Source organism: Streptococcus mitis, assembly GCF_946190065.1.
Taxonomy (GTDB): domain Bacteria; phylum Bacillota; class Bacilli; order Lactobacillales; family Streptococcaceae; genus Streptococcus; species Streptococcus mitis_DE.
This window is the reverse complement of sequence record NZ_CAMHZD010000006.1, coordinates 1-57671: the sequence shown is the minus strand read 5'-3', so window position 1 is coordinate 57671 and position 57671 is coordinate 1. Positions and strand designations below refer to the sequence as shown.

53 protein-coding genes are annotated in these 57671 nt (G+C 39.6%); 5 read left to right on the top strand and 48 right to left on the bottom strand.

The window, feature by feature from the left end:
* The first annotated feature begins 17 nt into the window (after positions 1–17).
* A complete protein-coding gene (locus OCF96_RS04215) occupies positions 18–635 on the top strand; it encodes a TVP38/TMEM64 family protein (RefSeq protein ID WP_125852112.1) in 618 nt (205 codons plus the stop codon).
* Between the two features lie 42 nt (positions 636–677).
* Here OCF96_RS04215 and scrK read toward each other — a convergent pair whose 3' ends face one another.
* Complete coding sequence (gene scrK / locus OCF96_RS04210; RefSeq protein ID WP_049524643.1) at positions 678–1565, bottom strand: fructokinase ScrK; 888 nt, start codon at positions 1563–1565, stop codon at positions 678–680.
* A 254-nt stretch (positions 1566–1819) separates the two neighbouring features.
* A complete protein-coding gene (locus OCF96_RS04205; protein ID WP_261446518.1) occupies positions 1820–3724 on the bottom strand; it encodes a sucrose-specific PTS transporter subunit IIBC in 1905 nt (634 codons plus the stop codon).
* 362 nt (positions 3725–4086) lie between these two features.
* On the opposite strand from OCF96_RS04205, the gene OCF96_RS04200 reads away from it, so the two are divergent.
* Both OCF96_RS04200 and OCF96_RS04195 read left to right on the top strand, forming a co-directional pair.
* Positions 4087–5541 (top strand): sucrose-6-phosphate hydrolase, encoded by a 1455-nt coding sequence (locus OCF96_RS04200; protein ID WP_261446517.1) that lies wholly within the window; start codon positions 4087–4089, stop codon positions 5539–5541.
* Positions 5522–6487, top strand: coding sequence for a LacI family DNA-binding transcriptional regulator (locus tag OCF96_RS04195; RefSeq protein ID WP_000226009.1), 966 nt, complete (start codon positions 5522–5524; stop codon positions 6485–6487). The genes OCF96_RS04200 and OCF96_RS04195 overlap by 20 nt, the downstream gene beginning before the upstream one ends.
* Before the next feature lie 142 nt (positions 6488–6629).
* Here the strand turns inward: OCF96_RS04195 and OCF96_RS04190 are convergent, their stop codons facing one another.
* From OCF96_RS04190 to OCF96_RS04070, 25 genes are all read right to left on the bottom strand, one after another.
* Positions 6630–7904 carry a hydroxymethylglutaryl-CoA reductase, degradative gene (locus OCF96_RS04190; RefSeq protein ID WP_261446516.1) on the bottom strand — a complete coding sequence of 425 codons (1275 nt, stop codon included), beginning with the start codon at positions 7902–7904 and terminating at the stop codon, positions 6630–6632.
* Positions 7904–9076 carry a hydroxymethylglutaryl-CoA synthase gene (locus tag OCF96_RS04185; RefSeq protein ID WP_261446515.1) on the bottom strand — a complete coding sequence of 391 codons (1173 nt, stop codon included), beginning with the start codon at positions 9074–9076 and terminating at the stop codon, positions 7904–7906. The genes OCF96_RS04190 and OCF96_RS04185 overlap by 1 nt, the downstream gene beginning before the upstream one ends.
* Before the next feature lie 113 nt (positions 9077–9189).
* Entirely contained in the window at positions 9190–9639 is a 450-nt protein-coding gene (locus tag OCF96_RS04180; RefSeq protein WP_049550918.1) for a threonine/serine exporter family protein, read from the bottom strand.
* Between the two features lies 1 nt (position 9640).
* The gene (locus OCF96_RS04175; protein ID WP_000392874.1) at positions 9641–10399 is read right to left on the bottom strand and encodes a threonine/serine exporter family protein; all 759 of its coding nucleotides are present in this window, start codon (positions 10397–10399) and stop codon (positions 9641–9643) included.
* A 94-nt stretch (positions 10400–10493) separates the two neighbouring features.
* Positions 10494–12395 (bottom strand): Stk1 family PASTA domain-containing Ser/Thr kinase, encoded by a 1902-nt coding sequence (gene pknB, locus OCF96_RS04170; RefSeq protein ID WP_261446512.1) that lies wholly within the window; start codon positions 12393–12395, stop codon positions 10494–10496.
* A complete protein-coding gene (locus tag OCF96_RS04165) occupies positions 12392–13132 on the bottom strand; it encodes a Stp1/IreP family PP2C-type Ser/Thr phosphatase (protein ID WP_033682216.1) in 741 nt (246 codons plus the stop codon). The genes pknB and OCF96_RS04165 overlap by 4 nt, the downstream gene beginning before the upstream one ends.
* A 14-nt stretch (positions 13133–13146) precedes the next feature.
* Positions 13147–14460 carry a 16S rRNA (cytosine(967)-C(5))-methyltransferase RsmB gene (rsmB, locus tag OCF96_RS04160; protein ID WP_261446510.1) on the bottom strand — a complete coding sequence of 438 codons (1314 nt, stop codon included), beginning with the start codon at positions 14458–14460 and terminating at the stop codon, positions 13147–13149.
* The gene (fmt, locus tag OCF96_RS04155; protein WP_261446509.1) at positions 14453–15388 is read right to left on the bottom strand and encodes a methionyl-tRNA formyltransferase; all 936 of its coding nucleotides are present in this window, start codon (positions 15386–15388) and stop codon (positions 14453–14455) included. Before fmt ends, rsmB begins: the two co-directional genes overlap by 8 nt.
* Before the next feature lie 12 nt (positions 15389–15400).
* Entirely contained in the window at positions 15401–17797 is a 2397-nt protein-coding gene (locus OCF96_RS04150; protein ID WP_261446508.1) for a primosomal protein N', read from the bottom strand.
* 65 nt (positions 17798–17862) lie between these two features.
* Positions 17863–18177: a DNA-directed RNA polymerase subunit omega gene (rpoZ, locus tag OCF96_RS04145; RefSeq protein ID WP_000979235.1), complete on the bottom strand. Its 315-nt coding sequence runs from the start codon at positions 18175–18177 to the stop codon at positions 17863–17865.
* 24 nt (positions 18178–18201) lie between these two features.
* Positions 18202–18828: a guanylate kinase gene (gene gmk / locus OCF96_RS04140; RefSeq protein WP_000775040.1), complete on the bottom strand. Its 627-nt coding sequence runs from the start codon at positions 18826–18828 to the stop codon at positions 18202–18204.
* Positions 18829–18957: 129 nt separating this feature from the next.
* Entirely contained in the window at positions 18958–20571 is a 1614-nt protein-coding gene (locus OCF96_RS04135) for a ribonuclease Y (RefSeq protein ID WP_261446505.1), read from the bottom strand.
* 162 nt (positions 20572–20733) lie between these two features.
* Entirely contained in the window at positions 20734–20988 is a 255-nt protein-coding gene (locus OCF96_RS04130) for a Txe/YoeB family addiction module toxin (RefSeq protein WP_000924721.1), read from the bottom strand.
* A gap of 3 nt (positions 20989–20991) precedes the next feature.
* Complete coding sequence (locus OCF96_RS04125; protein WP_000388572.1) at positions 20992–21246, bottom strand: type II toxin-antitoxin system Phd/YefM family antitoxin; 255 nt, start codon at positions 21244–21246, stop codon at positions 20992–20994.
* 237 nt (positions 21247–21483) lie between these two features.
* Positions 21484–22581 carry a nucleotidyltransferase gene (locus OCF96_RS04120; RefSeq protein WP_261446502.1) on the bottom strand — a complete coding sequence of 366 codons (1098 nt, stop codon included), beginning with the start codon at positions 22579–22581 and terminating at the stop codon, positions 21484–21486.
* Between the two features lie 9 nt (positions 22582–22590).
* A complete protein-coding gene (locus OCF96_RS04115; protein WP_282185564.1) occupies positions 22591–23331 on the bottom strand; it encodes a class I SAM-dependent DNA methyltransferase in 741 nt (246 codons plus the stop codon).
* A 110-nt stretch (positions 23332–23441) separates the two neighbouring features.
* Positions 23442–23795, bottom strand: a complete 354-nt coding sequence (gene rsfS, locus OCF96_RS04110) for a ribosome silencing factor (protein WP_001003007.1) — start codon at positions 23793–23795, stop codon at positions 23442–23444.
* Between the two features lie 12 nt (positions 23796–23807).
* The gene (locus tag OCF96_RS04105; protein ID WP_261446500.1) at positions 23808–24308 is read right to left on the bottom strand and encodes a cysteine hydrolase family protein; all 501 of its coding nucleotides are present in this window, start codon (positions 24306–24308) and stop codon (positions 23808–23810) included.
* A complete protein-coding gene (gene yqeK, locus OCF96_RS04100; protein ID WP_261446499.1) occupies positions 24309–24902 on the bottom strand; it encodes a bis(5'-nucleosyl)-tetraphosphatase (symmetrical) YqeK in 594 nt (197 codons plus the stop codon).
* The gene (locus tag OCF96_RS04095) at positions 24902–25531 is read right to left on the bottom strand and encodes a nicotinate-nucleotide adenylyltransferase (protein WP_045612187.1); all 630 of its coding nucleotides are present in this window, start codon (positions 25529–25531) and stop codon (positions 24902–24904) included. The genes yqeK and OCF96_RS04095 overlap by 1 nt, the downstream gene beginning before the upstream one ends.
* Positions 25532–25582: 51 nt before the next feature.
* The gene (yhbY, locus tag OCF96_RS04090; protein ID WP_000060169.1) at positions 25583–25894 is read right to left on the bottom strand and encodes a ribosome assembly RNA-binding protein YhbY; all 312 of its coding nucleotides are present in this window, start codon (positions 25892–25894) and stop codon (positions 25583–25585) included.
* Between the two features lie 213 nt (positions 25895–26107).
* On the bottom strand, positions 26108–27214 hold the full coding sequence (gene yqeH / locus OCF96_RS04085; protein WP_261446495.1) for a ribosome biogenesis GTPase YqeH: 1107 nt from the start codon (positions 27212–27214) through the stop codon (positions 26108–26110).
* A gap of 2 nt (positions 27215–27216) precedes the next feature.
* The gene (locus OCF96_RS04080; RefSeq protein ID WP_261446493.1) at positions 27217–27744 is read right to left on the bottom strand and encodes a YqeG family HAD IIIA-type phosphatase; all 528 of its coding nucleotides are present in this window, start codon (positions 27742–27744) and stop codon (positions 27217–27219) included.
* Between the two features lie 14 nt (positions 27745–27758).
* Positions 27759–28667: a magnesium transporter CorA family protein gene (locus OCF96_RS04075; protein WP_120769845.1), complete on the bottom strand. Its 909-nt coding sequence runs from the start codon at positions 28665–28667 to the stop codon at positions 27759–27761.
* Between the two features lie 51 nt (positions 28668–28718).
* On the bottom strand, positions 28719–29285 hold the full coding sequence (locus OCF96_RS04070; protein WP_261446491.1) for a mechanosensitive ion channel family protein: 567 nt from the start codon (positions 29283–29285) through the stop codon (positions 28719–28721).
* Positions 29286–29436: 151 nt separating this feature from the next.
* Between OCF96_RS04070 and sstT the strand changes: the two genes are divergently transcribed.
* Entirely contained in the window at positions 29437–30642 is a 1206-nt protein-coding gene (sstT, locus tag OCF96_RS04065) for a serine/threonine transporter SstT (protein WP_261446490.1), read from the top strand.
* Between the two features lie 67 nt (positions 30643–30709).
* Entirely contained in the window at positions 30710–31663 is a 954-nt protein-coding gene (locus OCF96_RS04060; RefSeq protein WP_261446489.1) for an aromatic acid exporter family protein, read from the top strand.
* 50 nt (positions 31664–31713) lie between these two features.
* On the opposite strand, the gene asp5 is transcribed toward OCF96_RS04060, so the two are convergent.
* The 21 genes from asp5 to OCF96_RS03955 form a co-directional block, all read right to left on the bottom strand.
* Complete coding sequence (gene asp5, locus OCF96_RS04055) at positions 31714–31938, bottom strand: accessory Sec system protein Asp5 (RefSeq protein ID WP_000565445.1); 225 nt, start codon at positions 31936–31938, stop codon at positions 31714–31716.
* Positions 31939–31942: 4 nt separating this feature from the next.
* Positions 31943–32122 carry an accessory Sec system protein Asp4 gene (gene asp4, locus OCF96_RS04050; RefSeq protein ID WP_094753148.1) on the bottom strand — a complete coding sequence of 60 codons (180 nt, stop codon included), beginning with the start codon at positions 32120–32122 and terminating at the stop codon, positions 31943–31945.
* A gap of 1 nt (position 32123) precedes the next feature.
* The gene (gene gtfB, locus OCF96_RS04045) at positions 32124–33461 is read right to left on the bottom strand and encodes an accessory Sec system glycosylation chaperone GtfB (protein ID WP_261446486.1); all 1338 of its coding nucleotides are present in this window, start codon (positions 33459–33461) and stop codon (positions 32124–32126) included.
* Positions 33454–34965 carry an accessory Sec system glycosyltransferase GtfA gene (gtfA, locus tag OCF96_RS04040; RefSeq protein WP_261446485.1) on the bottom strand — a complete coding sequence of 504 codons (1512 nt, stop codon included), beginning with the start codon at positions 34963–34965 and terminating at the stop codon, positions 33454–33456. The genes gtfB and gtfA overlap by 8 nt, the downstream gene beginning before the upstream one ends.
* Before the next feature lie 12 nt (positions 34966–34977).
* On the bottom strand, positions 34978–37350 hold the full coding sequence (gene secA2, locus OCF96_RS04035; RefSeq protein ID WP_261016740.1) for an accessory Sec system translocase SecA2: 2373 nt from the start codon (positions 37348–37350) through the stop codon (positions 34978–34980).
* Positions 37343–37783 carry an accessory Sec system protein Asp3 gene (asp3, locus tag OCF96_RS04030; RefSeq protein WP_261446484.1) on the bottom strand — a complete coding sequence of 147 codons (441 nt, stop codon included), beginning with the start codon at positions 37781–37783 and terminating at the stop codon, positions 37343–37345. Before asp3 ends, secA2 begins: the two co-directional genes overlap by 8 nt.
* Positions 37780–39315, bottom strand: a complete 1536-nt coding sequence (gene asp2 / locus OCF96_RS04025; RefSeq protein ID WP_261446483.1) for an accessory Sec system protein Asp2 — start codon at positions 39313–39315, stop codon at positions 37780–37782. Before asp2 ends, asp3 begins: the two co-directional genes overlap by 4 nt.
* Positions 39299–40879, bottom strand: coding sequence for an accessory Sec system protein Asp1 (gene asp1, locus OCF96_RS04020; RefSeq protein ID WP_261446482.1), 1581 nt, complete (start codon positions 40877–40879; stop codon positions 39299–39301). The genes asp2 and asp1 overlap by 17 nt, the downstream gene beginning before the upstream one ends.
* 9 nt (positions 40880–40888) lie before the next feature.
* A complete protein-coding gene (gene secY2, locus OCF96_RS04015) occupies positions 40889–42106 on the bottom strand; it encodes an accessory Sec system protein translocase subunit SecY2 (RefSeq protein WP_261032793.1) in 1218 nt (405 codons plus the stop codon).
* A gap of 170 nt (positions 42107–42276) precedes the next feature.
* The gene (locus OCF96_RS04010) at positions 42277–43167 is read right to left on the bottom strand and encodes a glycosyltransferase family 2 protein (protein ID WP_261032792.1); all 891 of its coding nucleotides are present in this window, start codon (positions 43165–43167) and stop codon (positions 42277–42279) included.
* A gap of 5 nt (positions 43168–43172) precedes the next feature.
* Positions 43173–44366: a glycosyltransferase family 8 protein gene (locus tag OCF96_RS04005; RefSeq protein ID WP_261038546.1), complete on the bottom strand. Its 1194-nt coding sequence runs from the start codon at positions 44364–44366 to the stop codon at positions 43173–43175.
* Positions 44367–44374: 8 nt separating this feature from the next.
* Positions 44375–45595 (bottom strand): glycosyltransferase, encoded by a 1221-nt coding sequence (locus tag OCF96_RS04000; RefSeq protein ID WP_050102646.1) that lies wholly within the window; start codon positions 45593–45595, stop codon positions 44375–44377.
* A 98-nt stretch (positions 45596–45693) separates the two neighbouring features.
* A complete protein-coding gene (locus OCF96_RS03995) occupies positions 45694–48138 on the bottom strand; it encodes an SP_1767 family glycosyltransferase (RefSeq protein WP_050102647.1) in 2445 nt (814 codons plus the stop codon).
* Between the two features lie 9 nt (positions 48139–48147).
* Positions 48148–49158 carry a sugar transferase gene (locus tag OCF96_RS03990; RefSeq protein ID WP_261032789.1) on the bottom strand — a complete coding sequence of 337 codons (1011 nt, stop codon included), beginning with the start codon at positions 49156–49158 and terminating at the stop codon, positions 48148–48150.
* A gap of 27 nt (positions 49159–49185) precedes the next feature.
* Complete coding sequence (locus OCF96_RS03985) at positions 49186–50061, bottom strand: glycosyltransferase family 2 protein (RefSeq protein WP_261038548.1); 876 nt, start codon at positions 50059–50061, stop codon at positions 49186–49188.
* A 4-nt stretch (positions 50062–50065) separates the two neighbouring features.
* Entirely contained in the window at positions 50066–50950 is an 885-nt protein-coding gene (locus OCF96_RS03980; protein ID WP_261038549.1) for a glycosyltransferase family 2 protein, read from the bottom strand.
* A gap of 4 nt (positions 50951–50954) precedes the next feature.
* A complete protein-coding gene (locus tag OCF96_RS03975; protein ID WP_261016754.1) occupies positions 50955–52166 on the bottom strand; it encodes a glycosyltransferase family 8 protein in 1212 nt (403 codons plus the stop codon).
* A 423-nt stretch (positions 52167–52589) separates the two neighbouring features.
* A complete protein-coding gene (locus OCF96_RS03970) occupies positions 52590–53486 on the bottom strand; it encodes a glycosyltransferase family 2 protein (RefSeq protein ID WP_261038550.1) in 897 nt (298 codons plus the stop codon).
* Positions 53476–54705 carry a glycosyltransferase gene (locus OCF96_RS03965; protein ID WP_261038551.1) on the bottom strand — a complete coding sequence of 410 codons (1230 nt, stop codon included), beginning with the start codon at positions 54703–54705 and terminating at the stop codon, positions 53476–53478. The genes OCF96_RS03970 and OCF96_RS03965 overlap by 11 nt, the downstream gene beginning before the upstream one ends.
* 397 nt (positions 54706–55102) lie before the next feature.
* Complete coding sequence (locus OCF96_RS03960; protein ID WP_261446480.1) at positions 55103–57187, bottom strand: glycosyltransferase; 2085 nt, start codon at positions 57185–57187, stop codon at positions 55103–55105.
* 155 nt (positions 57188–57342) lie between these two features.
* Positions 57343–57671, bottom strand: a 329-nt coding sequence (locus OCF96_RS03955) for an LPXTG cell wall anchor domain-containing protein (RefSeq protein ID WP_261446478.1), incomplete at its 5' end; no start/stop codon positions are given.

Below are 57671 nucleotides of genomic sequence, written 5' to 3'. Positions count from 1 at the left end.
ATCTATGAGGAGTTTACATGTCACAGGATAAACAAATGAAAGCTGTTTCTCCCCTTCTGCAGCAAGTTATCAATATCTCATCGATTGTCGGTGGGGTTGGGAGTTTGATTTTCTGTATTTGGGCTTATCAGGTTGGAATTTTACAGTCTAAGGAAACCCTCTCTGCATTTATCCAGCAGGCAGGTATCTGGGGGCCACCTCTCTTTATCTTTTTACAGATTTTACAGACCGTCGTCCCTATCATTCCAGGAGCCTTGACCTCGGTGGCTGGGGTCTTTATCTACGGGCACATCATTGGTACGATCTACAACTATATCGGCATCGTGATTGGCTGTGCCATTATCTTTTATCTGGTGCGCCTCTACGGAGCTGCCTTTGTCCAGTCTGTCGTCAGCAAGCGCACCTATGACAAGTATATCGGTTGGTTGGATAAGGGCAATCGTTTTGACCGTTTCTTTATTTTTATGATGATTTGGCCCATTAGCCCAGCTGACTTTCTCTGTATGCTAGCTGCCCTGACCAAGATGAGCTTCAAGCGCTATATGACCATCATCATTCTAACTAAGCCCTTTACCCTCGTGGTTTATACCTACGGTCTGACCTATATTATCGACTTCTTCTGGCAAATGCTTTGACATGTAAAAAATCCGTTTGGTTTCCCAAGCGGATTTTGTGCTTTATTTTGAAACTTCTTTTGCAAGAACAAAGTTTCCAAGAGTAGCAGAACCATTTCCTGCTACTGCTGGCGTCACGATGTAGTCACGCACATCAGGTACTGGTAGGTAACCATTGAGAAGAGCTGTAAATTTCTCACGGACACGGTCCAGCATGTGTTGTTGAGCCATGACCCCTCCACCAAAGACAATCACGTCTGGGCGGAAAGTCACTGTCGCATTGACCGCAGCTTGAGCGATATAGTAGGCTTGAACATCCCAAACAGGATTATTGAGTTCAATGTTTTCCCCACGAACACCTGTACGAGCTTCCAAACTTGGACCAGCTGCATAGCCTTCCAAACAGCCTTTGTGGAATGGACAAACACCATTGAATTCTTTTTCAATATCCATTGGGTGTCTAGCCACATAGTAATGACCCATTTCAGGGTGACCCACACCACCGATAAACTCACCACGTTGGATAACACCAGCACCGATACCTGTACCGATTGTGTAGTAAACCAAGTTTTCGATACGGCCACCAGCATTATTACGGGCAACCACTTCACCATAAGCAGAGCTGTTTACGTCTGTAGTGAAGTACATTGGCACGTTTAGGGCGCGACGAAGGGCACCAAGCAAGTCCACATTTGCCCAGTTTGGTTTTGGAGTCGTCGTGATAAAGCCATAAGTTTTTGAGTTTTTATCAATATCAATTGGACCAAATGAACCAACTGCAAGACCAGCAAGGTTATCGAATTTCGAGAAGAACTCAATGGTTTTATCGATTGTTTCGATTGGAGTTGTTGTTGGAAATTGTGTTTTTTCTACAACGTTAAAGTTTTCATCACCGACAGCACAGACAAACTTTGTACCGCCCGCTTCCAAGCTTCCATATAATTTTGTCATGATAAACCTCTTGTTTTTATTTTCTTTATTATAGCATATTTCGAAAGTCTAAATTTCTCTATTTTTTAGATTTTCCTCTGTAAATCTTACCATTCAAGCAAAAACGAACAAACATGTCATTTGTTCGTTTTCATTGTGAGAGGGAATATTGTACTCAATGAAAATCAAAGAGCAAACTAGGAAGCTAGCCGAAGGCTGTACTTGAGTACGGCAAGGCGAAGCTGACATGGTTTGAATTTGATTTTCGAAGAGTATTAGATTTTCACTTCAATCACAGCATCCCCCTTCGCAACTGAACCTGTTGCGACTGGAGCTACTGAAGCGTAGTCAGCTGTGTTTGTAACGATAACCATTGTTGTATCATCAAGACCAGCTGCAGCGATTTTGTTTGAGTCAAATGTTCCAAGAACATCGCCTGCTTTCACCTTGTCACCTTGGGCAACTTTTTGTTCGAAACCTTCACCGTTCATTGTTACAGTGTCAATACCAACGTGGATCAAGACTTCAGCACCATTAGTTGTTTTCAAACCAAAGGCGTGTCCTGTTGCAAAGGCGATTGAAACTTCAGCATCAGCTGGTGCATAGACCACACCTTGGCTAGGTTTCACAGCGATACCTTGTCCCATAGCTCCACTTGAGAAGACTGGGTCATTGACATCAGCAAGAGCTACAACGTCACCAACGATTGGTGTTTGGATTGTTTCGTTTTGAAGGGCTGCTGGAATTTCCTCATTTACCTCTGTAGCTTCTTCAGAAGTTGTTTCTTCTGCCACTTCTGTTTCTTCTTTGTAGCCAAAAGCATAAGTCAATCCGAAACCAAGAGCAGTTGTTACTAGAACCATAAAGATATACTTGAGAAGTTGACCATTTATGTAGAGAAGTGTTCCAGGAATGATAGTAATGCCAAAACTAGTACCTGCCAAACCTAGGATGTTCGCTAACCAACCACCAGCAGCACCAGCGATAAGTCCCATGATAAACGGTTTACCATAGCGAAGATTAATACCAAAAATAGCTGGTTCAGTGATACCAAGCCCAGCAGAAAGTGCAGCTGGGAAGGCAAGAGCTTTAATTTTTGGATTCTTTGTTTTCACACCAACAGCAAGGGTTGCTCCAAGTTGAGCAGTCATAGCCGCTGTAATAATAGCATTAAGAGGATCTGAACCTGTAGAAGTTACTAAGTTAGATTCTAATAAGTTGAAGATATGGTGGACACCTGTAACGACGATGACCTGATGAACACCACCAAGGATTAATCCACCTAGACCCATTGGGAGACTGAGCAACCAAACAGTAGCGATTTTAACGTAGCTTTCAACTTCATGGAATACAGGTCCAATGACAAACAAGGCCAAAATAGACATCACCAAGAAAGTCAAGAATGGTACAAGGAGTAAGTCTAATACATCTGGGATACGCTTACGTAACCACTTTTCGAGCTTCGCACCGGTCAATCCGACGAAGAAAGCTGGTAAAACTGAGTTTTGATAACCTACAACCTTGATAAAACCAAAGAACATAATTGGCTGAGCATCACCAGAAGCAACAGCCCAAGCATTTGGTAAGGCTGAGTTAACCATCATCAACCCTAGAACCAGACCAATTAAAGGATTCCCACCGAATACACGGAAGGCTGACCAACAGATCAAAGCTGGGAAGAAGGCGAAGGCTGTATCCGTCAATACAACTGAATAAGTATAGAAGTTTGTTGCTTTAAAAGCTTCCGCAGTTGTTCCAAACAAAGCCAAAACTTGATCTTGAACAATAGCCCCACGAATTCCCATAAACAAACCAGTAGCAACGATTGCTGGCAAAAGTGGTACAAAGACATCACCGAAAGTACGGATAGCACGTTGGAACCAATTTCCTTGTTTAGCAGCTTCTGCTTTCATTTCAGCTTTAGTAGAAGTTGGTAAACCAAGAGCTACGACCTCATCGTACATCTTGTTTACTGTACCAGTACCAAAGATGATTTGGTATTGACCTGAGTTAAAGAAAGCACCTTGAACTTTTTCCAAGCTCTCGATAGCATCTTTGTTAATCTTTGCTTCATCTTTCACCATAACACGGAGGCGAGTTGCACAGTGGGCTACACTGTTAACATTCTCACGTCCGCCCAAGGCTTCGATGACTTTTTTTGCAATTTCTGTATTGGTCATTTGCAAAAATCTCCTTATAAAAAATTTGTTCTTGTTTGAAAGCGATTTATTCGCCCTACGAGTATTATTTTATCATCTTTCAAAAATATGTCAAGCGTTTTGCAGAAAAAGTTTTTGTTTATTATGGATTTTGATTGTTTTTGCTATTTTTCAAAAGAATATTCCTAATAAATGCTTATTATTAAAAGATTTTTGCTATACAATTTTCAAAAACTTTCACATTTTCATTGATTTTCATATAAAAGAGATTCTATTTTCTGTCAATCGTTTGACATTTTTTTCTTAAATCTGATATAAAAGACTTGCTTTTTTAAAAGGAAACGTTTACTATAAAGATAGTAGAATTTATGGAGGGAATACAAATGGAATGGACTACTGAGCGTCGTTATAGACGCTATGAAGATTGGACACAAGATGAAATCAAACAAATTCAAGAAAATATGGCTCAGTCTCCATGGCATACAAGCTATCACATTGAGCCCAAGCAAGGTCTTTTAAATGACCCAAATGGTTTTTCTTATTTCGATGGCAAGTGGGTTGTCTTTTACCAAAATTTCCCCTTTGGTGCAGCTCACGGTTTGAAATCTTGGGTTCAACTTGAAAGTGATGATTTAGTTCATTTTTCAGAAACTGGAGTTAAGGTCCTACCTGATACTCCATTAGATAGCCACGGTGCTTACTCAGGTTCTGCCATGCAGTTTGGCGATCAATTGTTCTTATTTTATACAGGAAATGTCCGTGATGAGTATTGGATTCGCCATCCTTACCAGATTGGTGCCTTAGTGGACAGGGATGGAAAGATTGAAAAGATTGACAAAATCTTGATTGATCAACCTACTGATGCTACTGACCACTTCCGAGATCCACAGATTTTTAACTTTAAAGGCCAATACTACGCTATCGTTGGCGGTCAAGATTTAGAGAAAAAAGGATTTGTCCGTCTCCACAAGGCTGTCGATAATGATTACACTAACTGGCAAGAAGTCGGAGACCTTGACTTCAACAATGACCGCACTGCTTATATGATGGAGTGCCCAAATCTAGTCTTTGTAGGGGATCAACCTGTCCTTCTCTACTGCCCACAAGGATTGGATAAAAAAGTTCTAGACTACGACAATATCTATCCAAATATGTATAAGATTGGGGCTTCCTTTGATCCTGAAAATGCCAAAATGGTAGATGTGTCTCAACTTCAAAACATGGACCATGGTTTCGAAGCCTATGCAACTCAAGCCTTCAACGCTCCTGATGGACGTGCTCTAGCTGTTAGCTGGCTTGGTTTACCTGATGTTTCATATCCATCTGACCGTTTTGACCACCAAGGAACCTTCTCTTTGGTCAAGGAACTCACTATCAAAGACGGCAAGCTCTACCAATACCCAGTCGCAGCTATCAAGGGCCTTCGTGCCTCTGAAGAAGCCTTCTCAAACCGTGTTCAAACCAAGAACACATACGAACTCGAACTCAACTTGGCAGCTAATAGCCAGAGCGAAATTGTCCTACTTGCTGATAAAGAAGGTAAGGGACTTTCAATCAACTTTGACCTTGTAAATGGTCAAGTGACAGTGGATCGTAGCCAGGCTGGAGAACAGTATGCTCAAGAATTTGGAACAACTCGTTCTTGCTCTATCGATAATCAAGCTACTACTGCTACGATTTTCATCGATAACTCTGTCTTTGAAATTTTCATCAATAAAGGAGAAAAAGTATTTTCCGGTCGTGTCTTCCCACATGCGGACCAAAATGGTATCCTGATCAAATCTGGAAACCCAACTGGAACTTACTATGAATTAGATTATGGTCGCAAAACTAACTGATGTCGCTAAACTTGCAGGCGTCAGCCCTACTACCGTTTCTCGGGTTATCAATAAAAAAGGTTATCTCTCTGAGAAAACCATCCAAAAAGTCAATGAAGCCATGCGGGAATTGGGCTATAAACCCAACAACCTGGCTCGTAGTTTGCAAGGAAAATCAGCTAAGTTAATCGGTTTGATTTTCCCCAATATTTCCAATGTTTTCTATGCAGAATTGATTGATAAGCTGGAACACCAACTCTTCAAAAATGGTTACAAGACCATCATCTGCAACAGTGAGCACGATTCTGAGAAGGAACGTGAATACATCGAAATGTTGGAAGCCAATCAGGTGGACGGCATCATTTCTGGTAGTCATAACTTGGGAATTGAAGACTACAATCGCGTGACAGCACCGATTATTTCCTTTGACCGAAATCTGTCACCAGATATTCCTGTCGTTTCCTCTGACAACTATGCTGGTGGAGTTCTGGCGGCCCAGACCCTGGTTAAGACAGGCGCCCAGTCTATCATCATGATTACAGGGAATGACAATTCCAATTCGCCAACTGGACTGCGCCACGCTGGTTTTGCATCCGTACTCCCAAAAGCTCCTATTATCAATGTTTCCAGTGACTTTTCTCCTGTCAGAAAAGAAATGGAAATCAAGAATATCTTAACTCGACAAAAACCAGATGCCATCTTTGCTTCGGATGATTTGACAGCTATTCTGGTCATTAAAATTGCTCAAGAACTTGGCATTTCTGTCCCAGAAGAACTCAAGGTCATCGGCTATGATGGGACCTACTTTATCGAGAATTACTACCCTCAACTCGCGACCATCAAGCAACCTTTGGAAGAGATTGCCTGCCTTACCGTTGACCTCCTCTTGCAGAAGATCGAAGGCAAGGAAGTCGCCACAACAGGTTACTTCTTACCAGTTACTCTATTACCTGGAAAAAGTATTTAATACTCAATGAAAATCAAAGAGCAAACTAGGAAGCTAGCCGCAGGCTGTACTTGAGTACGGCAAGGCGAAGCTGACGTGGTTTGAATTTGATTTTCGAAGAGTATAAGCACAAGAAAACTCAGACCGATCGGTCTGAGTTTTTTTATGATCTTAAGTTTTGGAGATAGTGCTGGGCTGTTTCTAGGTTAAAGGTTTTCTCTGCGATGAGGAGCTCGACTAGGGGAGCTACCTCGGATTCACTGGCACCTGCTATGAGTGCTAAGGATTTGGCCTGCAATTTCATGTGTCCTTGCTGGATTCCTGTACTTACCAAGGCTTTGAGGGCTGCAAAGTTTTGGGCTAGCCCGATAGAAACAATAATCTGAGCTAATTCTTTGGCAGAAGGATTTCCCAGTAGTTCATGACTGAGGGCCACACGAGGGTTGAGGCCGATAGAACCACCCTTGGTCGCTACAGGCATGGGTAAGGTCATCTGACCGACCAATTCTTCTCTTTCAAGGTCCAGCGTCCATTGACTAAGACCTTGGTAGCTTCCATCTTGACTGGCAAAAGCATGGGCCCCAGCTTCGATGGCACGCCAGTCATTACCAGTGGCAATCAAAATGGCATCAATGCCGTTAAAAATCCCTTTATTATGGGTGGCTGCTCGGTAAGGATCAGCTTGCGCAAACTGACTAGCCAAGGCAATTTTCTCCGCAATCTCTCGTCCTTGATCCTTTTGGCGGCTCAAGTAGCGAAAGGCGATGCGACAGCTTGCCGTCACCAGAGAATCGGTCGCGTAGTTGGACAAAATTCCCATAAGGCTCTGTCCTTGACTAAGTTCTTCTAAGACAGGCTTCAAGGCTTCCAGCATGGTGTTGAGCATATTGGCTCCCATGGCTTCTTGGGTATCAACATGGAGATAAACAACAAGGAAGGCTGTTTCGCCATTTATCTGCTCTACATGTAAATCACGCGCCCCACCCCCCCGTTTGACGATAGAAGGATAGGCTTGATTGGCAAGTTCCAAGAGCTCCGCTTTCTTACTGGTAATCTTCTCTTGCACTTGTTCAGGATCAGCAACTTGATAAAGAGCTACCTGTCCAATCATCTGACGCTTATGAACTTGTGCAGTAAAACCTCCTGTACGCTTGATGATTTTACTGGCATAGCTGGCCGCTGCAACCACGGACGGTTCTTCTGTTACATAGGGAACGGTGTATTCCTGACCGTTGACAAGAACCTCTGGAACCAGCGAATAAGGCAGAGAAAAAGTTCCCACTACATTCTCACTCAGCTGGTCTGCCACAGTCACACTCATCTGTTCATCCTGCTCCAAACTCTCTTGTCTCTCAGGACTAAGGAGCGCCTGAGCTTTTAACAGCTCGAGGCGCTCTTGGTATGATTTTTTAGAAAATCCATTCCAACTCATTTTCATTATTTTTCAACCTTGCTATAACGGCGTTGGTGGTCGACAATTTCAACCAAGGCAAAATCTTGATTTTCATAGCCAGCAAACTGGGCAGAGTTTGTTTCATCTAAGTCTACTTCCTCAAAGAAGACCTTTTCATAGTCTGCAACGGATAGGGCAGTTCGTTGGTCAAGTTTGTTCAAGCGGTCTTTATCCAGATAAGCTTCATATCCTTCAACCAATTCACCACTGAAGAACTCAGCTACAGCCCCACTTCCGTAACTATAAAGGGCAATTTTATCCCCAGCCTTCAAGCTATCTGTATTTTCTAAGAGAGACAAGAGTCCGAGGAAGAGGGAACCTGTATAGATATTCCCCACCTTTTGACTGTAGAGAATAGACTGGTCAAAATGCTTTTGCAAGAGGTCTTTTTTCTCTTGAGGCAAGCTCTTATCCATGATTTTTTTCAAGCCTTTTAGCGCTAATTTAGGATAAGGCAAGTGGAAGCAAACAGCCGCAAAATCATCCAAAGTAAGCTGGTAGCGTTTTTGGTATTCAAGCCAAGTCGTTTTCAAGCTATCTAAGTATTGTTGGGTAGAGTAAACACCATTTACATACGGAGTTGTCGAGTAATTTGGACGCCAGAAATCCATGATATCACGAGTCTGGGCTACATTGTCATTATTAAAGGCCATAATGCGTGGATTTTGTGTAATCAACATAGCCACACTTCCAGCACCCTGAGTGGGTTCTCCTGGAGTTTCAATACCGTACTTGGCAATGTCACTGGCGATGACTAAGACTTTGGACTCTGGAGAATTTTCCACATGCAATTTGGCATAATGGAGGGCAGCTGTCGCTCCATAGCAGGCTTCTTTAATCTCGAAACTACGAGCAAAGGGCTGGATGCCCAGCAAGCCATGCACAAAGACGGCTGCAGCCTTACTCTGGTCAATTCCTGACTCGGTAGCCACAATGACCATATCAATTTCTTGTCTTTCTTGCTCAGTTAAAATAGAGTCACTTGCACTCGCCGCCAAGGTCACAATATCCTCAGTTAGGGGGGCAATACTCAATTCCTTGAGCAAGAGTCCTTTGCTTAATTTTTCAGGGTCAATTCCCCTCGCTTCTGCTAAGTCTTGTAATTTCAAGACATATTGACTGGTTGCAAAACCAATCTTATCAATACCGATTGTCATATTTACCTCTGTTTTATCATTCATTGTAAAAAATCGTTCTATACTATTTTATCACAAATGGCAGTAAAAGAGAGAAAAAAGACTTGATTCACCAAATCAAGTCACTTTTCAATCTAACTATTATGCTGCTTTCTTAAGTAGGAATAGAGTCTGAGAATTACTGTTCCACTAGCCATTCCAATGGAAATCACCAAAGCCAACATAACAACCAAGGTTGCACTAGCAATGGCATGACTGTAATCTCCCGTCACAAAAAAGGCAGTTGTCCGATAGGAGAGATAACCCGGAACCAGAGGTGCCAAGATGGCCAAGATAAAGACCACAGCAGGGGTCTTATAAAGAATACTCAAAATCTGGCTGACACAAGAACCAATAATGGCCGCAATGAAGGTGGCTACAATGACATTGGTTGGTTCCTTGAGCAAGAGATAAATCAGCCAGACAGCCATGCCCAAAATCCCGCCAGGTAAGAGCATAGAGCGTTGCACATTGAGTACGATTAAAAAAGTGATAATGGCAAGAAGACTTGCTACTGCTTGTAATAAAAAGGTTGTTAGTGTCATATTAGTTCATCAATACCAAGGCGACAGAAGTTCCTGCCCCTAAAGCTAGGGTAATGAGTAGGGATTCAAACATCTTGCTCATACCAGAGTTTATGTGGTTAGTCATAATATCACGGACCGCATTGGTCAAGGCAATACCTGGTACAAAAGGCATAACCGCACCAGCTATAATCAAATCTGCCGTTGAAGGAAAACCTGTGTAGCGAGCCCAAAATTGGGCAATCATCCCAAAGACAAAGGCTCCAGCAAAGGCTGTCACAAAGGGAATTCGGATAAACTTCTCCACATAGAGAGAAAAGGCAAAACCAAATAAAGTCGCCACTCCTGCCCCAAGTGCGTCGTAGATATTTCCACTAAACATAATTGAAAAGAAAGGAGCGCTAAAGGTCGCAGCCAGAGTTACCTGCAACTTGGTATAGGGAAGGGGTTGGGCTTGCAAGGCTGTCAATTGCTTGAAGGCTGTCTCTAAATCAAGCTTTCCACCTACCAACTGACGAGAAATCTGGTTGACATCACAGACTTTTTCGATGTTATAAGAAGAGGAGGTCACGCGCTTCATACGCGAAATATTGGTATTTTCAATGGAGAAAAAGATAGCGGCAGGCATGGCAAGAACATTGCAATCCACAATCCCCTGCGAATGAGCAATACGAATCATGGTATCTTCTACACGATGAATCTCTGAACCACTTTTTAAGAGAATGGTCCCTGCTAGCATAATCACATCGATGACGGCATTTAGTTCTTTTGATTCTTCCATACTTGCCTCCTTTTATCAACTCCCTCTATTCTATCACAAATCTGGAGTCAAAAAAAATCTTTGCCACGAAATCATGACAAAGATTCTAGTATCACTATGGATTGTCTCGGGAAGTATCTCCTCGTTGTGAATTACCTTGCGGATTTCCCTGTGTTGGAGTGGATTCTGCATCCCCTTGTTCGTTAGGTTTCCGAGAAGAACTTGAGGACGAAGAAGAGGATGAGGATGAAGAAGTTGAAGAAGAATGAGTTTGTTTCGCTTTATAAATAGAAATTTTAACACGAGTGGTGTTTAAATCTACCTTTTCACCCGGTTTTGGACTTTGCTCTACAACAGTCCCCTCAGCTGTTCCTTCAGGAGCTGTAGACACTTCTACAACTTCGATATTGGCTTTTTTAACTTCATATATCTGTGTAAGATTATTGACTGCAAATTCTCGGCTAGAACCAATATAACTTGGCATTGAAATAGAATTTACTTTTTTAGCAACAGTCAGAACTATTTGAGTTGCCTTGCTAAGATCGTAGGTTGTTCCCTCCGGCAAACTTTGTTTCATGATTGTACCAGCTTCGATTTCGTTGGATTCTTCTTCCTCAATCTTAATTAGATTTTCTGGAACCTTCTTTCCTTTCAACTCTGCCACTACATCACTAGATTTTCTTCCAAGATAATTTCCGAGTTGGAAGGATTGCTGACCAGAAGACACAATTAAATTAATTTTTGTTCCTTCTTTACGTGTTGTACCAGCATCAGGATCGGTACGAATAACCCTACCTTCTTCAACCTTATCACTGGCCTCTGCTTTTTCTTCACCAACCTCAAAATTGGCTTTTTTAAGAGCTTCTTTAGCTTCTGCAACCGTCTGCCCTGCCACTTTTGGAATGGCAATGGTAGCGGGCGTTCTATATAAAATCCATACCAAAGATGCCACAACCAACAAGAAGGTCGCAAATAAAATTGGATAACGTGCTTTCATGCGACGGCGTTTGGTTGGCTTTGGACTAGGTACCGTTTTTTCTGTCTGATGAGGCTGGGGCTTAGGTTGAGGTCTTCCCTCTTGTACCGGAGCTTTAGGAATAGAAGTCAAGGTACTTTGTGGAACTTTAGGAAGAGTCTTGGTATCCGCCTTAGTCGCATCGTCAAAGACTAGCTTTGGTTCATTACGACGATTATAAGACAAACTACTAGACAAATCAACATACATTTCAGCGACTGATTTGTAGCGATCTGTCAATTTCTTGGCAGTTGCCTTGATAACAACATTTTCTAAAGCCTGAGGCACAGATGGATTTTCAGCTATAACCGATGGCAAGGGCTTCTGGAAATGCTGGAGGGCAATGGTCACCGCACTATCCCCATCGTAAGGAATATGACCTGTCAGCATCTCATAGAAGATAATCCCCATAGCATAGATATCACTCTGCACAGTTGCTTTAGAACCACGCGCCTGTTCTGGTGACAAATAATGAACTGAACCTAGCATAGAGTTGGTCTGAGTCAAACTCGTCTCTGCAAAGGCTACTGCGATCCCAAAGTCTGTAACCTTGGCAGTCCCATCTGGTGTCAAAAGGATATTTTGCGGTTTTAAATCTCTGTGAACAATTCCTCGAGTATGGGCTAAGCGCATAGCCAAAAGGATTTGTCCCATGATTCGAATCGCTTCTTCATTTGAAAGAGGGTGATGTTCCTTGATATAGCGTTTGAGGTCTAATCCAGCAACATATTCCATTGCGAGATACTGTTGCCCCTCTTCTTCACCAATATCTGTAATCCGAACGATATGAGGATGGTCCAGATCCGCCATGGCTCTCGCTTCCCGCTGGAAACGCGCCACAGCAATCGGGTCTGTTTGGTAGTTAGTCCTCAGGACCTTCACTGCCACTTCTTCACCGTCCAAAATCAAATCCTTAGCCAAATAGACATCTGCCATGCCTCCTCGACCAATTTGTTTGATAATTCGATACCGCCCGGCAAAAATCTTGCCGATTTGGATCATTCTGTTGCCTCCTCATTAACAGCAATAAGGGCAACTGTAATATTGTCCAATCCACCAGCATTGTTGGCAAAACGGATCAAGGTTGCTGCCTTATCTGCCAAAGGAATATCGCTGGTTACAATATCATAGATCTCACTTCCTGAAATCATATTTGTTAATCCATCACTATTAAGTAGGAGATAGTCTCCCGGCTCAAGGGTAATCATTCCAAAATCAGGCTGAATTTCATCTTTTTGACCGATTGACTGGGTAATAATATTTTTCTGTGGGTGGCTAGCTGCTTCTTCAGGTGTCAATTGACCTGCCTTGAGCAATTCATTGACCAAGGAATGATCGCTCGTTAACTGGTGGTATTCTTCTCCACGAATTAAACCAATACGAGAATCTCCAACGTGGGCATAAATAGCCTGATTGTCAATAATGGCTACAGCCTCAAGAGTTGTTCCCATTCCTTTATAGGCTTCATCTTGCCCCAATTGGTTAATCTTTTTATTTTCCATCTCAAGGTTGTTAGCAAACCATTCACGCACCTCGTTGATGGTATCAATTTGGGTATCTACCCAAGCGATACCTAAATCTGTAACCGCCATTTCACTCGCGATATTTCCTGCACGGTGTCCTCCCATCCCGTCAGCTAAGATAATCATAGTACGACCTGCTCTGTTGACGTAGTGGTTGACATAGTCTTGGTTATTTGTTCGTTTTTGACCAACATCCGTTAATATTGAAATTTCCATATGTCAGTTCCTTCCTAATCCGATATCTTGCGAAATTGGCTGATGAAAAATCCATCACTTCCATACAATTCAGGTGTAATGAGAATACAACCATCTTTCATGATATCCTTACATTCATGTTCTAGTTTTACCTGCTCAAATTCAGGATGACTTTCTAAAAATGCCTGAACGACTTGAAAGTTCTCCTCTGAGACAATAGTACAGGTACTATAAGTTATTATACCACCTTTGCGTAGTGTTTGACAAACACTACCTAATATTTCTAGCTGAATTTCCTGTAAGGACGCGAAATCTGCCGTTTCTTTATTGTATTTGATATCTGGTTTCCGGCGCAGCAGACCGATTCCTGAACAGGGAGCATCCACTAAAATCTTATCAAAAGAATTCTTACCAAAAAACTCATGCACCTTTCTGGCATCTAATTTTTGCGTTTGAACTCGGTCTGCAACTCCTAGACGTTGGGCATTTTCTTGGATCAAGCTCAGCTTATGGTCATAAAGATCTAGTGCAGTAACTCGACCTGTCGTCAGGTAAGAAGCTATATGGGCTGTTTTTCCTCCTGGAGCAGCACAGGCATCTAGAACCTGTTCATCACCTTGTAAATCAAGCGTCGGAGCAACCAGCTGACTAGACTCGTCTTGGATGGTAATGGCACCCTCTGAAAATAGGTCATGTCCCGCAAAGTGGCCTTGCTCCTTCACAAGACCAGAGGGAGACAAGGATGAATCACTGGCCTCCAACAAGACTTGGATTTCTTCTTTTCGGCTTAAATCAGTCACACGAATACTGGCCTTGTTGCGAACCAAAAGACTTTCAAAAATAGCTTGCGCTCGCTCTTCGCCGTATTCTTCCTTAAGTTTAGACACGAGCCAAACTGGGAGAGAATAGGTAATAGAATCACGCTTGTTTTTTCGTTTGATGCTAGTAATATCTGGCCAGCCTTCACGCAAGATACGACGAAGGACAGCGTTAACCAATTTTTCACTGCCTTTTTTACGAGTTTTGGCCAAATCCACTGCTTCATTAACCACAGCATGATCTGGAATCTTGTCCAAATAGCGTAGTTGGTAGGCACTCATGAGAAGAAGGACATAGAGCCAGCTGTCTAACTGGTCTCTGTCTTCGATAAAGTGGGATAGGTACCATTCCAGAGTCAGTTTACGGGCTACCGTTCCATAGACTAGCTCTGTCACCAAGCCCTTGTCTGCTACAGAGAGTTGACTTCCTTTGAGATGCTTATTTAAGGCGATGTTTGAGTAGGCTTGATTGATAAAGACATCCTCTAATACCGCTAGGGCTAAACTTCTTGCCGTTTCTACTTTAGTCACCAAATCGTTCTCCTACAGTCAATGTACGTCCAACTCCATTGAGGAAGGAAGCAATATCCATCTTAGGCTTACCAGCTGGTTGCACTTGTTTGAGGGATAGAGCTCCTTCTGCCGTCGCGACGATCAATTCTTTCTTGCCGATAGAGAGAATCTCACCTGGATTTCCCTGACCTTCTACTGCTAGGGCTTCATAAATCTTAAAACGGTCCCCCTTGAGGAAAGTATGGGCAACAGGCCAAGGGTTCATCCCACGGATCTGGTTAAAGAGTTGACGATTGCTTTTAGTCCAATCTAATTTTTCTTCCTCTGGCTGGATATTGGGAGAGAAGGTAACCTGACTTGGATCCTGCGGTTCAGGTTTGATTTCCCCAGCAATATAAGCCGGCAAAGTGTCCAAAAGCAAATCACGACCAACTAGCGCCAATTTTTCAAACAAGGTACCGACATTGTCCTCATCCGTGATAGGAATACTGCGACGAGAAATCATATCTCCTGCATCCATTTCCTTAACCATCTCCATAATGGTCACACCAGCTTCATCATCCCCTTGAATCAAGGCATAATGGATCGGCGCTCCACCACGGTGTTTAGGAAGGAGGGAAGCGTGAACGTTGACCGCAAAATCCATGCTATCAAGGAGTTTGCTTGGGAGAAACTGCCCAAAAGCAGCAGTCACAATTCCATCTGCTCCTAGTTTCATAATAGCTTCCATCTCTGGACTTCCAGATAGTTTTTCAGGTTGGTAGATAGGAAGTCCTGCCTCTTTGGCAGCCTGCTTGACTGGGGTTTCTTGGATAACTTTTTTACGACCAACAGCACGGTCTGGCTGGGTTACGACAGCTAGAATTTCATAACGGTCATCTGTCAAAAGTCCTTTTAAGACTGTTGCTGAAAAGTCGGGGGTCCCCATAAAGATTAATTTTGTCATATCTTCTCCTTCTTATAAAAATTGCTGCGGCTCATGGTCAATGCTGAGACGGAGCTCACTATTTTCCCGTTCTTGAGTCAAGGCCAAGACCTGGTTGAGGGTCGGCCCCAGCTCATCTTCTAAACGGTATTTAATTAAAATCTGGTAATGATAGAGGTTGTGGGTACGTGCGATGGGTTTGGGCGTCGGCCCAAGGATGTTACTGGTTTCAGACAAGCCTGACCTCAAAATGTTCATGACTTCATAGGCGCGTTTGACCACCTCTTCTTCTTTCTTGTGAGAAAGGGTAATACCAATCGTGAAATAGTAAGGTGGATAACCAAGTTGTCGTCTAATACCCATTTCATAGGCATAAAAGCCTTCGTAGTCCTGTTCCTTGGCAAATCGAATAGCATAGTGCTGCGGATTATAGGACTGAATCAAGACCTGACCAGCTTTTTCGGCACGACCTGCACGGCCTGCCACCTGGGTCAATAGCTGGAAAGTTCTCTCAGAAGAACGGAAATCGGGCAGATTCAAGGCCGTATCCGCATTTAGAACTCCGACTAGAGTTACATTGGGAAAATCCAAACCCTTGGCAATCATCTGAGTACCAAGCAATATGTCCGCTTCCCCTCGTCCAAACTGATCAAGCAAGGCTTGGTGACTGCCTTTCTTGCGCGTTGTATCCACATCCATGCGCAAAATGCGGGCCTGGGGAAAGAGTTCTGCTAGCTCGTCATAAGCCTTCTGTGTCCCTGTCCCATAGTAACGAATGCTGTGGCTCTTACAGTTAGGACAGACCTGAGGAATGTCTTTCGAAAAACCACAATAATGGCAGTTCATGTTCTTGGTATCCATGTGCAAGGTCAGGGAAATGTCACAGTTAGGACAAGTATCCACCGTCCCACACTCCCGACACATGACAAAGCTAGAATAACCACGGCGATTGAGCATGAGAACCACCTGCTCTTTTTTAGCCAGACGGTCTTGAATGGCTTCTAGCAAAGGAGGTGTAAAGTTTGATGTCTCGTTTTGTCCAATATAGTCCCGGAAATCAATCACTTGAACCTCAGGAATCGTAGCTAAAGGATTGGCACGTTGGGTCAGACGTAAGTGTTGATAGACGCCTTTTCCAGCCCGAGCACGGCTCTCTAAGCTCGGTGTCGCAGATCCAAGTACCAGAGCTGCTTGATTATACTGAGCCCGTAAAATAGCAACCTCTCTAGCATGGTAACGAGGATTACTATCCTGCTTATAAGTCGCTTCATGCTCCTCATCGATAATCATGACACCCAGATTTTTCAGTGGAGCAAAGATGGCAGATCTGGCACCCACAACAACTTGAGCGTCTCCACGCTCGACTTTGCGCCATTCGTCATACTTTTCACCACTGGATAGGCCTGAATGAAGAATGGCCACCTTGTCCCCAAAACGTGCTATAAAACGCTCCGTCATCTGAGGAGTCAGGGAAATCTCAGGCACCAGCAAAATAGCTGTCTTTCCCTTATCCAGGGCACCTTGGATAATCTGTAAATAAACTTCTGTTTTACCACTTCCTGTAATCCCTTGAAGGAGAAAGGGAGGCTGATGACTGCCAATCGCACTGACAACCGCATCACGCGCCCGTCTTTGTTCTGGATTCAACTTCAAAGGTCGACTTGCCTCAATGCCTTCAAAATAAGCAGCTGAGCGTTGAACTTCCTTTTGGACTATGGTCACAGCACCTTGTTCCACAAAGAAGTTGACTTGCTCCCGCGAATAGGTCTCTAACAAACTAGCCAAGGAAGCACTCTCAGGATGAGACAGCAAATAGTCTCTCAGTTCCAACTTTTTCTTGGCACGCGCAGAAATCTCAATATCTTCTAACCGCTCGACATCGACCTCGTACCAGGACTGGGTCTTGACCTTCTTTTGGTCAATCGCCTGATATTCCAGACCAAGTAAACCTTTCCTAGTCAAACGCATCATTTCTGCTTGCTTACCTAAATCTAGAGAAGAAAAGGCAAGTGAATCCTCTGAACCAAATAAGCGTTCTCGGTCTTGCTGACTCAGACCTTCCAGAGGATAGAGAATCTTGTCATAGCTAGAGTTCAGAAATCCCGGAAGCATAGCCTTAAGGATAGAGATTTTGTAAGAAAAGACAGACTTACGTAACTCCTCAGCCAGCCAGAGTTGTTCTTGCGTGAGTACAGGAGCAAAATCCAGTACCTCGGCAATATCTTTTAAATCTTGACTAGCGTCTTCTTCATCCGATTGGGACTCCAAACCAAGAACAATTCCTTGAATCAGGCGGTTGCCCTTACCAAAGGGCACATGAACCCGCATCCCAACTTCCAGCATTTCCTCAAATTCCTCAGGAATCCTGTAACTATAGGGCTGGTCCGTCTGCATCAAGGGCACATCTACGATAATCTTAGCTATAGTCATCTTCTCACCTCCTCCTTGTCAGTACATTCTTGCAATAGAAAAAATAAGATTGAGTCCCCCCAACCTTAAATTTTTTCACCATCTTCTTTTTCTTTAGCGATTTGCTCTTTGATTTTCTTTTCTTCTTCTTCTTTGCGACGTTTTTCTTCTTCGATACGGCGACGCACTGCTTCACGTTTACCTTCTGGATCTGGGTGAATTGTAACGTTCCCTGATTCGATTTCTTCTAAAGCGCGAAGAGTTGATTTTTCAGACTTGAAACCTTGAGTTGCTGGCGCACCTGCTTCCAATTCGTGGGCACGTTTTGCTTCCAAGATTACGAGTGAATATTTTGATGGAACCTTGTCGAGCAAGGTATCAATAGAGGGTTTTAACATCATTTGCTTGTACCTATTTTCTAAATTTTATCGGCTAGTTGGAGATTTTGGTAACATCTCCTGATAGTGACCAATGACACGATCCACACGGAAGTGCTCTGCTTCGATAACACGTTTGACACGCTCAGCAGCTAGGGGCACCTGATCGTTGACAATCGCATAATCATACTCACGCATGAGAGCAATTTCTTCCTTGGCTTTTTCGATTCGTTGGGCAATCACTTCTGCACTGTCTGTTCCACGACCTACCAAACGATCTTGCAATTCATCCAAATCTGGTGGTGTCAGGAAGATAAAGACAGCATCTGGAACCTTTTTCTTAACCTGAAGAGCACCCTGAACTTCAATTTCAAGGAAAACATCGATTCCCTTGTCCAAGGTTTCATTGACGTAGGTCAGAGGAGTTCCATAGTAGTTGCCGACATATTCTGCGTATTCCAACATCTGACCTTGACGAATCAGCTCTTCAAACTCTTCTCGAGTACGGAAGAAATAGTCAACACCGTCCACTTCTCCAGGACGTTGTGCGCGTGTCGTCATCGATACAGAGTATTGAAATTGGTTTTCAGAACTCTCAAAAATCTCTCTTCTAACCGTTCCTTTTCCAACCCCTGAAGGACCAGAAAAAACGATTAGTAAGCCTCGGTCTGCCATTGTGTCTCCTTTTAGTCAGTCTGTGAAATAACATTTCTCTAGAATAATGGCAAAAAGCCAGATTATCCTTTACAGTCTTTCTATCTAGTGTAACAAAAAAGCAGTAATTTTTCAACTGCTCTTTCTTATTTATTTGGCATAATCTACTGCACGAAGCTCGCGAATCACGGTTACCTTGATATTTCCTGGGTAATCGAGATTGTTTTCAATTTTCTCACGAACTTTGTGAGCCAAGATTGTGACTTTGTCGTCCTTGATTTGTCCTGGATTGACCATGATACGGATTTCACGTCCTGCTTGAAGGGCAAAGCTATTTTGTACCCCTTCAAAGCCGTTAGCAATTTCTTCCAAATCATGAAGACGCTTGATGTAGCTTTCAAGAGACTCACTACGAGCACCTGGACGAGCCGCACTCAAGGCATCTGCTGCAGCAACAATCACTGCAATCACGCTTTCTGGTTCGACATCACCGTGGTGACTAGCAATCGTATTGACAACAACTGGGTGTTCCTTGTACTTACGTGCCAATTCCGTACCGATTTCAACGTGGCTACCTTCAACCTCACGGTCAATGGCTTTCCCGATATCGTGAAGGAATCCAGCACGACGGGCAAGAGCCGCATTTTCACCAAGTTCGCTCGCCATGATACCAGCCAACTTAGCAACTTCAATCGAATGGCGTAAGACATTTTGTCCATATGAAGTACGGAACTGCAAACGTCCCATAATCTTCATCAAGTCTGGATGGAGGTTCGGCGCACCAATCTCATAGGCAGCGGCCTCACCGTATTCACGTATCTTATTGTCAATCTCTTGACGGTTTTTCTCAACCAACTCTTCAATACGAGCTGGATGAATACGACCATCTTTGAGCAACATTTCCATAGTCATACGGGCAATCTCACGGCGAATCGGGTCAAAACCTGACAAGGTCACCACTTCTGGCGTATCGTCGATAATCACATCAACCCCTGTCAAACTTTCAAAGGTACGAATGTTACGACCTTCACGACCAATAATACGTCCCTTCATAGTATCGTCTGGCAGGTGAACCGTTGAGTTTGTTGACTCCGCTACATATTCACCAGCGATACGTTGCATAGCTTGAACCAGGATATCCTTGGCCATTTTATCAGAACGTTCCTTGACCTCTTGCTCAGCTTCGCGAATACGGCTAGCAATCTCCTTGGTCAAGTTTTCCTCTGTCTGTGCCAAGATAATATCTCGTGCTTCTGCCTGAGACAGAGCACCAATACGCTCTAGTTCTGCTTCTTTTTGTCTTTCGACTTCCTCTAATTGCTCTTCACGCGCATCAAGGTTTTTCGCTCTATCAGAAATACTTTGTTCTTTTTGTTCAAGTGTTTGTTCTTTACTCGTCAAATTGTCGTCCTTACGATCAAGGCTAGCAGCTCTCTCTGTCAAACGACTTTCGATTTGTTTGAGTTCTTGACGTTCTGATTTGAATTCAGCGTCCACTTCTTCACGGTATTTTCTGGCTTCTTCTTTGGCCTCCAATAGTGCTTCTTTTTTAAGAGACTTACTTTCACGTTTGGCTTCATTAACAAGTAAATCCGCTTCACGCTCAGCTTGTCCACGTAAATTAGTTGCTTCTTGTTCAGCATTTAAAAGCATCAACTCTGCAGCTTCCTGAGATGATTTCATCTTGGCTGAGATGCTGACATATCCAATGACTAAACCAATGATGACGGCAAAAACAGCAATCGCAAGCGACATGATTTCCATGTTTTTACCTCATTTTATTGTTATTCCGAATGACATACATTCTTTTACATTCTACCATAAAAAAGTGATTTTCACAAACCTAAAATAGAATATGTTTTGGGGAATTTAGGGCACAATCACTAAAATAAACTTGTTATTTAAAAAGCCTACTTCGCAGTAGACTTAGTAATGATCTTTAAAGGACAAGAAAGCCACGCTATCTCCATCCATCATATAAATCAAGCGATTTTCTGCATCAATACGACGTGACCATGCTCCTTGGTAGTCATACTTGAGTGGTTCTGGTTTACCAATTCCTGTAAATGGATCGCGTTGAATATCCTTGATTAGTTTGTTGATTCGTTTTAGGGTTTTCTTATCCTGATTTTGCCAGTAGCAATAATCAGCCCAGGCATCTTCTGTAAACTTGAGCAGCATTTCTCACTCCTCAATAACATGGACCTGAGTACTTCCAGCACGGACTTGAGCCATTCCTCGCAAAACCTTATCAGAAAGTTCCTTATTTTGAGCAATTCTCAGGGTTTCCTGAATACTATCCCACTCACTCTTTGAAAGTACTACAATGTCCTCGTCTGGATTTTTATTGACCACCGTCAAAGGCTCAAATTCATCATTTACCTTCTTCATGTAGTCTTTTAAATGATTTCGGAATGTTGAGTAAAGAACTGCTTCCATAACCATACCTCGTTTTACCTCTTTTCCACTATTATACACGAAAAGAAAGAAATTGTCAGGAACTTGTACAAGATTTTCTTTTCTATCTATTTATACTCAATGAAAATCAAAGAGCAAACTAGGAAACTAGCCGCAGGCTGTACTTGAGTACGGCAAGGCGACGTTGACGTGGTTTGAATTTGATTTTCGAAGAGTATTATTCGTAAAAAATCTCAAAAAGCCCACCTTTCGGTAGACTTAGTTTGATTCTATTCTAATCGGCACTCTTCCAAAATTCTGCTCTGCTATACTTGGATTTCCTAGTTGGTAAATCTGGTCTGCCTTTTGGGTCATGCTATCCCAGGCTTCTTTACCAATTCGGCTGACTAGATTGACCTGCCCTTTCAGAGATTTAAGATGCTGTCTGCCTTTTTCAGTAAAGCCAAGGACATGAATCCCTTCTGGCAAGTCACTTTCTCTAGCCTGCATCAAAATATAGGTCAATAGGCGTCTGACACGCGCCTTGGTATATCGTTTGGTCGCAACCGCCTCGACTAATTCTTCTACAGACTGTGCTGGTTTAATAGCCTCTTTAATGCGCACAGCCATTTCTTGATTGACCTGATAGATGGTAGTTAGGTCGGGATTTGACAAGATTTGATAGCGTAGCAAGGGAAAATAGTCATCCCAGCTCACCTTACTGGCCTGCTCAAAGAGAGCAACAGAAGGCATAAAGCGTTCTAAGAAATCTTGGTCTGATTGGTGCTGACGGATGGCTGTTGCTGAGGCAAAGTCCACATCCTTGTCCACAGAATGGTAACCAGCGCCCTTACGCTGAATCGGATGCAGTTTGATGTTGTGTCCCGCAACTGCTTTGGCATAGGCGAGAGCAAGGACATGATTGGGCGTATTGCCAGAAAAATCAAGACCAGCAAATTCCTTCCACATAGCTTGGGTTTTCTGGGGATAAGAGAGAGAATCTGGTAGATTATCCACAAATTTCTCCATCTCAGCACCTTTCTCTGTGTATAAGTCAGCGATTTTTTGATAATCCAGAACTTCCTCCGTCCCAAAGGCTAAGGTATCAATCCCCAACTGGGCTAAGATATCCACAGCTCCTTGGCCAAAGAAATCTGCCGCCTGAACACTGACTAAAAAGGGCAATTCTACTACCAAATCTGCGCCATTTTCCAACGCCATATGAGTTCGTGTCCACTTGTCCACAATAGCAGGTTCTCCACGCTGCATGAAATTTCCTGACATAGCCACGATTTTCAGTCCCTCGGCCTGATCCAGCAGGTATTTGTGTCCATTATGAAAAGGATTAAACTCCGCGATAATACCTGTGATGGTCATGATAATCTCCTACTTCTGCGCGACAAAAAACCAACGGGTACTTGTCTCTGTCGGCTCCTTGTCCTCAAAGTCTGCATAGAGTTTGAAAGACTTAAATCCAGCCTGCTCCAGCAAAATATCATAGGTCAAGACCTCATAGGTTCGCTCCTCATGCACTTCATCGTGGCGACTAAAGGAACCATCCGCTTCCTTGACAAAGAAAGTCAACTCATGAACGATAGAGTGAGGCGCCGCATCCTCATAGGTATCCCATAGCATGGCGAAATCTTCTGCATTTTCATGATAAGAATAGCCTGGAAAAACTTCGTCTGTCTGGTAGGTCGAATGCACATCAAAGATGAAAACTCCATCTTCATTAAGGGCATTATACACTTCCTTAAAAACATCCCCTACTTCCACCTCATCCTGCATGTAGCAGATAGAGTCCGAATAACAAGTGACAAAGTCGTATTGACCTACCTTGGACAAATCCAACATATTGCCTTCAATAAAATCAATCTTTTGTTTGGCTGAAGCCGCTCTCTTCTCCGCAATCTTCAGCATATCTGCGCTCAAGTCAAGTCCAGTCACATCAAAACCAGCTTGAGAAAAGCGTACAGACTGGATGCCTGTCCCACAAGCCAATTCCAAGAGTTTTTTTCTCTCCTTTGTCTTAGGCAAATGACCCAGAGAAAAATCCGTCCATTTATCATATAAACTATCGTCCATGACCGCATCATAGACCGCCGCAAAGGTTTCATAAGTTGCCATAATCATGATACCAAGAGCCTCCATGGCAAACACCACTCGCCCTATACCTTTCTATCCATTTTTTCTAAAATAAGCAAAGAAACCCAGTTGGCTACAACTGAGTTCGTCTTCTAAGCAAGAGCTTCTGAAATATCTACTGACTCCGCCTCATGCCATAGCTTTTCTAAGTTATAGTGGGCACGCATTTCTTCTGAGAAGATATGCACAACAACCCCACCGAGGTCTAACAAGACCCAGCCTCCAGCTGCATCGCCTTCGACATGGCTTCCTTTAAAACCTGCTTCCGCTACTTTTTCACGGATATTGTCAGCGATAGCGTCCAACTGACGGCTATTCATTGAGCTAGTGATCACAAAGTAGTCTGTCACGCTGGTCAAATCTTGTACATCAAGTGCCAGGATATCCTCCGCACGTTTCTCATCAGCCGCTTTCACGACTAGTTCTAGTAATTCTTTTTCGTTCATTTAGTCCTCTTTCTAGAAAAGATGTTTGTAATCTAGGACATCTGCAAAGCGACCCTCCCAAATGCCCTCATAAAATTCATTTATCGTTACTGCTGGAATGTCTTTCCCATCAAAGGTTGTGACAGCACCTTCTGGAATAATAAGCTGATAGCCATATTCAAAGGCAACCTTGACAGAGGTATCCACACAATATTCTGTCTGCATACCACATAAAACTAATTTTTCAATCCCCTGTTTATCCAAGTATTCTTTTAAACCAGTTTCTTTGAAAATACTGTTATACTTCTTCTGAAAGACCTTTTCATCAGATTTTCGATTTAAAAGCGCAGATAACTGCCAATCTTCTGATGTTTGAGCTTCAGGATTCTCAATATGTTGAACATAGATAATTTCAATATTCTTACTTCTAGCCTGGTTTTGTAAATAAGAAATTTTTTCCAATAGACTATTTGTCTGAAAACCGGTTTCCACTAAAATATTCTGAACATCAATGATTATAAAAGCCGTCTTCATTTAGTCCTCTTTCAAATAGTGCACAAAGGCGTTATAGGTTTCAAGGGTTTGGGGATAGATGGGGAATCCCTGATGAGCTAGATGCTCCACGGTTCGAGCTGTTTCGTAGGCCACCGCCTTATTAAGCGATAGACTTGCAATCTCACGCGCTACATCCACTCCAGGAAAGGCTCGATTATGCTCTATATAGTCTGCGACGTAGATAACCTTATCAAAATCAGTCATCTGGTCAGCCCCGACTGTATGGATTTCAATAGCTCGCAGGATTTCTGGATCATGCAAATCCAAGTCTTCCTGAATCTTGTAAATGCCAACCATACCATGCCAGACATTATTGCCCCAATTTTTGAGGTCAGAATCTAGTTGATAACGGTCAATCAAGTCCAAAAATTCCTGATCTGACAGCTTTTTTGCATAGTCATGAAGAAGGCCGGCTAGTCCTGCTTTCTCGGCATCGATTCCAAATCGCTGAGCCAGTTCTATGGCTGCACGCTCCACACCCAAGCAATGGGTTAACCGTTTCTCGGGTAGAAGCTCTGCCATTTTTTCCAACAAAGCCTCACGAGAGCAGTTGATATAGTCTTGATAAGACATCAGTAGAGCCCCTCCTTCTCGATGTAGTCTAACACTGGCTGAGGTAGGAGAAAATTAGGTTTCCGACCTTGGGCAAGGAAGTCACGCACCATGCTGGACGAGATATCCATGAGAGGCACATCCACCCAGATAACTGGATAGGAAGTCCCTGCCTTGTAGCGTGGGCGCTGAACTCCCACAAACTGAACCATATCAACTAACTCATCAATTCTATACCACTTAGGTAGGTAATCAACCATGTCGGCCCCGATGATAAAGTAATAATCTGTATCTGGATTCTTCTCAGTTAGAAGCTTCATGGTGTCGTAGGTGTAAGAAATACCCTTGCGCTCCAACTCAATGGTTTCAATAGCTAGGCCTTCAATCCCCTCAATCGCCAACTCAAGCATCTTGAGACGATGGTGTTCAGGGATGGTTTCCTTTTTATCTACATGAGGAGGTTGGTATTCAGGCATGAGCAGAACCTGGTCCAGCCCCAACTGTTGTCTTACTTGATCCGCAACAATCAGATGGGCATTGTGAACAGGGTTAAAATTCCCCCCTAAAATCCCGACTTGTTTACGTTTTTTCTCCTTGATTTCTGGCTCCAACTCTACCTTGGTAAAGGGAGTCAATAGTTCGATTGCCATAGGCTAGTCTCCTTTATTTCTCTGTAAAAACAGTTATTTGGAGTAGATTTCCTAGATTTCTTTGACTTTTTTAGAAATCTTGCGATTTTCTTTCTTGCTGGATTGTTTAAACAAAATCAAGATGCGTCCGATTTTTTGGACTGTATCCACACCGATTTCTTCTTCCAAAATTTCAGCTACTTCGTGGATATTTTCATCTGTGTTTTGCAAAAGAGTAACCTTGATCAATTCGCGTGCATCAAGAGCTTGGCGAACGCTGGTTTTAATTTGGTCGTTGAGTCCATTTTTCCCGATTTGGATGATGGGTTTTAGGGTGTGTGCCTGACTGTTGAGGAAGGCACGTTGTTTTGATGTTAATGACATAATTTCTTTAAAAGAGTTTCTTTTTATACTTTTCTAAAGTGGTGGCGGACGTCAGCAAAGTCCTTTGGACTTTCATGACTAAAATTTGAGCCTAAGGTCTCAAATTTTCCGCAGTTGGTACAATCACTTGTACCAACTAACACCACGGCGAAAAGTATTCTCTACGGGCTCGCAGGACTCGCCCGAATCTAGATAACTCTTTCCTTTCTGTGTTTAAATAATGGCTTTTCGTGGGACGACGGCGACGCCTTCTGGTGCCCAAACGGCGACTTTGGCTGTGCCTGTTACGCGGATCCAGCCGAGTCCAGAGATGACTAGGTCTGTCTTTTCCTTAATGTTAAATACATGCTGAACTAGTTTTGGAAAATCTTCTTTTTCCTTACTATTTGGTGGTGTCAGAAGGGTTCCGACGTGCTTATCGTAGAAAGCACTAGCGCCTTCAAGCTTAGTACGATGAAGTTTCAATTCGTTGTCAAAAAAGGCTGTGAATCCTTGCTTTTCACCCGCAATGAAGTCAAAGCGTCCTAGACCGCCTAGAAACAGGGTTTGTTCAGGATTGAGCTGATAGGTCTTAGGCTTGATTTCCTTTTTGGGGCTGACATACTTGAGGTTTTTGGCCGTCAAGTAGTGGGCCATCTGGTGACGGTGGATGATTCCTGGCGTATCGTAGATATAAGATCCGTCGTCAAGCGGAATCTCAATCTTATCCAAGGTTGTCCCTGGGAAACGCGAAGTCGTGATGACATTTTGATCACCCGTGATTTCTTGAATAATAGCATTGATTAGGGTTGATTTTCCAACGTTGGTCACACCGACCACATAGACATCGCGACCCTTACGGTAGTGTTCAATCTTGTCAATGACTTCCTTGATGGCATGTTTGTTTTGGGCTGAAGTTAGGACGACATCCACAGGACGAAGCCCTTCTTCGTGGGCACGTTCCATGAGCCACTGGCTAATCTTGCCTGGTTTAACAGACTTGGGCAAGATATCTTTTTTATTTCCCACCAAGAGGACATCATTGCCCGAGACAAAACGTGGCAAACCTGGGATGACAGAGCCATTAAAATCAAAGATATCAATGACATTGACCACTAAGGCATCACTGTCTCCCACCTCGTGCAAGAGCTTGAGGAAATCATCGTCCGTCAACTGGACATCCGTGATCTCATTATAGTGGCGGAGACGGAAACAACGTTGGCAATAGACTTCGCCAGTCTCCAAACCTTTTTCAAGTGCCGACTGGGGGGTAAATCCAAGACCAGCCTTGTCTGTCGTCTGAATGGTTGCTCCACAACCAATACAGAGAATTTCTTCCATAGTTAAATTCCTTTTTTATATGTGATCGGTCCGTACTTTTCAGTGATTTTTCGCATGACATGACGCTCACGAGCTCGGTTAATCTGCGTTTTGATTGAGTCATGTTTGACCAAGGGTTTGACTAAAATCGAGCGAATACCAGCACGGTGGGCTGCTCGAATATCGGTCATGAGCTGGTCACCAACCATGACTACTTCACTTTTCTCATAGTGAAATTCCTTCATGGCACGATCAATCCCAAATGTGAAGGGCTTCAGAGCCCAATAAACGTAATCAATTCCAAACTTCTCAACTGCTCGTCGGACCCGTTTTTTGGTGTTATTTGATACCACGATGATGCGAATGCCCGCGTCCCGAAGATCATGTAGCCATTGCTTCATCTCTGGCGTCCCATCAGGGTTGTTCCAAGCAATGAGGGTATTGTCCAAATCGACCAAAACAGCCTTGATTCCCTGCGCCTGCAGGCTTGGAACTGTCAGATCATAAACTGCTTCCACAGCAAAATCTGGCATGTAATTTTCAATCGACATTCCGGCTCCTTTTCTTAACTTTTTTTCGCAATTTTCCTTAATAACAATGACAAAACAATCCACAACCCAGCACTGGCTAAACTAATGTAGAGCCAAGCATGGGGCTCATCTGTTAAAGGTAGGGGAACATTCATTCCGAAAAAGCCTGTCACGACTGCCAAAACCGCTAGCAAGACTGAGATGATAGTCAAGGTTGTCAAATTATCATTCAGGTTGTTGTTTAGGATGTTATTGTAAGATGCTGATAGTTGTTGGAGGACCTGAGAAATCAAGTCTGTCATGGATACCAGCTGATGAGCCTCAATCATAGCATCATCAAACTGTTCTCTCTCAATCTCGTTAAAACTGCGATAGAGGGCATGCCCTTGAATATGCTCCAGCAACATGCGATTTTGCTTGGCAGCCGCAGTGAGGTAAACCATACCAGTCTCCAAGTCGGAAAGGGCAAAGAGGTTTTTCTTGGTCGTCCTCTGGCGCAAGAGACCATTGACTTCATCCTTACTCTTGTCCATCTGTTCGATGACAGGATAGTAGGCATTGCTGATGATTTCCAGACTAGCAAAGAGAAACTTGTAAATCGAAAGCGTGTCATGACTCTCCAGATAACGGGTCATCTGTTCAATGACATAGGCGTTCTTAGTATTACTAATGGTAATTAGGCGACGATGTTCTACGATAAAGGTCATGGGAAAGGCTTCGTAGTATGCCTTATCCTTTTTCAAGTTCAAGACATTGTAGATAAAGGTCACAGTCCCATTTTCACGGTGATAATCCATATGGGCGCGCTCATTTCTATCCAGTGCGTATTCAATGGTTTCCTTATCCAAACCGTAGATTTCAGAAAGGTCCTCTAGTTTTTTCAACTTGTCCAAATCTAGGTTAATCCAGGCGCAACCATTGCCCAACTGTTTTTCTAAAAACATCTTCTCTCCTTTACCAAACTCTTTCTATTGTACCATAAATCTGCTAAAATTTCAGGCCTGGTCTGTCCGAGAGAAATTGCTGACAACGGTGATATTCCGATTGGGAACGAAGTGCAGAACCTGGTCTTCTCCTCTGAGTTGCGTCGTCCGAATGCCGACACTGACAACCTTGCCCGATACAGTAATAGGACCATTTGTCAGAACAACCTCATCTCCCACATCCAATTGACGTTCAAAGAGGATGAAAAAGCCATTGATAACATCAGACAGAAAACCTTGAGCTCCCATCCCAATAGCTACCCCAGCAATCCCAGCACCTGCCAGCAAACTAGAAACTGGCAAACCCAAAATAGACAAGATACAGTAAAGTAAAAAGAAATAGAGGGTATAATTAAACACATTCTCTAATAAACGTGAGATGGTTTTCTGACGCCCGACATCATGATGAGACATTTTTAGAGAAGGTTTGACAATTCTCTGAACCATTGTATGAAGCAGTTTTTTAGCTATGTAGAATAGCAAAAATAAAAATAACAGAGAAAGTACCTTGGTTAAGATATTTTCAATAATCGTTGTTATATCAAGCTTATTGAGGTAGGTTTGAATAAATTCTTTCATAGAAAACTCCTTTCATTTATTATACCATACTTTCACAAGTGATGAATCTCCATAAATATTCAAAAATAATAGCAAAAATAGACAGAAAATTCTTGATTTTAGTTCATATTTATACTATAATCATAAACATTACACAACTAAGGAGGTTGTTATGAAAAAAATCATTCATGCTTGGAATAAGGCAAGCCTAATCAAAAGGATTTTGATTGGTATGCTTGTTGGAGGAATCCTAGGACTGACACTTCCTAACATTTCAGGAATTGGTCTACTCGGAGATCTCTTTGTTGGCGGTCTAAAAGCCATCGCACCTATTCTAGTCTTTGCCCTCGTTGCTAACGCCCTTTCCCAACATCAAAAGGGACAAGATAGCAACATAAAAACGGTTATCTTCCTTTACTTGGTAGGAACCTTTGCAGCGGCACTTGTTGCTGTCTTAGCAAGTTTCATTGTCCCTGTTGAGATTACCTTAAATAGTGCCAATACAGAAATCGCACCACCAGATGGAATTGGCCAGGTCCTCAGCAATCTCTTGCTCAAACTGGTTGACAATCCAATCAATGCCCTCGTTACTGCTAACTACATCGGTATCTTATCTTGGGCAGTTGTTTTCGGTATTGCTATGAGAGAGGCCAGCAAAAATAGTAAAGAATTGCTGAAAACCATGGCTGATGTGACTTCTAAGATTGTCGAATGGATCATCAACCTAGCTCCATTTGGAATCCTTGGCCTTGTCTTCAAAACCATCTCTGATAAGGGAATCGGCAGTCTCGCAAACTACGGTATTTTACTAGGATTATTGGTTACAACCATGTTCTTTGTAGCTCTGGTTGTTAATCCACTAATTGCCTTCCTCTTTATGAAGAGAAATCCTTACCCTCTCGTTTGGAAATGTTTGCGTGTCAGCGGTGTGACAGCCTTCTTCACTCGTAGTTCTGCGGCTAACATCCCTGTCAACATGAAACTTTGCCATGACCTTGGACTCAACCCAGATACCTATTCCGTTTCTATCCCACTGGGTTCTACTATCAACATGGCAGGGGCAGCAATTACTATTAACGTTTTGACCCTTGCTGCAGTAAATACTTTGGGAATCCCTGTTGACTTTGCGACAGCCTTTGTTCTTAGTGTAGTAGCAGCTATCTCTGCCTGTGGTGCTTCTGGTATTGCGGGCGGTTCCCTCCTTCTTATCCCAGTTGCTTGTAGCCTTTTTGGGATTTCTAACGATATTGCCATGCAAGTTGTTGGGGTTGGATTTGTGATTGGAGTTATCCAAGACTCATGTGAAACAGCCCTCAACTCTTCTACAGACGTCCTCTTTACCGCCGTTGCCGAATACGCAGCAGCCCGTAAAAAATAACTCATAAAGGCAAGCCTGCTCAGGTCTTGTCTTTTCCGCTTTTATACTAACCTACTAGGAAATCCATATGTCTATTAGCCAACGTACGACAAAACTCATCTTAGCTACCTGTCTTGCCTACCTTCTTGCTTATTTTCTCAATCTCTCCTCAGCTGTCTCGGCTGGGATCATCGCCCTCTTGAGCCTATCCGATACTCGTAGAAGTACCTTAAAACTGGCCCGCAATCGACTCTTTTCCATGCTCCTAGCTCTAGCTATCGGTGTTCTGGCTTTTCATTTGAGCGGATTTCATATCTGGAGCCTTGGCCTCTATCTAGCCCTTTATGTGCCTCTAGCCTACAAAATGGGCTGGGAAATTGGTATCACACCAAGTAGCGTTTTAGTTAGCCATCTCTTGGTGCAAAAATCAACCTCTCCAGACCTTCTAGTCAATGAATTCCTTCTCTTCGCTATCGGTACAGGATTTGCCTTGCTTGTCAATCTCTACATGCCTTCACGAGAAGCCAAAATTCATCACTACCACACATTGGTAGAAGAAAAGTTAAAAGATATCCTCCAGCGCTTCAAATATTATTTATCCAAGGGAGACGGACGCAACCGAGCACAGCTGGTAGAGGAATTAGACACCCTTTTGGAAGAAGCCCTCAGACTGGTCTATCTAGATCACTCTGACCACCTCTTTCACCAGACCGACTATCATATCCACTATTTTGAGATGAGACAGCGACAAAGTCGTATCCTGCGAAATATGGCCCAACAAATCAACACCTGTCACCTAGCTGCCAGTGAAAGCCTGATTTTGGCCCAACTCTTTTCAAAAATTGCTGGGCAACTGAGCCAGACCAATCCTGCTTCTGATTTACTAGATGAAATCGAACGCTATCTGGAAGTCTTCCGTAACCGCAGTCTGCCCAAGACAAGAGAAGAATTTGAAACCCGTGCCACCCTCCTTCAACTCCTACGTGAAGCCAAAACCTTTATCCAAGTAAAAGTTGACTTTTATCAAAAATATGGACAGTAAAAAAGAAAACTTCAGACCAATCACAAAAGGTGAATATCTGAAGTTTTCTTTTATTTGTAAGTTATCACCATAAAGGTTAATAGTAAAACGAATAAGGCCAAACTCACCAATAAAGTAAGAACCTTGACCAAGGTATTGCTCTGCCAGTAGCTTGGTTTACCAATATTACTGGTCGCATCCATGGAAAATAGTTGATTTTGACGAGGTTGTATGGTTACCAATACAATCAAAGCAAGAGAGAGGACAATAGCTAAAACAATCAGTATGTCAATCATAAGCCTACCTCAAAATTCCTAGCAGTGTAAAGAGTAAACCAATCAGAATCATTAAACCCAAGATGAGTGAAAAAGTTTTACTAATCTTTTCCCCTCGGGTTTCTTTTTCTTTCTTGATAGGTTTTTGTTTCAACTCTTCCATACGACCTTCAACGTCTTTGTAAAATAAATCTTCCTCTGACATGTTAGCCTCCTAAAACAGTTTGCATGGTTTCCTGATATCGCACCAAGTCAACATAGTTTGCATGTTGTCCTTGTTTGCCAAGTGCCTGACGCATTTGATCAACATCTGAAAGAGCCAGTTTAATTGTCTCAACCAAAGCAGGAACCTCACTACTTTCAAATAGATGGTCTGGAGCGATATAGAGTCTATTATGGACCGTCTGATTGAAGCCCAGAATCAAAAGATTATGCTCAAAGGCCTGACGCACTGCCTGCAATAACTCATTACTATGGTTTATATCCAAGTAAATATCCGACAGTTGATACAGCTCCTGAATCTTCTGTGGACTAGCGTTCTGGTAAAGGACCACATTAGGATAGCGAAGCATGTCTAAGAGCTTAGAAGACATCTCTGTCACCGCTGCGATACGGAAAGTAACATCAGGCAAGGCTTCTACGATTGATTCTACTTGCTCAATCTGATCTGAATTAGTCAAGATTAAGGCATCTCGTCTTAGGAAATTATCCCGTTTAAACTGATAATGGTAACCCAAGTGCACAAACTGATCATGGTATTTCTCATCAGTCAACTCTAAAGCACGCTCATAAGTCGCTTTGTTTGGAATGATAATCTTCTTAGTACGCACATCATCGCTTTCCAAAATCAACTGCATATTGCCTGGAATGGCATCATAGAGAGGTTCCTGCCACACCAAAACATCTGAGCCAGATTTATCTGGATGATGGAAGGAAACCAAGAAAGGAGTCGCTAGAGTATTAAAAACAATCTGATGCTTATCTAGCCCCAAATCTTGCAAAAAGAAAGTGATAAATTCTACTCGATTGGCAAAGTAACGCATGGATTGATCAGGTAAGGTCAATAAGATATCACCTGTCACATGGTTTTCCAGTAAAACTTCCTGACCATTGACATCTTGGTAAACCGTCATGATCGGCTCACTATCAGCACTATAGGTCGTTGTCGCAAAGCAAGCACCAAAACGATTATAATGATCAACCTGGCGTACTCTTCCTTCCAAGTCTTTCCAATCTATCTGTTTAACCAATCGAGCCTGCATTCCCTCAGCATAATGAATAACGGCTCTCTCCTCTATCATATCTTCAATACGAGCAGACTGATTATTTCCTGAAATTTCCCAAAAAGCTGGAACAGGGACTTGGTTAAAATAAAGAGGTTTTCCCTTTTCATAACCTAGATAATAGGTAAAAGGGGATACCAGACCATCAGGCAGAAAACCATCTGCATCGATGACTACTCCAAGATGAGAAAGACAAGTAGCCACGAGACTTTCATGTAAATCTCGACTTTCCTGACTATAACGATCATAAAGTTCAATCATGGAGCACCTCCTCTACTGTTTTCTTCCACTTTTCTAAAATTTCTTCGGTTAAGAAGCCTTCTGCAATCTGGTAAGAATGGGCACGCATATCCGCCAAACGATTTTCTTGATACAGTTGACAAATCTTAGCTGCATAAGCTTGCTTGATTTGATCCTCCACATGGTCAGATGAAATTGGAATCAGATAACCATTTTGCCCATCTTCTATAAAGGTCTGATTCCCATAAGGCACATCAAAACCAATTAGAGGAAGGCCTGAACCAATAGCTTCCATCAAGGTCAAACCAAATCCTTCACTGGTAGAAGCCGTCAAATAGACCTCATACTGGCTATAAATCTGCGAAAGTTCCGCATGTCCTTTGAGTTGGATATAATCCTCTGCCTTATGAGTAGCAATAATGTCTCGAAGAAGAGCGTCTTCTCCACCGCTACCATAGATATCAAAGGTTAATTCAGGGATTTCCTTGCGCGCCTCAATGACTGCCTTGACTAACCAATCAATGTGTTTTTCTTTGGCAAGACGTGAAGCGGTAATCAAAGAAAATGGCTTACGTCCCTGACTTGACTCGGTCAAGGAATCAATACTACCTACAGGAATGGTAACAACCTTTGGTCGGTGATGTGTATATTTAGCAAATTGCTCTTGCAACACTTCATTCTGTCTATCAGTTGATACGATAAAGAAATCAACCTTATCTGCATTGGTAAACTGATAGTCATAATAGTTGTTCCAAAGGATATAGTCCTCATTTGTAGCATTTTCACTATAATGTTCCGCATGGACAACTACCGCTAGATGCGCTACCTGCGCTTCCTCAAACACAACCTGACCAATGCCTGTCTCCCTATCAAGAATGACCAAATCAGACTTGTTCAAATTCAAGGATTTCATAAAAGCACGCATGAAAGCTTGCTTTCCATAGAAAATCTTATCCTTAAAACGATAAACTTCTTCCTTGCCTTGATTCATCAAGATATCATAGGCTGGAGTCCCGTTTTCATTGTAAAAAGTTCGTTGGTATAGGACTGCAACATTGTCCTTGGGAGCAAAATACTCGCTACAATAACGCGTATAAGAAAAGTAATCCTTACGAATCAGTTTTCCTTTAAAGACATACTCTGCATGTTGAACCAAGTCCTTACTCTCATCCACCAAATAACAGGTGACAAACTTATCTTGGTCAGAAAAGAAGATACGTAAAACCTTGCCATTTTTTTCTCTGTGACTTTCAACGCCACCAAAGTAAGCCAAGACATCATCCACTGTCACGCTAGCCGGTGCAATCTTGATGTCTGTAAAATGATTATAAAGCCAAATCACTTGATCATCATCAAAACCAATATTGGCTGTTAAGTGCTGAATATTATCAGCTAAAATCATATCTGTAAAGATAAACTTAGAGGACAGATTTAATTTCCGAAAAACACCAGCACGGTAGGCTTGGGCGTATTCAACACCACTACTAGCCCATCCAAGTCCTAAATTTATATTGTAAATTGTCATATTTTCCTCTTTTTATGGGAAATGAGTCATAATCTCACCCTTAGGAGTAACTTCAACCAGGCCCATCAGGAGATTACGCACCATATCCGCACGGATTTGTTCTTTCATAGCTTCAAAGCCCGCGTAGGCTTCTTGATAATACTCTACGATCGGGTTTTTCTGACTAGCAGACTGACCACCGATAGCCATAGATAACTGTTGTAGATAGTCTACCTGCTCTACCCAGTTATCATCGATAGCCTTGAGCATAGAAAGTCGTAAAAACTGTTCATACAGACCATGTTGATCAAGTAATTCTTTCTTTGCAGAAAGTTCTTTATCAATCACCTGCTTCATAAAGCTACGAACTGCAGTCTTGTCAGTCACATCTATATGATCTGGAACTTCTTTAATATGAAAACTAATATTGGTCACAATGAAGTGGAAGAGTAGCTCTCGGCTTTCATAGTCTGAAGAAGTCACTTGATCTATGTAGCTAGCAATGATTTCCTCCACAACATCTTCTAAGTCGCGAGAGCCATCTATTAGACGATTACGCTCCTTGTAAATCAAATCTCGTTGAATATTCATACTCTCAGCATATTCTAGAGTCTGACGGCGTGCCGAACGTCCAGCACTATCACTAGCATGCTGAGCCTTTTCGACTAGCTTCCGATATTTACGACCTTTCAGTACTTCCGGTTGAGTCATATCTTGAACCTGATAGTCTTTATACTTTTTATGCACCCAAGATGGACCAAATTTCTTAATAACATCATCTTCCAGAGATACAAAAAACTTACTCATACCTGGATCTCCCTGACGGCCAGAACGGCCACGAATTTGCAGGTCAATCCGTTGGCTTTCCATCCGCTCAGTCCCAATAACAATCAAGCCCCCAAGTTCTGCAACTCCCTTACCAAGCTTGATATCCGTACCACGTCCTGCCATGGAGGTAGCCACTGTCACAGCTCCCATTTGACCTGACTCGGAGATAATCTGAGCCTCACGCGCCGCATTATTAGCATTTAAAACATTATGGGCAATTCCCTCTCGAAGCAAGAGTGACGAATAAAGTTGAGACATTTCAACTGAGCCTACAAAAACGAGTAAGGGATTCCCCTTAGCATGGTATTCTTTGATGTATTCTAAAGACGCATAAACTTTCTCTGGTAAAGTCACATAGAGATTATCTGGATAATCAATCCGTTGTCTAGGACGGTTGGTTGGAATGCGTACTACAGACATATTGTAGGTTTCAATAAACTCTTTTTCTGCAACCTTACCTGTCCCTGTCATACCAGATATCTTATTAAACATTTTAAAAAGACTCTGATAGGTGATAGAAGCCATGGCCCGTGTTTCTGGAGATAATTTGACATGTTCCTTGGCTTCAATTGCCTGATGGAGACCTCCCTGTAGTTTAGTCATCTCCATCAGACGACCAGTTCCCTTATCCACCAGCACCATTTCATCCCCACGGATGACATAGTCTTTATCTTTAGTAAAAAGTTTATGGGCTCGAATCGCATAAACTAAATGACGAGCAAAAACCGCATGTTCTTCCTTGTAAAAATGATCTATTCCTAAGAAGCTTTCAGCAGCCTTAGCCCCTTTGGTAGTGAGCCAGACCTCATCCTTTTCCTCCTTAAAAATATAGTCCTCCCCTTCTACCAAAGTCGTTACCAGCGTATCAATAATACGGTAGTGATTAGACTGAACACGGGGAGAACCCGCAATAATCAACGGAGTTTGTGCACTATCCAGCAAGATATCATCAATTTCATCAATAATGACATAGTTAAAAGGTCGCAAAAACTTACCTTCTTCATTCGAAGCCAGATTATCATTTAGGTAATCAAAACCTAAATTACTATTGGTTGTATAGATGATATCCGAAGCATAGATACGTTTCTTTTCTTCAGCTTTCATTTCCTTTTTGGAATCCCCTGTAAATGGGACCCCTATAGTCAAACTTAGGAAACGATAAACTTGGCCCATTTCCTCTGCATCCCGCTTTGCTAGATACTCATTAGGCGTAACAACCATCACTCCTTCTCCTGAAAGAGCGTTCAAATAGACCGGCATGGTGGCTGTTAGAGTTTTCCCTTCCCCTGTGTTCATCTCAGCAACATTTCCGTAGTGCATGACAATAGCTCCCATGACCTGAACATCATAGGGAAACATCCCTAAAATCCGCTTGTCTGCTTCACGCACCACAGCAAAAGCTTCTACCAATAGGTCATCAAGAGTTGCTCCCTCAACAAGACGTTGGCGAAACTCCACTGTTTTTGCCGCTAGTTCCTGGTCTGATAGAGACTCCATCTTTTCTTTAAGGGCATTAATCTTTTTTAAAATCCTTTTGACTTTCCGCAACTGAAAATTTTGATATATACCTTTAAACACGATTCGTCTCCTTAATAGAAAAAGAATAAAAATCCAAGGACTCAAAACCAGCACTTAAAAGGGAGACTTGGTAGGTATAGGTATCATCAGGATAGGTAAAATCAAAGACTTTCATCTTTTCAATTTTCTCTTCAATCACATCCCCATATCTATCAAAAAATGCAATCTTTGTATAGACTCCATTTGTAGGATGGCATTCAAAATTCATGCATAATTGATAATCCTGTTTTCTTTTAAGCAAAGGAAGACTGGGCTGAGTTCTAAAGGCTTGATAGTTCACATTAGAAAACCATGTTTTGAGAATCTCGCCAGATGGCAATAGAGGATTATACAGACGAACACTTTTGTCAGGATAATAAGATACAGTTGATCCGTACATATACGTTTCTCCTACTTCCACCCAATTAATTTCTTGTCTTTGTTTAATGATCATTGACTACCTCTTCCAAAATCTGATTTCAAAATCATACGGTAAAAATGTAGAAACCAAGCAATATTGGTGTTTGAATCATCATTGTGTCGTCCATCCGTACCTTTAGATAAAATCTTAGCCCCTGTATAACAAAGATATTCTACTAACTGATCGTAGGCTTTACTGTCCATATCTTCATCCTTCATATAGGAAAGACCGAAAGTTGTCTGGGTAAAATCAGCCTTTTTAAAAGCATTCCAAAAACGTTGATCCAAATCTTCCATATGATGAGAACTAACTCCACCAGTCTGATGTCTCAGAACATCAAATCCTGTATTAAATACGCCTGGTGCCTCTAAACGTCCTCGTCTTGCAATAGTCCCAATATTAGCTAATGGCTTCCCGACAATAACTGCAGGTGGTTCAAAAGCGGCTGCATAATAGAGAGACGGAAAAGTTCCCATGGAAAGACCAGATAAAATCAAATCTTTAGATGTCAAACCAAGATAATCCAAATAGTATTGAATGGTTTCCTTAATCTTATTCTCTAATTCTTGACTACCAAGGTAAAAGGCTCCACCTTGAATACGAGGATCTGAGAACAGAAGAAAAGGACATCCTAAATCTTTCATCATCCAATATCCCTCGAATCCCTCGGCAAGACGAAAACCTGAAAAATAAACAGCTAAAGGGGGCTTGAAATCACCCGGATGGAAAAAGTAGTTAATTTCATCACGCTTACTATCATGTAGGATATTCCCACCTAAAACAAACTTCCCAAACTGTTTACGACTCCAGCGCTGATGAAGACTACCAATCTTTAAAATTCCCTGACCTCGTGCTTCTACAGATATGGCGAGATAGCAATCTCCCTCTTTATTTTCCATAATGAGTGCTTGCTCTAGGTCATTTTCAGTCACTAGGATTTCTTCAAAAATTCCATCAACAGACCCACTCCATATCTTATGAATGACCAATCGTAACTCACAATTACCTTGTTTTTCATACTCCAGCCACAACTCAATAGGAAGATTTTTACTAACCACAATGTTGTATGACCAATAAGCAAGCTGGGAAAAAGTATCACCAAAATCCCCTTCTAAAGCCAAATATTCAAATCCTTGATAAGAAATAGAACCTTCAAAATCGGGATGAATCTTAATAGTAAAAGGATTTACTTTATCCCCATATCCCCCACCAAAGAGTGAAGTTGATAAATCATTGAGTAATTCCTGAGGGGCCGAAAAATCTACAGCCTGAGCACACCGCTTTTTTAAGCAATCAAGAATACCCAAATCTGTCGTTTGAAAATCTTGACTATAAAGTAGAGTATAAGGTTCGATATGGTGTACAAAATGCATTAAATCTCTTATATACTGACCATCCTCTACCAAGATTGCATGAAAATTTGTGATACTATCCATTTCCATCATTTTACGGAGGGCTAGCGGTGAATTAGGGCAAAAATAATACCAATCCATATTTTCAGGAATTTCATAATAATGAGCCCAATTATCAATTCCTATCTGTAGGATTTTATAATCCTTTGACATCTGTAACCTCCTCAATCCAGTGATGCAACTTATCTAAAAATCGTTGACCAGTATGTTCCTTGATTTTATCAATAGAGTATACTAGAGCTTGATTCCACTCTTTTAGTCTATCTGTATAGTAATGTGCAGCCTTGGAAAATTCTGTCACATCTGAAATCAAATAACCATTTTTCAAATGTTCCACATAGACAGTTTCAACTAGGTTGATTTGAGGAATTCCTGCACTAATACCAGCTATCTGAGTATAGAGGTGGGGTTGTTTATTCAAATCCACAATCAAACGGACAAATTCTAGTGTTTTTATCAAATCTAACTCATCATTCATATTGACAAACTGAAAACGCATTTCCTGCTCTTGGTTTTCTTCTAAAGGATTTTCTGCCCCACCGTAGTCTATTCCTTTTTCTAAACTATCCGTATAGATTTGTTCCTGAATGATTTCATTTACAAGGCTTTCCACTTCCTCCATCTGTTCCCGACTAGCAGAAAAGGCTCCAAAAATGACCTCAGTATCTTTATTTTCAGCGACAAAGTCCAAGACTTGAAGTAGAACTTGCTTATCAATCCCCTGCTCAAAATCCAGTTGATAGTAAATTATTGATTCTTTTCGAGTCTGACTTCGACCGAGTCGTAAACGCGTATCAAAAGGAGAGAGATGATAAAATTTATCTGATAGTTTAGGATATAGTTCCTGCAAGAGTTGTAAACTATCCTCTCTATCCACTAGGACTAGGTCTGCTTGTTCAAATGATGAAGCTAAGTCTTTAAAACTAGCTTGAGAATTCCGATTAATGAAAAGACCCAAAATTTTAGCAGTGTCACTTGGTAAGCAACTGAAGATAAATTGGTCATGATGAGGATGAGAAGGAATGATAAAAATATCCTGTTTTTTCTTTTGCTTTTGCAGATATTTATCAAAATATTCTGTGACTAGTTGACTCATATCAGTATAGTGAAGCTGTTTAAAACGATAACCAAATATTGGATTTACCTCTACTCGTCCTTCCTCGTTTAAATGCTCCCTAAATCTCCAGATACCTTTAGAATCTAAATATTCTTGATATGTAGGCTGACCATTATCAAAATAAATGACACTCGATACAAAACCACGATCATCCATGATGTAGTGCTTACTCATCTGTCCATCGAAATCAAAATATTGGATCTCACTAATAAAGCCTTCTACGCCATGTTCTACCTTTGCATACTTTTTACCATTTTTTTGAACTACTATTGCAAATGGACTATACAGAAACTGGCAATCACTATCCCACTCTATATCTCTCAAATTGAGAACCTGGGTGTGGGGGTCTTGCAAATCTTGCATGTCATCAAAGATAGAATAAACTTCTGTCTCTAAGACACCATGTCTATGTAAAAAATAACGTAAATGTGGCTGATAGGCTAATACTAATAGTCGAGATGCTATCTCTTGTCTTTGAAAAAGCCTAATTTGATTAAAAGTATCATCAAATTCAAGTTTAAAGTGAGAATGGTACCACGGAGTCAAATCAGCGTGCCATTGACGATTGGAACCATACCAAGCTGGTATAAAATAATACATAAAAACCTCCTAAATCAAGGGTTTATAGGTTTCATTTAGTCTCAAAGCATTCATTTCATCTTTAATTGTAAAAATCATACCTCCGAACATCAAAAACAAACCTGGAATCATAGCAATCCTCAATAAATTTTCATCAGATAAAACAAATAACATTGGAGTACCTGCCATCAAAACATTAAAGATTCCTCCTATGATCGAAAAGCGCAATACTAATCGATTAATAAAACGACTTGTTTCCTCACCTGGATAAACTCCATATATATACTCCCCAGATTTCTTCATACGATCAGATATTTGGTCTCCACTCATATTGACAAAAGCAAAAGCAATACTAAATAAAAAAATCATGGCAATGTATGAGTAAATCCATAATGGTTTTCCAACTCCATATTGAGCTGATAGTTCAGAGAAGACTGATGACTTTGGAAAAAGAGTCTGTAACAATAAAAAAATATAGGTAGGCAAACTTAAAAAACTCATCACATACATAAATGGCATACCACCAGCAGGATTTAACATTATTTCAAAATAAGAATAACGTTTAAAACGACTACGTAAGCCAATTTTATGAACTGGTATACGATAGCGCGCTCTATACATGAGCACCATCATGTAGGTCAATACAATACTACTCAATGCAATCAATATCATTATTCCCATAGAAATTCGAACAAGCTGAAATGTACTTAAAATATCTTGTGGAATATTTAAAACAATACTAGACAGTAAAATGATCACAGAGCCACCTACTCCAAGTTGCGCGTTTAAATCGGATAACCATACTAGGAAGAAGGCTCCTGCTATTAATAACATGGTATTTAATACAGTTACCAAGAGTGATGAATAAAGATGCTGGATTGGTAGATTCAACGAGAGCGCTAAAGATTGAATCAAAGCAATAACCAGTGTTAAATACATCTTCCTTCTATCTTGAACTTCTACGGCACCCGAAGAAATATTCAATTTCTTAGAAAAGGAAAGTAATTGCCATAAAATCATAGCTGACATCCAAGGGGATAATCCAACAGAAAAAATTGATAAACTTCTCAGATTTCCTCCTAGAAGGGCGGTTGAAAACGCCAAATATGCCGTTGACCCACCTAGAAAGTCTCTACTATTCAAATCAACAAAAGGAAGGGTAATACGACTTCCCAATACATAAATAAACAGCAGAAATAAGGTTGTTAATCCTTTTTTTACTGCCATTGATGAGTAAATTTTTTTCACAAAATAATCCTTCTCACTTACTGTTAATCTAATCTTTTGTAATAAAAATAGTGATGTTACAACTTTATACTCAATGAAAATCAAAGAGCAAACTAGGAAACTAGCCGCAGGCTGTACTTGAGTACGGCAAGGCGACGTTGACGTGGTTTGAATTTGATTTTCGAAGAGTATTAGTCTTGTTCTGCTTCAAAAAAGAGCTTCAATCTAAAACAAATATCTTTATATTCCTCAGTATCTGTTAATTGATGGTATTCTAAAGTTTGCTTGTAATCCTTTAAAAGGTTGACAAATCGAATGCGCATAACTGAGACGTCTAATCCAGCTAAAACAAGATCTGATATTTTCTTGGAAAATACTTCAACTAAATCTCTTGACCAAGAAAGATCAAAATCAGTCCCCATAATACTACCTGAACGTCTTCTATAAAGGTAAATATTATCGTTAATAAACACCGTTTTTTTACTTCTTAAAAAAATTCTATGGGTAGAAGCTTCGTCATCAAACCTTCTACCATGAGTAAACGAAACATCTTCGAACAAATCTTTTTTATACAATTTCGCAACTGTTACTATAAAAGCTGAACTATTCCATTGCCATGCTCCTGCCTGTCTGTCTATTAATTCTTGCGGAGATAACACTTCTACACAATAATCATCGTCCGTGATGTAATAATAAAAATTACCATCACTTTCGTCATAAATGTAATAGTTTCCTACAGCTATGTCGGCATCTTTTTCCTTTATTTGAGTATACAGAACCTCAATCATTCTATCAACTGCAACATCATCGGAATCTACAATCACAACATATTGACCATTAGACTGTTGAATTCCAAAATTTCTTGCAACTGCCACACCTTCGTTCTTTTTATGAAATACTTTAACCCGAGAATCTTTTTCTGCAAATTCATCACAGATTTCAATAGAAGCATCTGTTGATCCATCGTCTACTAATATAATCTCAATATTAGAATATGTTTGTTTTCTAAGACTCTCAACACACTCTACTAAATACTTTTCCGTATTGTATATAGGAACTATCACGCTAATTAATTCGTCCATTATCACTATACCTCTAACTTTTTAATTGCATTAACTAAAGCTTCTGGTTCGTCCACACAAAAGACACCGTCATAGATTCCATCATCCATACTTTTACGTGTTTTGTCAAAAGCCAAGATTTTCTTGCCTCTTTCTTGTGCTCTTGTAACTACATTAAAGACCTCTTCACCTGTATTAATATCTAAATAAACGCTAGAATCATCCAATAACCAGTCAATTCTTTGATGAAGTATAGACTGATACAGAGTCATGTTGGTATAAGTAGATAACTTAGTCAGAGAATCAATACAGAAAACAGGAGCTGCAACATGAAAATGCCAATCAGGTAACTGTTGTAACAAATACTCTAAATGTTTGACATCTGCACTCCATGTCACAACCATAGCCTGTTTTTGAGATTGATTACTTCGTTCAAAGTAATTCAAACTAGAACGACTAAAAGCAATCTCTGACCAATCCAAATCTCTATAAGTCCACCATAATTCACGCAATCTAGATATACTATACGTATTCCACGGTTTATCATGACTAGCATAGTGAACAACTACAGGTGGATTATCATCCAAACGTTCACATTCTTGGCCAAGATGATAAATATCTACACCTACCATATAATTATATATTTCATCTAACGTTAGCCAATTTTCCTCAAAATAAATATTTAAAATGCTCTGATCCCCAAGATGAACAGCTTGATTCTGTTCTGCCGCTAATTCTAATAAACTATTGACAATAGAATGCTCTTTCCACTTTGCAACATCCATCAACAAAACTCCAGAATTAAAGCCAGATTTCCGCCCCTCATAAGCATAAACATCATCAACAGCTCCAATATAATATCCCTTAAAATCTATTTTAAAGAGAGAACTTAGATCCCCTGTTACAATGATATCTGAATCCAGATACAATACCCTATCAGCATCAACTACTTCCGTCGCAAAAAATCTAAAATAAGAAGCATAATTTAAATGTGGTCCTGTTTTATAACCTTCAAAAAGTTCTTTATTCAAGTGTACATTGTGAATGGTAGAATTTACAACTTCCATTTTCCTTCCCAATAGTTTAAACCATTCGGGAGCTATATCACTATTCAAAATATAAAAATCAACATCCCTATTATGATACAATACAGACTTTATAGTCGTCTCCAAAGGAATAAGATAGGCATTATCTGCCGCTAATGCTATTGATTTTCTCATACTGTTCTCTACCTCATATAAGATTTGATTGCGTCTACTAAATCTTCTGGTTTTTTAGTTGAATAGAGTCCTGCATAACAATCATCAGTTAGTTCTTCATATCTACTGCTTTCAAAACTAAACATGGGTTTATTATATTTCTTCACCAAATCATAGATATATACTAGTTTATGGTCTAAATTCAAATCTAAATAAATATCTGAACTCTGTAGAAGTTTTTCTACCAAAATAGGAAAAGAATTAGGATAAAGGGTCACATTTTGATACTTAGATAATCTCTTTAATTCATCCGACATAAAAGTATGAGCAGCAATATAAAAATGTACTTCCGGCAATTGTTCAACTAGATAATCAATTTTTTCTACACACCAAGAATTAGTTAAATTCATACAAGTTAATTTTGGTTTATAAATATCTGCAGAATAAAATACACCCTTTTCTTTCCAGCTAGATACTATATAACTCCATTCCATAAAAGAGTATTTCCACCACTCTTCTCTCAGACGTCCAACAGAAAACTGCTTCCAGGGTTTATCAGGAGAAATATAGTGCAAAATTTTTGGAAGAGGTGTTAATGGAATTTCAAAAATAAAAGCATGATTTTTTTCAGCTGCACCAGCATCAAAACCTATTTGGAAATTATAGGTATCCTCTAGCTGGTAACAACTATTTTGAAAAAGAATATTGAGAATAGACTGATCTCCTTCTCCCACATTTTCATGTTCTTTCTCAGTTAATTCAACTAACTGTTGACGAATATTATCTAATTTCCATTTTTTATTGTTAATCAACAGAACCCCAGCATTGAAGCCAACTCCAGCTCCAAAGCAAGAACGAGCTGCTGCCAGATAATTTTCACCCAATTCAAATTCAAATAAAGGTGTTAAATCACCTGTTACAACTAAATCACTATCAAGATAGAGCACTTTATCTTCTTTAACAAAGTCTGGAATAAAATAACGTGCAAAGGTCATGTGATTGATATGCGGTAGTTTATTTGACCAGTTCATTTGAAACTGTTGCCCTATTAACTTGCAATCAATCAAATCGCCCCCAATATCTTGTACATACATCCTTAATCTATTGAACCATTCTTGGGGAATGTCTTGATTCAATACATAAATTTTCACATGACTATTATGCCTACAGAGTGACTTCATCGCCGTTTCGATTTGTCGAATATAAGCATAATCTCCTGCGAATACTACAGTGCGATTGGTATTTCTCATTTCAAATCCTTATCATCTATTTTTAATAGTCTAGTATATCCTTAGACACAAATGTACATATATAGCTACTTGTATCAATACTAGGATGTATTCATACTCTAGTTTAATATTCTTGCAACAATCTGATTATTATACGTGTCATCCTCAATGAATTCAATATCTTGATCAAAATTGTATTCTGCTGTATGTTTGTGCGCAAATTTAACCTTTGTCTTGGCACCCATCTTCATCCACTCATACTCGGAGTCGATATGACCAATATCTAATACTTGGTATCCCTTTTGACTCAAATGATAAGCTAAAACTTTTGCTGTAGGGCCAAGCATACATAAAATCAAGCAACCAGCCGCATGCTTTTCTATTTCTTGTTCAATTTCATAAACACTTGAAAAAGCATTATGAGAAGGACAAACAATCCGCTTAATAGAATTTGCCTCATCGAACAAATCATTCCCTACACCTGAACGAGAAGTCTCACCTTCGACTATCAGTAGATCACGGTTTTTCCAGATACTTTTCAATTTTTCAAATTGAGCTTTAGCTTGACTCTTATCTTCAAAATCAATATAAGGACGAGATACAAAGGTGGAACCATACCATGAATCGCTACATAGTTCTCTGTAAAAATCCATATAATGATCCATGTGATTTTTCCAAAATGGAATCGCCCACGATGTAAATCTGAAACGATCTGTAAAGGCATCAGGAAGGCACACGACTAAATCTTCTCGACTTTCTTGGACAATAATATCTCTCATGGTTGAAACCAACTCTTCATCATAATTCTGGTAGGGAATCGAATGTCCTGCAAGCACATTAATTTCTCCATCCCCAAAACGGACTAAAGAAGAGTTGTGTTCAATAATATAATCCAAGGTTTCATCTATCCCTTTGACCTGTATTGGAACAAGCTGTTCTTCTAGACTATCTTTATTTATCAATTTTTGCAAATCAGCTAACATTCGTTCAGGATGTTCACTAGAATACAATCTTTGACCATTATTCCCATTTTGAGATTTATAAAAAGCTAATATAGGTTTAGATAGATGAGTCATTTCTGCAACCATATCTGCTGTTGAAGTCAGTAAGTTGATATCTAAATAAACATCCATCTTTTCCTTCAACTCTTCTAGCTTATCTCTTGAAATTGCTGGATAAAGTTGAATATTAGGATAACGATTAGATAAATCATATAATTTTGGCCCCATATCTGTCCATGCTGCAACTTGAAAAACAACATTGGGTAAGTGTTCAGCCAAATAGTCCAGCTGTTCAATGTCCTGAGAAGCCGTAAACGTTAAACAAGTCAAACTTGGAAGTTGTCGAAAACAGGTAAGATGTCCTTTTTTCTTAAAATCTTTAATGGCATCAATCATAAAGGAAACTTTCCCATTTTCGAAAACGATTTGTCCTAAATTTCCATGCTGAGTCGATTGAAAAGCTAATAGCGTTTTTTCTTGTTCTTTCAAAGATTTTAAAAAGTTCTCATCTGCATTACCATGATTGATATCCAAATAAAGATTTGTTAACTTTTTCAACTTATCTAACACAGGAGGAACGATCTGTGGATGCAATCTCACATTATCATGTACAGCTAATTTTGTTAGCTTATCACCCATATCCGTCCAAGCCGCGATATGAAATACCACATCTGGTAGAACTGTGACTAGCTCTTCTATTCCTTCTAAATCTTGGGAATTAGTCAAAGTTAAACAAGAAAATTCCTTATCTAGAGGCGATAGTAGTTCAAACTCTCCTATATGATGTTGTAAAATTTGAGTCCACTCCAAATCATGGAATTCCCACCATAAATCACGGTAACGATTGGCTATCAAAGTAGTCCAAGGTTTTCTGTAGGTCGTAAAATGAATCACCACTGGTTTGTCATTAAAAGCTAAATGAGCTTGCCAATTATTATACAAAGCTACAATATCATGTCCCACTTGTAAATTATAAGTTCTATCTAACTCTAACCAATCATCTTGTAAGACCTGATTAAAAATTGTTTGATCACCATTAAAGTGTTCAAAACGGCCTTCTTCAACCTCCCTAATTGTTACAATAGACTGTTCAATTAGCCGCTCTTTTAATTTTTCTTGACGACACTTCTGATTATCGAGTAGTAAAACACCAGTGTTAAATGTTATTCCATCTGTATCTTTAACTGCTGCGAGTAATTTATTCTCTAAATCAATACTAAATAATTTCTCCAAAGAAGTATTCACAATCAAGTCACTGTCTAAATATAAAACCTTAGCTTCCGGAATATAATCTGGGATAAAATATCTAGCATATGCAATACTGCTAATATGATCTTGCTTGGTCCAATTCTGAAACACAGTTTGTTCAGGTAGTTTAATATCAATAACCTCACTACCTAACATTCGAGCAATCTTGCGTGGCTTACGAAACCAATCTGGCATGATATCTTGATTTAAAATATAAATTTTAACATCCCGATTGTGGTATAGAATAGACTTTATGGTTGTTTCTAACTGCCTGGTGTAATTACGATCCCCAGCTAATACAATTGTTTTGTTCATCTCATTCCCTTAATCAATTCCCAAATGATAGATTGCATCTACCAATAACTTTTTAGTGAAATAACCTTCTTTTAACAGATAGCTAAAGGTTTTTATCCGATTTATCATTTCTTGATATTCTTGTGCATTCATTTTATCAACTATCTCATGAGCTTCTTCCAGACTATTCACCACAAAGCCCAAGCCTTGATCTACTATAAATTTAGCAGTTGATAAGCTACTTGGTACAATGACTGGGATACCAGCTGTTAGATAGGTACTAACCTTATGAGATATATTCAGAGTGTAATATTGGTTACTTTCTACATCATTTTGATAAGTTCCCCAGACAAGACCAAATCCACCTTTTGATAATTCTAGCAATAGTTCCTCATCTTTTTTCCATCCTTCAATGCTAAGATTTCTAGCACTAGAACTAGCCTCCCCTTTATTTGAAAATACTCTTAAAGGCGTATCTTGAGACCAATTTTGTAAGTCTGGGAAACGCTCTAAACTTCCAGCAAAAAAGAGTTCTTTTTTTAACTCTGGGGTATATAAGGACAAATCATGAGGATGATCCCACATACCTTGAACAAGGATTTTCTTAGTTGTCAAGCCTTCTTCCATCAGGCGTTCTTTCATCTGTTCAGATGGAACAATCAAAACGTCCGATAGATTATACATGTACATATACTCTTTCATGAGATAATAGTTACTATCAAACATGAGAGGAACAACATCATGGATAAAGCAAATAATTTTCACCTGCATATCCTTTAGTTTGTCAAAAAAGAGACGATCAAACTCAAAGCCATTCCAAGTTGGAGACTGAAAAACTAATATATCTCCAATGGAAATACTGGCCATAACGCCATCCAGACGCTTATTCATTTCAGAAGGACTGTCTGAAGCAATATTGTAAAAATAAATACCAACTTCTCTAAATCCCAGTTGACTTGCTATTTTTTGTACAGCATTTTGAGCTAGAATAACAGTGCTATCACCAGCCATACCGTATAAGTTTGTTAAATGTAGTTTCATATTGTATTTCTCATTATTTATCAATATCTACGGAAGTAAAGATAATTTTTCCATCATTCTTCTATAAATCTCTGTAAATTGCATATTTTGTTCTTCTAATTTTGCTATTGCTCTTTGTAATCTATTTTTATAAATCAAAATATGATTGGTCAAATCATAATTCAAACTTGCTAAAATAGCGAGTTTTTCTTCCCTGGCTTCAATTTCATCATATATACGCTTTTCACTCCATATATTCGATAAAGTACCAGTCAGACCAACACGGTACCAATAAATATAACTATTTAAATAGACAACCCGTGAAGCCTTTAGAAGTACTTTCCATGTCCAGTAAGTATCTTCCGCAATTTTTCCTAAAGGAAATGGCAAACTTTCTAATAGCTCTCTCTTGAATAATTTCAAATAAGCTACAGTCCAATTCCCATTTCTCATTTCTTCGAGACCTTCTCTATTGATGATTTCTTTTCCTTCTATCACTTCAAGAGAATCATCTGGATTAGAATCATAAAATAAATATTGGCAGCGCGAATTATCATAACAATTAAAACGTCCGATACTAATATCCGCATTTCCCTTTCTCAAAGCACCATATAATCGGTCTAAAGCATCATGTTCCAACCAATCATCAGAGTCTACAAAAGTAAGATAGGAACCTTTTGATTGTCTTATTCCATAATTACGTGCGTCTGATAGGCCTCCATTTTCTTTTTCAAAATATTTGAAACGAGAATCTTTCTCAACATACTCTCTACAAATGTCTGCTGAATTGTCTGGTGAACCATCATTGATTAATAGACACTCAAAATTTTGATACGTCTGATTCTGAATGCTATCCAAGCACTGTCGCAAATATTTTTCAACATTGTAAATGGGTACAATAATACTAATTAACTCTGAATTCATATTATTAACTGTTCTCTCCCTCTAATAAAAATAGCATTTCATTAAACCATCGTATATTTTCATCTGTATCATAGTCAGCTAATTCTTTTACTATTTGATCTCGTCCTTGTATAAGAGATATACATCTATCTTTATACTTTGATATATCAAATCCTTTAATTGAAAGAAAGGTAAGAAAATTCAGATATTGCTGTAAATCACTACGAAATTTTTCTAAGCTAACATGTCTTGAATAATCACTCACACGATAAATATAACTATCTCGATTAACATAGACAATTCTAGCGGAAATAAGGTATAATTTAAACCAAAATTCCATATCTTCTCCTAAAGTAGTCAATTCATTAAATCTAATTTTTTTCAAACTAGTTTTATTTACCAATTTCCCACTTACAAAACGATATGAAAAATCAAATGAATCTAAATCGACCAATTCATCAATTAGTTCTATATTCGTAAAAACTTTCCGATCGTATTTAACTTGAAAGGAATGAAAGTACCAGCAGTTATCCGAAACATTAAATTTTTTGTAGGTAGATACCGCTATGTCTGCTTGTTCTTCTATAAGGGCACTATAAAGAACTTCTAAATAATCGGAATCCACCCAATCATCTGAATCAATAAACGTAATGTACGCCCCCCCCGAACATTCAATACCTAAATTTCTAGCCGATGATACTCCACCATTTTCCTTTTCAAAATAACGAAAACGTGTATCTTTGGCAACATATTCTCTACAAATATCCGCAGAATTATCTGATGAACCATCATTTATTAATAGGCACTCAAAATTTTGATAAGTTTGGTTCAGAATGCTGTCCAGACATTGTCTAATATACTTCTCTGTATTATAAACTGGTACTATAATACTTACTAATTCATTCCCCATAAACTTATTCTCCTAAGAATTGTCTAATAGCCTCTACCATTTTATTGGGTTCTGTTGAAGAAAATACATTAGTTTGATTGTCTATATCATGGCAAGTATTTTCAAAGGCAAAAATTGGTTTAGATAGTTGTTGAACAACTGATACAATATTATCCACTTCTTGATAATGATTAATATCTAAATAAAAATCTAAGTTATCCAACATTTTTTGATAATCAAATGGAGAAAAACAAGGATATATCGTAACATTACTATATCTTAATAAGGCAACAACATTAGACGCAAAATAAGTATGTGCTAGTATAGAAAAATGTACCTCTGGTAAATTTTCTATCAAATATTCCACATGCTCCATCTCACAACTCGCAGTCAAAATTGCTGTATGAGCTTTAGGACTATATACAAGTTCTTTAAAACTACGATTAATTATATCTTTTCTCAATAAAATATCAGACCATTCTAACAGGTTATAAAACCACCAAACTTCTCTAAAGCGATTATTGGCAATCATTTCCCAAGGTTTTACCCCAGTATAATGTATAACACTAGGTAAATCTCCTTTTTTAAACTCAGAAATCTCATACCATCTTTGATTTCCTTCTATGTGAGCAACACTATCCATCCCCACCATAAAATTAAAAGTTCGATCTAATTTTTTCCATCTATTATGGAATAGCATATTTAAAATCCCTTGATCCCCATATGCTGTCTCATGGTATTGATTGGTTAATTCTAACAATTTCGTACAAGCATCTTCATCTCTCCAACTATCTACATCAACTAACAACACTCCAGCGTTGAAATTGTTAGAAGGAGCATCTCCAAAAGAATCTTCTATTGCTGCCAAGGGATAACCTTCTAAATCTATGTCAAATAAATAGTCCAAATTCTCTGTAACGATGATATCCGAATCTAAATATAAAGCACGACTTTCTTTTACAAAGTTAGGTATGAAATAACGAAAGAAAGTGGCATAACTTAAATTCTTTAACGGTAAATGAAATTTTTTAAGAACATGGTCTACTATCTTAACATTAACGATTTCAGATTGTATGGTCTTCAATCGCTTGTTCATCATCAAAAACCACTCAGATGAGATATCATCATTAAAGACATAAAATTTCAAGCAATCGTTGTGGCAACAAATAGATTTGATAACAGTTTCTAATTTATCTATATAATTATTATCTGCATTAAAAACTATGGATTTTTTCATTTTTATAAATAATTCCTCTCTTAAGAAATATATACTCAATACTTGTAAGAAGCTCTCAAAACCACCGATTTCTATTTTTATCAATCAGGAAACCTTTCATCATACATTTTTTCAGGAAAAGTATGTTGAAACTTTAGTATATCTAATAAATATGGCTTTTTTGTTGAACTTCAACAAGGTAGCTTATAATCATTTCTTTTCAACACGTTGCATAAAGGAGATAACCTCTTTTGCAAAGTGAGAGGCATAAAATTTTCTCAACACCCTTTCGAAATAAAAGTAAATCGTTTTAATTAAGAATTAATTCGACTGTTGGAGTTATTATTTTTGTAAGTAAATGATTATTCGTTGCAGATTTATTAAACAAATACATGATGTATATGATAACGTTGTACACGGTACAATTATGTTGTGATATATAATCTATTCGTCACATTTCACACCATTCATCGATAAAAGAAAATCTAATTCCTCCAAACGAGCAGTTTCTCGGCTATGTAAAAATCCCTTTTCGATAGCATGAGCATGCCAAGTTTTCAAATACTGTTTATGTTGCGTTAAATAATTACTGATATCATAGCCTTTTAATGCTAACAAGGCAATTCTTTCAATGCGAGCATCATGATCATCACGCATCATTTTCTCTGTAAACGATGCATGAGAAATACTTGTATTTCTCAGACGATAGCAGTAAGTATTTTTATGAGCATAGACTATTTTCTTCGCTTGCATATAACATTTATAATTTGTCGCAATATCCTCATTTATTTTTCCAGCGGGAAAAGAAATATGTTCAAACAACTCTTTTTTAAATAGAATTCCCCAAGAAGTTTGAAAACTAAGAGTTTTCCCTTCTAATACTGGTAACATTTCTAGTAGTTCTTTAGTATTATAAATCTTATCGTACGTTTCTCCATAGGTAAAGAAAAGATACATTTCTTTTTCCTCATCATAGATACAGTAACAAGATACTACAATATCTGCATCATATCGATTCATTTTATCAGATAAAATCTCTAGACTATTGCCTTCCAACCAATCATCCGAATCTACAAAAGTGATAAATGATCCTTCTGCACGTTCAATTCCATAGTTTCGAGCCGACGATAATCCACCATTTTCTTTTTCGAAATAGCGGAAACGAGAATCTTTAGCAACATATTCTCTACAGATTTCTGCTGAATTGTCTGGAGAACCATCATTGATTAATAGGCATTCAAAATTTTGATACGTCTGATTCTGAATGCTATCCAAGCACATTCGCAAATAATTCTCAACGTTGTAAATTGGAACTATAATACTAATTAACTCATTTTCCATTGACTTTTTCTCCTAAAAATGTGCGAATAGCATCTACCATCTTATCTGGCTCACTTGCTGAAAAAATGTGACTTTTTCCACTGGAATCATGGCTAGTATTATCAAAAGCAAAAATCGGTTTATTGCGTCTATGGACTTCTTCGATAATGTTGACAATTGTTCCTCCATGGTTAATATCAAGATAGAAATCCATCTTATCCAAGGTTTCTTTCATATTGAAAGAATTAAAATTTGGATAAATTGATAGATTCAAGAATCGTTGCATATCAACTACACTATAAGCAAAATTTGTATGTGCCAAGACAGTAAAATGCACTTCTGGAAGTTCAGATAGAAGATATTCCAAGGACTCCATTTCAGCACTATTTGTAAAAATACAAGTATGATATAAAGGAGCTCCTACTAATTCGTTAAAAGAGCGTTTAACGATATCTGAACTCAACAATACATCGTTCCAGTTCAATCCATAATAAAACCACCATAATTTACGAAAACGTGTAAGTGTTAAATGAGTCCACGGTTTGAACTCTGTAGTATAATGGACAATCTTAGGCTCGTAATTTCCATAATAGTTGGATTGGTACCAGTCAGTATTACCTTTTAAATGTAAAAACTGATCTAAACCAACCATGAAATTATACTCTTTGTCCAAATGTAGCCACTGGTCACCGAAATACATATTGAGAACACCTTGGTCCCCATAAACATGTTCATGGTGTTGGGCAGTCAACTCTAGCAAATTTTGTGTTGATTTTTTTTCTCGCCATTTTTTTGTATCAATCAACAACATACCTGCATTAAAGGTTGTTAACCAACCATCTTTATCAAAATCTTGAACAGCTGCGATAGCGTATCCTTGTAGATCCAAAAAAAAGAGTTCATCCAAATTGGCATTCACAATGATATCCGAATCTAAGTAGAGTACCCGATCTTCAAGCAGTTCGTCTGCTATGAAATACCTAAAGAAAGTTGCATAGGACAGGATTGCATTTGGCAAGTGAAAATCACGAAGATTGTGAACTGTTTTTTTGACATTAATAATCTCAGAACCAATGACATTCAAACGATTTCTCATCAAAAGGAACCATTCACTGGGTAGATCGTCATTAAACACATAAAATTTCACATTGTGATTATGAACCGAAACTGACTTTATCACGGTTTCTACCTTGTCAAGGTAATGAATATCAGCTCCTAAAGCAATAACTTTTCTATACATTCTTATCTCCCGATTCTTCTATTTTATAACCAAATCATCTATTTCATCAACTGAAAAAACGTGATTTCTACTTTTTGGGATGTTGACTTTTCATTTCTATTTCATCGACAATTACAGTACCCATGTCTTTGATGATATCTTTTCCATTTCTAAATCTATATGTTAAATCAAAAAATTTTCAAGCCAATCACACAATTCTAGTAGAAATTCTACCTAACCTCTATTAGTAATTGTAGCGAGTTGTACATTATGTTTGATCTCTATTTTTTGATTTCACATTATTACAGAAGCTGCAATATAAAAACAGATGTTCGGCAAGTTTTCAAGGAGATAATCCAACTCTTCAATCTAATCACTGACCGTCAAAATCAGAGCATCTCCTAATAGATTTTTTTCTTCATTTACTTATTTCTCTTAATTTTTCAATCATTGCCTGAACTTGGTCAACAGCATATACTTCCTGACTTACTTCATAGGATTTGGTGTTTTCAAAGGATAGAATCGGTTTCCCAAGTCTTGCAAATCGATTGAGAATTTCCTCTGTCTTTTCACCATGATTAATATCTAAAAGTACTTGACTGGTTTCTACCAATTCATTATCGACATCAAGTAAATAATGGATACCATTAAAGATAGTCACATTTGGATAAACCGTCATCTGAGCTAATCGATCACTAACCATCACTCTAGCTGCAATTTTAAACTGAATATCTGGTAAAGATTGAATTAATGTTTCAATTTGTTCAATATGGTCTGAGGCTGTATAGATGAGGCAAGTGAACGGTTCTTTTACAGGATAGATATGAGATTTTTGTAATGGATGTAAATGATAATTTTGACCCAACTCTGTCCATTCTAGATTATGGTAATACCACCAAACATCACGATAGGTTTGTGCTGCCAAATCTTTCCACGGTTTTCTATGGGAAAGATAGTGAATAATAGCAGGATAATCCTGACCTTCAGGAATCTGATAATCAGTGAACTGCTTATGAATGACAATGTGATTATAATCAAAATCCAATTCTAGCCATTTATTTTCAAAAAGCATATTTAAAATACTTTGATCAGCCTGATCTACCTTATCATGCCATTCATTGGTTAAATCAATCAGCTTTTGCGTCATATTCTCTTGTTTCCAAAGAGCATTATGAATCAAAAGAACACCTGCATTAAACATTTCTCGGCCGAAATAGACTCTACCTCCAAAATCTCGAATAGCTGCCAAAGGGTAATCTTGTAAGTCAGTAGCAAACAAGTCATCCATATTCTTCGTTACAAGTAAATCACAGTCCAAGTAGAGAGCTTTGTCTTCTTTCACGAAATCAGACACAAAATAACGCAAAAATACTGTGTAACTAATATCTGTTTTATAACGTGAAATTTGCTCAGACGTCACTCGGCAATTAATAATTTCTGAGTCAAACTTCTCTAAGCGCTTATTTATTTGCTTAATCCATTCATTAGGAAAATCACTATTAATCAAATAAAAACGAAGCGAACGATTGTGATAACAGATAGATTTAATCGTAGTCAACACTTGGTCTACATAGGCATAATTCGCCGCTAGAACAATGGCTTTCTTTTGTGTATTCTTAATTTTTTCAAGTTTGTCTAGTAGATATTTTTTTGTCTCAAACTCTTTATAGGTAGGCGTTTCTTCTAAACCACTGACCATACCATTAGAAAGACTTCTTTCTAACATCTGACGATAAATAGCTAAATGTTTTTCTAAAGGATATCCTAGATTGGCTAATAAAGTGATACGTTCAGACATGGCATCAACCAAGGCATGCATCCACTTTTCTGTCCAAGTCCTAGATAAACTATTATTTCTGATGCGATAAGAATAGATTCCTTTATGGATATAAACAATCTTTTCTGCCAACAAATAAATCTTTTGATTGAGGTAACCGTCCTCTCCTAATTTACCTATGTCGAAGCGTAACTGCTCGAACAATCCTGCCTTATAGAGTTTGCCCCAAGCAGATATCAAAGCAAAACTCTTCATTTCTTGAGAATCATACAAGTTCTCAAAGATGGAAACATTGTCATACACTTTCTCATAATAGGAGTCTCCCAATATATGGAAGTAGAACATTCCTTCGCTTTCGTTGAAAGAATAATAATTCCCAACTGCAATATCAGCCTGATATTCCACTATTTTTTTGTATAGAGTTTCTAGATAATCCTGCTCAATCCAATCATCTGAATCCACAAAGGTCACATAATCTCCGGACATAATTTCCAAACCGGTGTTTCGTACAGCAGACAGCCCAGCATTTTCTTGTTCTATATAGATAATTCGGTGATCGATTTCTGCAAATTCTTTACAAATTTCACCTGAAGCATCAGTAGAACCATCATTAACAACAATAATTTCAATATTTTTATATGTTTGAGTAATAATACTATCTAGGCATTTATTTAGGTAATTTTCAACATTGTAAACTGGTACAATTACCGTAATTTTTTCAGTCATGAGACCTCTCTCCTTTCCTAATATTATAACATTTTTCACCCTATTTTTCAGCTTCTATTCACTTTTAGTATCAAAAAAATCCCCTGGATGATTTTTCATCCAAGGGATTCTTCATAAATCGAAATAACAATACTTTCTATGTATTTTTAATCCGATTATTCTTCGTCATCACGTTTACGGCGTTTCGCAAACAGACCTAAACCAGTCACAGCTGCCAAAGCTCCTAAAAGTACAGATGATTTGGAAGCTTCTGTACCTGTATTTGGCAATTGCTGTCTTGACTTACCTGCTGATTCTGATGGTGTTTCAGAAGATAATGTATCCGCTGATGCTGATACGCTGGTTGAAGCTGAAGCACTTGTGCTGGCTGAGGCAGACGCACTTGTTGACGCTGATTCAGAGGCGCTTGTGCTGGCTGAGGCTGACGCACTTGTTGAGGCTGACTCAGATGCCGATGTGCTGGCTGAGGCTGACGCACTTGTTG

What these genes read in the sequence shown, in the direction of transcription:
- OCF96_RS04215 (WP_125852112.1), top strand. Translation starts at nt 18, where the DNA reads ATGTCACAGGATAAACAAATGAAAGCTGTTTCTCCCCTTCTGCAGCAA.
- scrK (WP_049524643.1), bottom strand. Translation starts at nt 1,565, where the DNA reads ATGACAAAATTATATGGAAGCTTGGAAGCGGGCGGTACAAAGTTTGTC.
- OCF96_RS04205 (WP_261446518.1), bottom strand. Translation starts at nt 3,724, where the DNA reads ATGACCAATACAGAAATTGCAAAAAAAGTCATCGAAGCCTTGGGCGGA.
- OCF96_RS04200 (WP_261446517.1), top strand. Translation starts at nt 4,087, where the DNA reads ATGGAATGGACTACTGAGCGTCGTTATAGACGCTATGAAGATTGGACA.
- OCF96_RS04195 (WP_000226009.1), top strand. Translation starts at nt 5,522, where the DNA reads ATGGTCGCAAAACTAACTGATGTCGCTAAACTTGCAGGCGTCAGCCCT.
- OCF96_RS04190 (WP_261446516.1), bottom strand. Translation starts at nt 7,904, where the DNA reads ATGAAAATGAGTTGGAATGGATTTTCTAAAAAATCATACCAAGAGCGC.
- OCF96_RS04185 (WP_261446515.1), bottom strand. Translation starts at nt 9,076, where the DNA reads ATGACAATCGGTATTGATAAGATTGGTTTTGCAACCAGTCAATATGTC.
- OCF96_RS04180 (WP_049550918.1), bottom strand. Translation starts at nt 9,639, where the DNA reads ATGACACTAACAACCTTTTTATTACAAGCAGTAGCAAGTCTTCTTGCC.
- OCF96_RS04175 (WP_000392874.1), bottom strand. Translation starts at nt 10,399, where the DNA reads ATGGAAGAATCAAAAGAACTAAATGCCGTCATCGATGTGATTATGCTA.
- pknB (WP_261446512.1), bottom strand. Translation starts at nt 12,395, where the DNA reads ATGATCCAAATCGGCAAGATTTTTGCCGGGCGGTATCGAATTATCAAA.
- OCF96_RS04165 (WP_033682216.1), bottom strand. Translation starts at nt 13,132, where the DNA reads ATGGAAATTTCAATATTAACGGATGTTGGTCAAAAACGAACAAATAAC.
- fmt (WP_261446509.1), bottom strand. Translation starts at nt 15,388, where the DNA reads ATGACAAAATTAATCTTTATGGGGACCCCCGACTTTTCAGCAACAGTC.
- OCF96_RS04150 (WP_261446508.1), bottom strand. Translation starts at nt 17,797, where the DNA reads ATGACTATAGCTAAGATTATCGTAGATGTGCCCTTGATGCAGACGGAC.
- rpoZ (WP_000979235.1), bottom strand. Translation starts at nt 18,177, where the DNA reads ATGATGTTAAAACCCTCTATTGATACCTTGCTCGACAAGGTTCCATCA.
- gmk (WP_000775040.1), bottom strand. Translation starts at nt 18,828, where the DNA reads ATGGCAGACCGAGGCTTACTAATCGTTTTTTCTGGTCCTTCAGGGGTT.
- OCF96_RS04135 (WP_261446505.1), bottom strand. Translation starts at nt 20,571, where the DNA reads ATGGAAATCATGTCGCTTGCGATTGCTGTTTTTGCCGTCATCATTGGT.
- OCF96_RS04130 (WP_000924721.1), bottom strand. Translation starts at nt 20,988, where the DNA reads ATGCTGCTCAAGTTTACAGAAGATGCCTGGGCTGATTATTGCTACTGG.
- OCF96_RS04125 (WP_000388572.1), bottom strand. Translation starts at nt 21,246, where the DNA reads ATGGAAGCAGTTCTTTACTCAACATTCCGAAATCATTTAAAAGACTAC.
- OCF96_RS04120 (WP_261446502.1), bottom strand. Translation starts at nt 22,581, where the DNA reads ATGACCATCACAGGTATTATCGCGGAGTTTAATCCTTTTCATAATGGA.
- OCF96_RS04115 (WP_282185564.1), bottom strand. Translation starts at nt 23,331, where the DNA reads ATGGCAACTTATGAAACCTTTGCGGCGGTCTATGATGCGGTCATGGAC.
- rsfS (WP_001003007.1), bottom strand. Translation starts at nt 23,795, where the DNA reads ATGAACGAAAAAGAATTACTAGAACTAGTCGTGAAAGCGGCTGATGAG.
- OCF96_RS04105 (WP_261446500.1), bottom strand. Translation starts at nt 24,308, where the DNA reads ATGAAGACGGCTTTTATAATCATTGATGTTCAGAATATTTTAGTGGAA.
- yqeK (WP_261446499.1), bottom strand. Translation starts at nt 24,902, where the DNA reads ATGTCTTATCAAGACTATATCAACTGCTCTCGTGAGGCTTTGTTGGAA.
- OCF96_RS04095 (WP_045612187.1), bottom strand. Translation starts at nt 25,531, where the DNA reads ATGGCAATCGAACTATTGACTCCCTTTACCAAGGTAGAGTTGGAGCCA.
- yhbY (WP_000060169.1), bottom strand. Translation starts at nt 25,894, where the DNA reads ATGTCATTAACATCAAAACAACGTGCCTTCCTCAACAGTCAGGCACAC.
- yqeH (WP_261446495.1), bottom strand. Translation starts at nt 27,214, where the DNA reads ATGGAAGAAATTCTCTGTATTGGTTGTGGAGCAACCATTCAGACGACA.
- OCF96_RS04080 (WP_261446493.1), bottom strand. Translation starts at nt 27,744, where the DNA reads ATGTCGATTGAAAATTACATGCCAGATTTTGCTGTGGAAGCAGTTTAT.
- OCF96_RS04075 (WP_120769845.1), bottom strand. Translation starts at nt 28,667, where the DNA reads ATGTTTTTAGAAAAACAGTTGGGCAATGGTTGCGCCTGGATTAACCTA.
- OCF96_RS04070 (WP_261446491.1), bottom strand. Translation starts at nt 29,285, where the DNA reads ATGAAAGAATTTATTCAAACCTACCTCAATAAGCTTGATATAACAACG.
- sstT (WP_261446490.1), top strand. Translation starts at nt 29,437, where the DNA reads ATGAAAAAAATCATTCATGCTTGGAATAAGGCAAGCCTAATCAAAAGG.
- OCF96_RS04060 (WP_261446489.1), top strand. Translation starts at nt 30,710, where the DNA reads ATGTCTATTAGCCAACGTACGACAAAACTCATCTTAGCTACCTGTCTT.
- asp5 (WP_000565445.1), bottom strand. Translation starts at nt 31,938, where the DNA reads ATGATTGACATACTGATTGTTTTAGCTATTGTCCTCTCTCTTGCTTTG.
- asp4 (WP_094753148.1), bottom strand. Translation starts at nt 32,122, where the DNA reads ATGTCAGAGGAAGATTTATTTTACAAAGACGTTGAAGGTCGTATGGAA.
- gtfB (WP_261446486.1), bottom strand. Translation starts at nt 33,461, where the DNA reads ATGATTGAACTTTATGATCGTTATAGTCAGGAAAGTCGAGATTTACAT.
- gtfA (WP_261446485.1), bottom strand. Translation starts at nt 34,965, where the DNA reads ATGACAATTTACAATATAAATTTAGGACTTGGATGGGCTAGTAGTGGT.
- asp3 (WP_261446484.1), bottom strand. Translation starts at nt 37,783, where the DNA reads ATGATCATTAAACAAAGACAAGAAATTAATTGGGTGGAAGTAGGAGAA.
- asp2 (WP_261446483.1), bottom strand. Translation starts at nt 39,315, where the DNA reads ATGTCAAAGGATTATAAAATCCTACAGATAGGAATTGATAATTGGGCT.
- asp1 (WP_261446482.1), bottom strand. Translation starts at nt 40,879, where the DNA reads ATGTATTATTTTATACCAGCTTGGTATGGTTCCAATCGTCAATGGCAC.
- OCF96_RS04010 (WP_261032792.1), bottom strand. Translation starts at nt 43,167, where the DNA reads ATGGACGAATTAATTAGCGTGATAGTTCCTATATACAATACGGAAAAG.
- OCF96_RS04005 (WP_261038546.1), bottom strand. Translation starts at nt 44,366, where the DNA reads ATGAGAAAATCAATAGCATTAGCGGCAGATAATGCCTATCTTATTCCT.
- OCF96_RS04000 (WP_050102646.1), bottom strand. Translation starts at nt 45,595, where the DNA reads ATGAGAAATACCAATCGCACTGTAGTATTCGCAGGAGATTATGCTTAT.
- OCF96_RS03995 (WP_050102647.1), bottom strand. Translation starts at nt 48,138, where the DNA reads ATGAACAAAACAATTGTATTAGCTGGGGATCGTAATTACACCAGGCAG.
- OCF96_RS03990 (WP_261032789.1), bottom strand. Translation starts at nt 49,158, where the DNA reads ATGAAACTACATTTAACAAACTTATACGGTATGGCTGGTGATAGCACT.
- OCF96_RS03985 (WP_261038548.1), bottom strand. Translation starts at nt 50,061, where the DNA reads ATGAATTCAGAGTTAATTAGTATTATTGTACCCATTTACAATGTTGAA.
- OCF96_RS03980 (WP_261038549.1), bottom strand. Translation starts at nt 50,950, where the DNA reads ATGGGGAATGAATTAGTAAGTATTATAGTACCAGTTTATAATACAGAG.
- OCF96_RS03975 (WP_261016754.1), bottom strand. Translation starts at nt 52,166, where the DNA reads ATGAAAAAATCCATAGTTTTTAATGCAGATAATAATTATATAGATAAA.
- OCF96_RS03970 (WP_261038550.1), bottom strand. Translation starts at nt 53,486, where the DNA reads ATGGAAAATGAGTTAATTAGTATTATAGTTCCAATTTACAACGTTGAG.
- OCF96_RS03965 (WP_261038551.1), bottom strand. Translation starts at nt 54,705, where the DNA reads ATGTATAGAAAAGTTATTGCTTTAGGAGCTGATATTCATTACCTTGAC.
- OCF96_RS03960 (WP_261446480.1), bottom strand. Translation starts at nt 57,187, where the DNA reads ATGACTGAAAAAATTACGGTAATTGTACCAGTTTACAATGTTGAAAAT.